Source organism: Bacillus sp. MYb78, from assembly GCF_002975115.1.
Taxonomy (GTDB): domain Bacteria; phylum Bacillota; class Bacilli; order Bacillales; family Bacillaceae_G; genus Bacillus_A; species Bacillus_A cereus.
Genome location: NZ_PCOB01000014.1, coordinates 56,419 through 114,089 on the forward strand (window position 1 = coordinate 56,419; position 57,671 = coordinate 114,089).

Consider the following 57,671-nt stretch of genomic DNA (forward strand, 5'->3'; position numbering starts at 1 on the left):
TGACTATAAGTTCGCCATCGTTAATGCTTAATAATGTACGATACATCGTTGGAGAAAAAGTCATTCAAGATCAATTAAAAGGTACTGAGGTAGAGAAGAAATCAAATAAGTCAACGGATGAGTTAATGGTTATTACAATACTATCAGGTTTGGCGGTAAGCGCTATGCGTCAAAGTCCAACTTCTAGCCATATTAATATTCGTTATGATTTATCTGTCGCTCTTCCTATGCAGCTTATTACACAAGAAATAGCTGCTGAAAATGCAAAACGTTATATGGGAAATCATAAGGTTATTTTCCATTATCCGAACGGACGCGATGTGACAATTAATGTTTCAATTGAGTATTGTAAATGCCTGCCTGAGGGTGCTTCTGGGACATGGGGCATTGTATACGATGAAGAAGGAAATGTTGTGAAACATAAAATAGAATGTGAGCAAAATCAAGTTTCTGAAATTGATTTTGTAGATAAAACTCTACTCTCTTTTGATATTGGTGCAGGGACGACAGAAGAAGTTGTTTCATTAGGGGTAAATTTCCGTCCGCAACTAAGTAAAGGTTTATCTTATGGTGTAAAAGAGACGTTACTACAAATCATTACGAGATGGAACCGGAAGTATCCAACTAAGACGATTGATAGTATTACAGAATTCAATCAAATTTATTTAAATGATACGCATCCGAGAAATACCTTATTAGTTGAGGAATCACAGCCGGCACTATTAGGTTTAGCAGCGCGTGTCGCAACAGATATTATAAATAAAATTGATGATATGAAAGACGATCCATACGTGTTTATTTATGGCGGGGGTGCAGTAATTATTAAAAATAGTTTAAAAATGATTTTAAAGCAAAAAGGACGACTCAAAAATGTAATCTTTGTAGATAATCCGTTATTTACAAATGCACGAGGATTATTAGTATATACTTGTTCGCCAAAATATAGAGAGCATAAGCAAAAAGAGTTAGGATTTACAAACTTAACGATAAGTTAGTTGGTGGAAGTATGCGATCTAGGCGATATAAACGTGGTGATCGAGTAAAAATCAATATTCATAAATCGGTATCACCTGAAATGCTTGCGTGGCTGAATAAACAATCAAATCCAACTAATTTCTTCTTTTTTGCTGCGCAGCAATTATTTAAACAAGTAGGAGATATTGACGTTTCAAAAGCTTTACCAAGCAGCCATGTTTTCTCATTATATGTGGAGCCTTCATCCTTATTAAAAGTCGAAGTAAACCCTTTTAAAAACATGACACTAGAAGCAAATACATCCACCGAAAATGCAAAAAAAAAATTATGGGAATCTGTTGATCAATTAGATTGTCCATTTTTTTAAACATAGAAAAATATAAGAAGTCCCATCACTATACATACGAATACAGTGATGGGTTTTTGTTTGTAAATGGAAGGGGGCACAATACAATTTGTGCCCCTTCTGTTAATTATTTGTTTGTCTAAATTTCAGATGTATGTTTAGAAACCGCAGTAATTATGCTTTCCCAATCATTTGGATGATTTTCATGACCTGCCCCTTTAAGAGTTAATAATACTGAGCTTGGAATTTCATCAATTAGTGCGAGGCCATGTTCAAATGGGAGTGCTGTATCGTCTGTTCCATGAATAACCAATGTTGGTGCTTGTATGGAGTGAAGTACACCTTCATATGCATCATCACCTTGAAGTAAAGCGTGATTAAACATACTTAATAAATTGTTTGCGCGTTCTATTTCTTGTTTTACTTGTGTATAAACTCTATTTTCATCAAATATTCGTTCTGATCCACATAATAGACGAGATCCTGAAACTAAATACTCTGCCACATCATTTTTATTTGTCCAATCAATACTTGCGCTCTTTACATGATGTGTTAAAATCCTTTCATCCATTGGGGGTAAATCGCGAGTATTATTATCAGATCCTATTACACTAGTCGCTAGTAAAGTTAGCGTCAAAATTCTTTCGGGATGTTTTACAGCGGCAATTTGAGCAATCATACCACCTAATGACATACCAAAAAGATGGGCTTTATCAATATGATAAGCGTCTAATACCCCGATTGCATCTTCAGCCATATCTGTTACTGAATAATTTGAAGTGCCAGGTTCATATGTAACAGAGCGTCCAACATCGCGATTATCAAAGCGAATAACAAATTTTCCTGTGTTCGCCAACTGTTCACAAAATTCTTCATCCCAATATATCATTGAACAAGTAGCTCCCATAATTAATAAAATAGCGGGATCATTAGAGTTACCGAAGCTTTCTGTACATATATCAATACCGTTTATTTTAAATATCTTTTCACTCATAAAGTTAGCCCCATTTCTTTTGAATTTAATTAATAATACAGTTTTGAATAATTCTAAGATGTGTGTAAGATTCTTTTTGAAATTCATCCCGCTATTTGCCGGGCAGTAAGAGCCCGATTGGTGAGGAATGATTAAAGTTTTACTTTATAATGCTTTTTGCATAATTACCCCCAAAAATAAGTATATGGTAATTCAAGGCAAAAAATTTTGAGAAATAATTGTATGTTATTAAAATAAACAGTAAGGAGGAGAGGAAATGAAAGCAATTGTTATTGATCGATATGGCAGTGTTGAAGAATTAAAAGAAAGACAAGTTTTAAAACCGGTTGTTAAGAATAATGAGGTATTAATACGTATTCATGCAACATCTGTTAATCCAGTTGATTGGAAAATAAGAAAAGGTGAGTTACAAGAACAGTTACGCTTTTCATTTCCAATCACTTTAGGATTAGATGTAGCTGGAGTTATTGAAGAAGTTGGAGAAGATGTAGAGTGTTTCAATATAGGAGATAAAGTGTTTACGAAACCTGAAAATATAGGAAGCGGCTCTTATGCTGAATTCATTGCAGTACAATTAGATTTAGTATCACATATGCCTAATAATATTAGTTACGAAGAAGCAGCTTCTATTCCTCTTGCAGGACTTACAGCGTGGCAAAGTCTTGTAGATTACGCAAAAATAAAAGAAAATGACCGTGTATTCATTCATGCTGGAGCTGGTGGCGTTGGAAGTTTGGCAATCCAAATCGCAAAATTATTTGGAGCTTTTGTTGCCACGACTGCTAGTAGAAAAAATAAAGAATTTTTACAGTCTTTAGGAGCGGATCTCGTTATTGATTATAAAAAAGATAAATTTGAAGAACTAGTATCAGATTTTGATATTGTGTTAGATACAATAGGTGGCGAAGTGCAAGAAAAAAGTTTTCGAATTATTAAACCTGGTGGTGTTCTAGTTTCCATTGTTCATGAACCACTACAAAAAGTAGAAGGAATAAAATCAGGATTTTTATGGCTAAAACCAAATGGAAAACAATTAGAAGAATTATCAGCTTTAATTGTAAACGGGAAAATCAAACCAATCATAAGTAAAGTGGTGCCATTTAATGAAGCAGGAGTTCGAGAAGCTCATATTTTGAGTGAAGGACAACATGTTAGAGGAAAGATTGTAGTTAAAGTGGAATGATAATCAAGATTACAGCTTATAGAGTAACTAGATTTGAATAACGAAAAAGCTCAACAATAGATAATATCCCATACTATACATTTTCATTTGCAGGTATTATTTATTGTTGGCTATTGTGATATTACTTCTAATAAATACTGTTTCGTATTGTATCGTATAATTTCTCTAATCCAATTTCCATATCTTTCTCGTTTAACATTGAATAGCTAATTCTTAATTGGTTATCATTTGTTTCGTAATTTAATAGACAAGCTGTTCCTGGTAAAAAAGAGACATCTACTTCATTTGCTTTTTGTAATAAGGTAAAGGGATCTATCGAATCAGGCAGTGTCACCCATAAATTAAAACCGCCATTTGGTATTTCAAAGTTTAGTTCTTTTAATGGCGATAATATATCAATTGTTAAATCACGTCTCATTTGTAAAGCTGTTCGTAATTTTTCTAAATGATTTTTCATACGTTCCGCACGTAAAAACGGTAGAAGTGCCTTTTGTGTTAATAAAGGACTACCGATATCCATTGAACCTTTCACTGCATATAGCCATTCAAAAATAGGGCCATCGGCAATAAGTGCTGCAATACGCAATCCTGGTGCTAACGTTTTACTAAATCCTTTTATATATATTACGTGGCCATCCTTATCAAAACTTTTGATTGGAGGTGGTACTACAGCATCTTCAAAATATATTTCTCCGAAAGAATCATCTTCAATGATAAAAAATTGATATAGCTCCGCTAGTTCTATAAGTTCCATTCTTCGTTCTTTACTCATTACTGTACCTGTCGGGTTTTGGAAGGTCGGATTCGTATACAATAAAACGGGATTTTTACTTTGACAAATATCATCAATTAAGTCGGAGCAAACTCCATGATTATCAAGAGAAACAGGAATGATTTGAACACCTTTATTGATGAAAACATCAAGCGCGGCACTGTAACACGGACTTTCTACTAATACAGTATCTCCAGGTTTTAATAATGTTTGAGCAATTAAATCAATTCCTTGTTGTGCTCCGCTTGTAATTAATAATTGAGATGGGTCCGTCACTAATTTTTGGTGTTCATTTAAGTAATTTGCTATTTCAACTCGCAATTCATAATCGCTTTGAACTGGCCCATAAGTTGCTAACAACATCGGATTTTTATCTAGCAATTTATGCATTTCGTCTGCCAAAAATGGATTTGGTAACAGACGGGGATACAGAATTGCTTGTGAAAAATCATAATATTTACGGTGTTTATTCATTGCATATTGAGAACGCATAACATTAATCGTTTTCGTTTGTTGCCATTTATACGGAATTGGTTTGAAATCTTTCTTTACCCGTTTATATATGTAAGCACCTTTTCCTTGTTCGATGCGTATATACCCTTTCGTTTCTAACTGTTTATACGCTTTACGAACTGTTAATACATTGATTTGTAAATCTGTGGCCATACAACGTAAAGAAGGAAGAGATTCACCATGTGAAAGCATACCACTTTGTATTCTGTCAACAATTTGCATATATATTTGCTTGTAATACGGTATGTTTGTTTCTTTACGCAATACAATCTTCATAGGTTCACCTATTTTTCTTTTTAATTTAATTAAAGCGAAAAATATATAGGGAATCAACTACAACTTGAAGTAACTGTTATATGTACCGATACACTGTTATACACCATAGCCTCTATACTCATTTTAAGAGTAAAAAGGAGGAAGTAAAATGGTCATTTTTAATTACATTTTAGTATGTATTATTTTCGGGACAACATTTTTAACGATTAAAATTGGAATTGAAGCAGGGGCGCCACCGTTGTTTTCAGCAGGAATTCGCTTCTTTTTAGCGGGTATAATCCTTATGATTATTTTTAAATTAAAGCGAAAAGAAATTATGCCACATATATTTTCAAAACGTATTATGTATGCTGGATTTTGTTTAACATTTATGACATTCGCAAGTTTATATTGGTCAGAACAATATATTTCTTCGGGATTAGCTGCTGTTCTTTCTGCTACGGGACCAATGATGATTTTATTAATACAAGCAAAGAGGAATAGGGAGAAATTACAAAAGGAACAACTCGTTGCTTTAGTTATTGCACTGATAGGTGTTATATTTGTTTCTTTACCAGGAATGCATCAACAAGTAAGTTTCATATGGAGTATTGCTTGTATTGTTTTAGTTATAGGAGAGTTATTTTACGGAATAGGCTCTATTCGTTCGAAAGAAATACTTTCAGATTTATCAAATGTATCACCATTTCTTATTAACGGAATTCAAATGTTTTATGGAGGGATTTTACTACTAATCGCATCTATTATTGTAGAACAACCAAATGTAACTGTATTAACTTCATGGAGTGTACAATGGCCTATTTTATATCTCATATTTATCGGATCGATCGGTGGACACGGATTATATTACTGGCTCTTATCAAAAACAAACCCAGTATTTCCATCGACGTGGTTATATGTATCACCGTTAATAGCAATTATCGTAGGGTATATCGTATTAGGAGAACCCTTAAATCCTACAATGGGAATGGGGGCTTGTTTCATTTTGATAGGTGTATTTTTAGCAAACCGTACAACAATTGGAGCTTATTTTAAGCAAGGGAAGCTATTAAAGAAGGAGCTTTAAATAGAAACGACTAAAGTGTTTTGAGAACTTAAATAAATAGATGACACAAAAAACATGCTATTACTAATTTGTAGCATGTTTTTCTTATTGGAGCCGTTACCATAATTTTCTTAGAGAATAACGAACACTGTACTTTACGAACAGTGTTCGTTATGTTATAAATAGAACAAGTAATTCAAAAACATGTAAGGTGTGATTAATGATGGAAAGAACGAAAAATATGAAAAAAAGAATTGCCATTATAGGCGCTGGACCAGGAGGATTAACATTAGCTCGTATATTACAACAACATGGTTTAAAAAGTGTGGTGTATGAAAGAGAAACATCCCCAATGATTCGTCAACAAGGAGGTTCATTAGATATCCATCATGATACTGGTCAAGAAGCGCTAAAAGAAGCAGGATTGTTAGAGAAATTTTATGAATTTGCTAGATATGAGGGAGAAGATTTTCGATTATTTGATAAAAGTGGAAAAATATATTTAGATGAAGAAGCAGATTCAGCTGGCGGGAATCGTCCTGAAATTGATCGTGGTACTTTGCGTGAGTTGCTTTTAAACTCTGTTGATTCAGAATGTATACATTGGGGATATAATTTAATAAAAGCCGTTTCTCTAGAAAATGGTATGCATAAACTTCATTTTGAAAATGGACATGTAGATATTGTGGATTTAGTTGTAGCGGCAGATGGTGCTTTTTCACAAATTCGCCCACTTGTCACAGATTCGGCACCGCAATATACTGGAATTAGTATGATTGAATTGAATTTGCAAAATGTCACGGAAAATCATCCGGGAATAGCGGAGTTTAATCGACGTGGTAAAGTCTTTGCACTTTCGGATCAAAAAGGTATTTTGACACAGTTAAATGGAGATGACAGTATTCGAGTATACTTAAGTTTTAGAACTAATAAAGAATGGCTTGATAATTGTGGGATTCCATTTGAAAATGTAGAAGAAGCAAAGAGTCAACTTCTACAATATTTTGAGGACTGGGATGAAACTCTTAAAAATTATATTAGATGTGCAGATGGTGCAATTTTTCCTAGACGAATTTATATGTTACCTGTGGGGCTAACTTGGAATAGTACACCTGGTGTTACTTTAATTGGTGATGCTGCTCATTTAATGTCTCCATTTGCTGGAGAAGGTGTGAACCTAGCTATGCGTGATGCAGCAGAACTTGCACTAGCTATTGTAAAGTATGACGATTTGAACGAAGCAGTCAAAACTTATGAAGGAAAAATGTACGATTATTCTTCACAATCTGCTGCTATCTCAAATGATAACCTTGAAATTTGTTTTTCAGAAGATGCTGCTATTAAAATGTACAATCTTATGAATCAACTTCATGGACAACAATAAAACTGGATGTAATTAAGGAGAACTATGGAAGAGAAAACAAATACAACGAATAGCCGTCGTTCGCGACCAGCAAAAGAACCATTGAGTAAAGAAATCATTGTGAAAACCGCATATAACCTCCTGGAGTCTGAAGGAATATCAGGCCTTAGTATGAGAAAAATTGCAAAAGTGCTAGATACAGGACCATCTTCTTTATATGTTTATGTTAAAAATGCTGATGAATTAAGAGCGTTTGTATTAGATTATGGTCTAGGAAACATTGAAGAAATAGATGTCAAAAATGAAACATGGAAAAAAGAATTATTTGAACTTGTATATTCATATTTCAGAATTTTGTTCAATTCCCCTGGAATGGCAGAATTGGCTTTAATGACAATTCCAATTGGACCAAATTCGTTAGCTCTTACCGAACGGATTTTGCACCAATTACACCTAGGAGGAGTAAATGGGAAATCATCAGCATGGGGAGTAGATATTCTACTGTTATATGCTGCTTCAGTCGCCTTTGAACAAACAGCACGTAAAGAAAAGGGAACTACACTTGACGCAATTCGTGCTTCGTACGAAACATTAGATGTAGTAAAGTATCCGATGATTGTAAGCTTAAAAGATGATATGTTGTCTGGTGGAGAAGAAAGGTTCCGCTGGGGATTAGAAGTTGTACTTCAAGGTATTTTACATGCACAATAATAAGGATTTTAAAATCGAGAATTAATGGCGATATTTATATAAAATAAAAAACACACTATGTCTTTAAAATATAGTGTGTTTTTTATAATTAATTCACTTTTTTAATAAAGCCTTTATAATGACGTTTTACAAGCTGGCTTTCTAACGTCTTCATAGTTTCTAGTGCTACACCGACAATGATAAGTAAGCTTGTACCACCAATTTGAGCAGAAGGTGGTAACGTAGCAATTTTCGTGAATACGAGCGGTAATATAGAAATTGCACCTAAGAAAATTGCACCAATAAATGTTAAACGGTATAAAATTTTAGTTACATATTGTTCAGTTGCTTTACCAGGACGAATACCAGGAACATATCCATTTTGCTTTTTCAAATTCTCAGCCATTTGTTCAGGATTTACTTGAATAAATGCGTAGAAGTATGTGAAAGCAACGATAAGACCGACATAAAGTGTCATTCCAATTGGATGTGCGAAATCAAGATTTGCAACTAACCATTTTGATACGCTTGAATCAGGGAAGAGCTGCGCAATTGTACGCGGCGTCATTAAAAATGCAGAAGCAAAGATAACTGGTATAACACCAGCACTATTTACTTTAAGCGGTAAATGAGTGTTTTTTGCTCCTTGATATTGATTGTTTCCTGAAACAGCTTTTGCATATTGGATCGGTATTTTACGTACAGCTTGTTGAATGTAAATAACACCAACAACTATCGCTAAAATTACGAGTCCAATTAAAACAATTTTTATTATGTGCATAAATAGCTGATCGCCAGCATTTTGGAATTGTTGTAAATAAATTTGATTTGCAACATTTGGAATCGCGGCAACGAGACCTGCGAAGATAATCATCGAAATACCATTACCAACTCCGTTAGCGGTAATTTGTTCGCCTAACCAAAGTAAAAATGCAGTACCTGCAGTTAAAACTGTCGCAATAAATAAGTATGTAGTCCAGCTTTGATCTGTTATTAATTGTCCACCTGCTATATTATTAAAGCCATAAGACATTCCGATGGCCTGTATGAATGCGAGAATGATTGTAAAGTATCGAGTGAATTGAGCTGATTTCTTACGGCCCATTTCTCCTTGCTTTGCCCATTCCGAAAACTTAGGTATAACATCCATTTGTAGTAATTGTACTATGATGGAAGCTGTAATATATGGTGTAATACCTACAGCAAAGATTGAGAAATGTTGCAATGCTCCTCCACCAAATACGTTTAACATACCTAGAACGTTAGCTTGATCTTGTACTTTTAATACCTCTGCGTTAGTATGAGGAACTGGAATAAACGTGCCAATTCGAAAAACGATTAACATCGCTAGTGTAAAAAGGATTTTCCTTCTTATCTCAGCTACTCTCATGAAATTTGAAATCGTACGAAACATTATGTCGCCTCCTATATTTTTATCAGTAAAAAACTGATTATTATACCCTATGAAGTAACCACAAACCTCCTTCCGCACTAAATTCATTTGACAAATGGATTTTCATACATTTTGTAGTTTTCACGGATATAAAAATATAAGGTGTTATATAAGCGACCTTTACACTTTACGTAATCATTCAATACCCATAATATATCGAATAAATTAACAAATGTACATACATACGCATTAAAAATGAATAAATAGGGTCATTTTTTACATTTATTTAATGATAAATTGATAGGACATTATTATTCAAGATTGTTATACATGTTATCAATTAAAGTTTATCCCGCATTAACTGGTAGCCCGATTGGTTCAACTAATAATCAGTGGGGATGAACAAAACCATCGCTGATTAAAGTTTCACTTTATGTGATTAGAAAATTCTTTTTGTTTAAGAAGGAATAAATATTAAAGAGAGCTAAATAAACAGTGTACGTATTTATAGGGGAGAAGATGTAAATGAAAGTTGTTATAAAAAAATTACCACCATTAGAAGTAGCGTATATAAGACGAACTGGTAGCTACTTTGAACCGCAAGATCACTGGGGGAAGTTACTGAACTGGTCAATTGAAAATAAACTGTATCCACCAGAGCAATCATTTATCGGAATATCATTAGATAATCCTGAACTTGTTGCAAGTCATAAGTGCCGGCATGATGCATGTGTTACGATTCCTGAAAACTTCGATAAAGAAAAGTATCATGATGTGCAATTTAAAAGATTAGATGGAGGTACATATGGTCTATACCAGTTCTATGATGAACCTAATAAATTAAGTGAAGCGTATCAATACATGTATGCAGAGTGGCTACCAAATAGTGAGTATGATGCAGATTATGATAGAGATAATTTAGAGTTTTGCTTAAATAATGTTGCTGAAGATCTAGAAGGAAAGTTAAAGGTTGATTTATTTATGCCAATTAAAAATATACAAAAAAACAAATAACTTCATTTGTGGCTTTAAAATGAAATTGGATTCGAAGATAATATTTCTAGCGTAGGAATTTAAGTATGTAGGTTACAATGAAAGGAGAATCCACATGGATACATTTGTAAATGACAAGTTTTATGAAACGAGAAATCAATTAGTTGAGGAAATTTCTTTCTTGAGTGATGCTCAATTTAATAGGAAACCAGATAAGGATAAATGGAATATTGCACAAGTTTGTCATCATTTAGTTTTATTAGATGAGAGAGTGATAACAGTTATTTCCTCAGGGTTAAAAAAGTTAGATAGTACCCAAAATGAGCGTAAAGAAATTCACACTATTTTATTAGATAGAACGAAAAAGTTTATAGCTCCAGAAATGATTGAACCAAGTATAGAACCATTTGAAGTGCAGCAAATGCTCAATATGCTAAACGAATCAAGAAAAGAATTGATGCGTTTCCTGAGTACAATAGAAGATGAATCTATATTAGCGAAAAAATCAGTGATGCATCCAGCTCTTGGAGAATTGCCCCTAGATCAGTGGATAGAACTGATCTATTTGCATGAACAGCGTCATATGTTACAAATCAAAGAGATAAAATTGCTTTGTGAAATTGAAAAGTAAAAATTATTCCCTATTTATTGATACGTATTATAAACAAGGAAAACGGTTGATTCATATTGATTCAGAAGAAAACAAAAATAGAATGAAATTTGTTGAAAGTGACCAATAAGCTTAAGAAAATATGAAACTATCCGATTTTCTGTATAAGTGTAACCCCGTCTTAAATGAAGAGCGGGGTTATTTTTTTGAAAGTGTTTTTATTTAGAAGGAAATAAATCAGCAACGAAATTCAAAAAATTAATCATCATAACATATTGTATATGCACGTTTTAATAAATTGAAATAATGATAAATGATATGTTCTTATTTTGAAAGTACACTTCACACGCTTAAGGAAGGAGTATTCTGTCAGAAAACGATAAAATACAATTCTGTTAGGGGATGTATGCAATTTATTCTCTTTATTTTTGCAACAGAACCACCTTCAAAATTATCTTTTGTAGTTGAAGTTTCCTGAATAATAAGTTACATTTTTAAAGTTCAAGCAACTTTATGAAAGTACAAAAAGGGGAGAAATATTATTATTATGCAAAAAATGAAATGGAAGAACTATGTATGTTACTTTGTAATTCTATTACTGCTTGGAATGGCAGTAATAGTCAAACCATCTATCTCTAAGGCTGAGGAATCTGAAGTTAATATTACATTGTTAGGTACTGCAGATATTCATGGTAGATTTATGCCTTGGGATTATGCGCTTGATGGAGCAAACATGAGTGGAAGTTTGACGCAGCTTTATACGGTTATAAAGAAGGTCCGTCAAGAAAATCCAAATACCATATTAGTAGATGCCGGGGATACAATTCAAGGAAACTCAGTAGAATTATTCAACGATAAGCCACAATCGCCAATGATGGTAGCGATGAATACAATGGGATATGACGCCTGGGCATTTGGAAATCATGAATTCAACTTTGGATTAGATACATTGAAAAAAGTTAGTGAGCAATATAAGGGAAAAACGTTAGCAGGTAATATTTATAAGGAAAATGGAGAGCGCTTTCTTCCTGCATATACAATTGTAGAAAAAGGTGGAATTAAAGTCGGGATTATTGGTATGAATACCCCAATGATTAGTGACTTTGAAAAAGGAACCGATCATTTAGAGGGTTTAGTGGTGAAAAATCCAGTAGAAGAGACAAAAAAGGCAATTAAAGAATTAGAAGGTAAAGTAGATGTAATGGTAGGAGTTATGCATATGGGACTAGAAAATGAGAATGGTATCCCTGGTACTGGTGTTCAAGATATTGCAAATGCTTGTCCGGAACTAAGCGCTATTTTTGCGGCTCACATGCATAAACTTGTAAAAAAAGAAGTTGTAAATGGCGTAATTATTACAGAGCCAGATAAATATGGAACACATATTTCACGTATTGACCTTACTTTTACAAAGCAAGATGGGAAGTTGGTTTTAAAAGATAAAACTGCTACCGCTATACCTGTAAAAAATGCTGATGGAACAACGATATTATCTGATCCTACACTTGAAGAAACACTAACACCTTTTCACGAATATGCGAGAGGAGATGCAAATGTTGTAGTCGCTCAATTAAAGGGTAGAAATCTTGTTCCTGAAAATGAAATAAAGGGTATTCCAAGTGTTCAGATTCAAGAAACACCTTTATCAGATTTCTTTCATGAAGTCATGCTCTACTACAGTAAAGCAGATGTAGTAGCCCATCAAATTGATAATGATTATGCCCGTTTGGATACAGGTCCTATTAAGAAAAAAGATATTGCGTACAATTACCAATATGCCTTGGGAGAAATTACAGTATATAAGATTTCTGGAAAAGATTTAAAAGACTATATGGAATGGGCAGCGGGATATTTTAACTCATCTCGTGCTGGAGATGTAACCGTTAGCTTTGATAAAACCCGCCGTGCATCTAAATACAGTACGAACGATTTCTTTGGAGGCGTAAAATACGAAATTGACTTAACAAAACCATACGGAAGCAGAATTACAAATTTACGCTCTATTCGTACAAACAAACCAATCAAAATGAGCGATGTTATGACGCTGGGAATGAATGCATATAGAATGGAGGCTCTTCAGGCAAAAGGGGGAGCTTTAGAGGGGCGTAAGTTTGAACAAATTTGGTCATCTAAACAAGAGAATGCATTCGGAGAAACAGGTGGAACCATTCGTAACCTTGCTATTACATATTTAAAAGAGGTAAAGAACGGTGTATACACACCAAAAGTTATGCATAATTGGAAAATTACTGGTGTAGATTTACATTCTTCAGAGCATAAGGCTGTAGTTGATCTTGTGAATAAAGGGATTTTAGAAATTCCAAAAACAGAAGACGGAAAATACACAAATATAGCATCTATAAATACGAAAGATTCAATTACAAAAGAAGAGATTGTAGCACTCTCACAAAAAGCAAATATTAATCCAAATCAGTTTAAGCACATAAAAACAAAAGGTGAATTTTACAAAAAACTTAGTAGGATTACTAAAAAAATATAAATTATAAGGTTTCTTATAGTAATTGTTATTTTAATAGCATTAAACCCACTCTTACAATAGTAAAGAGTGGGTTTTTATGTTGTTATTTAGATGTAAGTGTACTTTTATTAGAATGAATATAGATAATTAATAATTAACCAATTGGATGAGCTCCTAAAAGGACTCTTTTTTATTCAAATTAATGTTCATATGTGTTCCGTTCATTATTTATAATATTGACCAAAATTTATGTAATTTTGCATAATGTTACATAAATTTTGTATTTTCTCTTTTTTCCGACAGAAATAGACAGTATACTTTGTGCAAGCTTTCTATTTCAAAAATTATACGAGGTGAAATAATGAAAAACACAAAGACATTAACTAAGGTAGCATTAACAACAGGATTAGCTTTAACAGCTGTGGCACCATATGGGGTAGGTCATGCAGAGGAAACAGATCAGTTACAAGTTCAAATTCAGGAGGAATCGTTCCGTTCGGGTGAACTTACACAACCGTCACAAAAGGCACCAGAAAATGTAGTAAAGGATGCACTTAAGGAGAAAACAGAGCAAGCTCTGTCCCAAAAACAAGTCAATGGAGAAGCAGGAGTAGATTATAAAGTCCTTCAAAAACGTGGTTCGTATGATGGAACTACACTTGTACGTATGCAGCAAACATACGAAGGAAAAGAAGTATATGGCCATCAATTAACTGCACATGTAGATAATAATGGTGTTATTAAAAGTGTTTCAGGTAATAGCGCTCAAAATTTAAAACAAGAAGAATTGAAAAAACCTATTAATCTATCAAAAGATGAAGCAAAACAATTTATTTATACGAAGTACGGGAACGATATCAAGTTTATTACTGAGCCAGAAGTTAAAGAGGTTATTTTTGTTGATGAAAATAATGGACAAGCTAAAAATGCATACCAAGTTACCTTTGAAGCTGCAACACCAAACTATGTTTCTGGTACTTATTTAGTAAATGCACAAAATGGTGATATGTTAAAAAATATGGTACAAGAATCTAACTTAAAGGCCAGTGACAAACTAGTTGGAGCTTTAAAGAAAAGTAAACAAAGCAGTCTTACATCATTAACCGGAACAGGAAAAGATGATTTAGGTATTTCTCGTTCATTTGGTATCTCTAAACAAAGTAATGGCAAATATGCTCTTGCTGATTATACAAGAGGGCAAGGAATTGAAACATATGATGTAAATTACAAAGATATTACTAAAGAAGAAAGCTATTATCCTGGTACATTAGCGACTAGTACTTCGGCAACATTTAACGATCCAAAAGCGGTAAGTGCTCATTACTTAGCAACAAAAGTATTTGATTTTTATAAAGATAAATACAAGCGTAATAGCTTTGATAATAAGGGACAAAAGGTAGTTTCAGTTGTACACGCTTGGGATTCTGAAGAGACGAATGATCCGAAGAATTGGCAGAATGCATTAAGTGCTAATAATGGAAGTATGCTTGTATATGGTGATCCTATTGTTAAAGCATATGACGTAGCTGGACATGAATTTACACATGCTGTTACTTCTAGCGAATCTAATCTTGAATATTACGGGGAATCTGGTGCGATTAATGAGGCACTATCTGATATTATGGGAACATCTATTGAGAAATACGTAAATAATGGAAACTTTAACTGGACAATGGGAGAACAAACAGGATCTGTTTTCCGTGATATGGAAAACCCAGCTTCTGTTCCATCTTCACTAGGAGTACCTTATCCAGATGATTACAGTGAATTTAACGATTTTAATGGATGGGATCAAGGCGGTGTTCATTTTAATTCAAGTATTATTAATAAAGTTGCGTATCTCATTGCAAAAGGCGGTACTCATAACGGAGTAACTGTTAAAGGAATTGGTGAAGATAAAATGTTTGATATTTTCTATTATGCAAATACTGATGAGTTAAACATGACTTCTAATTTCAAAGAATTGAGATCAGCATGTATTCGAGTGGCAACTAATAAATATGGTGCGAATACAGCTGAAGTTCAAGCAGTTCAAAAGGCATTTGATGCAGCAAAAATTAAGTAATTTAGAAATATAGTCATCATTCATATATTAATACATTATGAAAAACAGCTAGTATCATTTTAAGGATATTAGCTGTTTTTTTACGTAGCTATGTATTGTTGAAAATAAACTGACTAAGCAATAATTAGGTGCGTTATCTGTAAGAAGTTGCGACAAATAAATAAGGTTTAAAATGTGTAAAAACAGAAAATTAATAATATATTGACCTCTTGATAGAAAGTCTATAAAATGAAAGCGATAACAAACGATTGCTTTAAAATGATTTCCCTGACCTTTTAGCATTTACAAATATATGAGGGCATACACAAATCTATTTTTTTAACTATTAATGCAAACGTTTTCGTATTAAAAGGTCATTGAAATACATACGTGAAAATAGCCAATATGGAGGTGAATTAAAAGAGATTTCTAGATTAATTTAAGAAGTGTTATTCAGTGTAAACATAATAAATCGCTAGTAATATTTGAAGAAAGGGTGTATGTGGTGCAAATTACAAAAAGATTAATTAACAAAACAGTTTTATTACTTACTTTAATCGTTATGTTATCATCTGTTTTCTCCTTTCAGGGTGTGAGAGCAGTTTCAAATTTGAAAACAACTGAAGTTATCATTCATTACAAAGAGAAGCTTGGAAATACAAAAGACTGGAATCTTTGGTTATGGGGTGAAAATGCAAATGGTACATCTTACGAATTTACTGGTGAAGATGAATTTGGAAAATACGCTAAGATAAAAATAGACGGTGACTATAATCGTGTAGGATTTATAGTTCGAACAAATGAATGGGAAAAAGATGGTGGAGATCGTTGGATTGAAAATATAAAGGACGGTCGTGCTGAAGTATGGATTCTTTCGGGTGATGAAAAAGTATATAACTCTAAGCCTTCATCGGATCTCTCAATTCAAAAAGCAACTATTGATAGTTTCCATGAAATTACTGTAACGACTAATGTCCCATTTAATATTAGGGAAAAGAAAATTGAAATTGAAGGCATTAAAATTAAGGATATTAGTCCGTATGATATAAACAGTGGAGATATTACTAATAAGGTTAAAATAATTACGGAACAGAAAATTGATTTAAAACAAACATACAAACTTAAAATAGAAAACTTAGCTGATACGAATACTGAAATTGGTAAAGTCATTCGTAGCGAGGAATTTGATAATTTATTTTATTATAGTGGTAACGATTTAGGGAATACATATACCGCGCAACATACAAAGTTCCGTGTATGGGCTCCTACTGCAAGTGAAGCGAAGTTAGTTACATATAAAAAATGGAACGATAAAATAGGTACTGAAATAAACATGCAGCAAAGTGTAAAAGGAACTTGGACTGCAGAACTAAAGGGGAACCAAAAAGGGCTCTTTTATACGTATAAGGTCAAAATTGGTGATAAGTGGACTGAAGCAGTTGATCCATATGTGCGTGCTGCTTCTGTAAATGGGGATAAAGGTGCAGTCGTTAATTTAGAAGAAACAAATCCGAAAAAATGGAAAGCAAACAAAAAGCCAAAATTTAAAAATCCGGAAGATGCTATTATTTATGAGTTACATATACGCGATCTTTCCATCCAACCTGAAAGTGGTATTAAACAGAAAGGGAAGTATTTAGGTGTAACAGAAAAAGGAACAAAAGGGCCAGAAGGTGTAAAAACAGGACTTGATCATATAAAGGATCTCGGTGTTACTCACGTTCAGTTTTTACCGATATTTGATTATGCTTCAGTAAATGAAGAGACTTTAAATGAACCGCAATATAACTGGGGATATGACCCTAAAAATTTCAACGTTCCTGAAGGCTCCTATTCTACAAATCCTTATGAGCCGACTGTGCGAATAACTGAATTGAAGCAAATGGTTCAAACACTACATGATAATAATCTTCGAGTAGTGATGGATGTAGTATATAACCATATGTATAACGCTGCTGAATCTAATTTCCATAAGTTAGTTCCAGGTTATTATTATCGTTACAATGAAGATGGAACATTTGCAAATGGAACTGGAGTAGGAAATGATACTGCTTCAGAAAGAAAAATGATGAGGAAATTTATGATAGATTCCGTCACATATTGGGCAAAAGAATACAATTTAGATGGATTCCGTTTTGATTTAATGGGTATTCATGATTATGAAACGATGAATGAAATACGTAAAGCTGTTAATCAAATTGACCCTTCTATTATACTACACGGAGAAGGATGGGATTTAAATACACCTCTTGCAGCTGAGCTGAAAGCAAATCAAAAAAATGCAGAGAAAATGAAAGGGATTGCTCATTTTAATGATAATATACGTGATGGATTGAAAGGTAGTGTATTTGAAGAGAAGGAAAATGGTTTTATAAATGGAAAGGAAAACATGGAAGATCGTATTAAAAAAGGGATTACGGCAGGTATTGACTACGATACAAATTCGTCTACCTATCAAGATCCAGAACAGGTGCTAACTTATGTGGAAGCACATGACAATCATACATTATGGGATAAACTTGAGTTAACTAATCCAGGTGACAACGATGAAGTGCGAAAACAAATGCACAAATTGTCTTCTTCGATTTTATTAACATCACAAGGAATTCCATTTTTACATGCAGGGCAAGAGTTTATGCGGACGAAATATGGTGATCATAATAGTTACAAATCTCCAGATTCAATTAACCAGATGGATTGGCTGCGCCGTGCAACGTTTAATAATGAAGTAGATTATATGAAGGGCTTAATAGAATTACGCAAAAAGTACTCAGCTTTTCGAATGACATCTGCAGAGCAAATAAAAACACAAGTTTCATTTTTAGGTGCCCCGAAAAATACGGTAGCTTATACAATAGAGGGGAATAAAAATGAATACTTTACGGTGGCTCACAATGCAAATAGAGAAGCGGTTGAAATAACACTTCCATCGAATGGGCCTTGGAAAGTACTAGTAGACGGGAAGCAGGCGGGAAGTAAACCACTTTATGTTGTCCATGACAATAAAATTAAAGTTCCTGCATTAAGTTCCATTGTTTTAAAATCAGAAAAACCTACTAAATAAAAGCGAAGAGTGTGGAAATAAATACTGAATTGAGCAAAGTTAATAAGGATTGCAAATAAAAAAAGCGAAGTGAAGATTATTCTCACTTCGTTTTTAAAGTTAATGTAATATAATTTCACATACTGTAATTATATTACAATTTAACAAAAGAAATAAGCAATAGATTATTTCTTTTGTGACAGTAGGGGGAGAAGATATCTTTGAGTTTATTTATAAAATTATATGAAATACGTTCGTAATTCAGATAATTTTTATTATATATTTGAACATATAATAAACTAGATGTTCGAGTTGTATTAATTCCTACAAATCGTTTAAAAATAACAAAGGCGTAAAAAAGTATATGGAATTAAAATAGAGAAAAGACACCATTCAAGGTGTCTTTTCTCTATTTTGAATATGAAATGTAAGTAACTCAATTGTATGTGATATTTTCACACTAACTAATTAAGAAAAATTTAAAACTCTTTTCTTAATCTATTTGTAATAAATTACATCATAAAATTTTATCAATATAATAAATAAAACTTTCTCAACATTATTTGATTTAATAACTATATTCAACCGCTCTTCAATCTATTACAATAATTTCACATTGGAAATACATGAATATTCTCAATGTTATAAATGGTTTATACCTTATAGGATTACTGTGGGAAAGGATGTGAAATATCCAAAAAAAAATCATTTTTTATGATTAAATAAAAAATTTTAATGAAGAAAAAGTTATTTCATTATTTTCAAGTTTCGTTAAAGTACATGTATTTATAATCACTATGAGACAAGGAGCAGAATCTAAAAAAATTTTGTAAATTAGAAAATTGCATTTCAAAAATAAGTTAAACGTTTATGGAGGGTTATATGAGCGAGAAAATTTATTACTGGTCTCCGATTAAGCATTGGGAGAAGTTGCATAATGAAGTTTTGATAGGGGAAATGAGGTTTACAGGTATTCTGTCTGAGTGGTTTCCTGATTTTTATTTTATGGCTCAAAAAGGTGTGAAAATTAGTGAACTAGTAGAGCGCTTTTCGTTAGGAAATGTAGAAGAGACACAAAAAAACATAGAGCTCATGATAAAAAATCGTGTGTTAGTAAGTAACATATTACACCCAAGAGAAGTATTTTCTTCACAAGAAAAGATTTTTCCAAATCCATATAGCAACCAGATTCGCTTTTCTAAAGAAGAGTTAGATAAGTATATGAGTGAACAATTAAATCGCACGTACGTTGCTGCACGGTCAACCGAAATTCAACTTGAAACAACAGATGAGCTACCCACTATAATCAAGGAACGTAGGTCTTGTCGTCAATTTGAAATGGAAAAACACATTAGTTTTTCGGAATTTTCCCAATTCTTATCAACTCTAAAACAGGTTAGGGAAGAAAAAATATACTATCATTACGCAAGTGCAGGCGGGCTCTATCCCATTGATATCTTTGTTTATATAAAACCAAAACGTATAGAGGGTATGAAAGCTGGATTTTATTATTATAACCCATCAAAAAATAGTCTTGTGATTGTAAACAACATTGATCAAGTGATCAAAAGTGATCATGAGTTAATTAATCAGGATTTATTTACTCAATCTGCATTCTCAGTGTATTTGATTTATAATGCGAACGCTTCTATCCCGAAATACGGTTCAGATGGATATTTATTTGCTTGTATCGAGTCAGGCATTATCACTGCTACCTTAAATATGGTTGCTGAGACATTAAATTTAGGGGTTTGTTCAGTTGGCCATATGAAATTTGAAGAGATTCAGAAATTTTTATGTTTGGATAACCATCAAGTGTTTCTCCATGGGCTTGAAGTTGGCTTGAAAATTAACGAGTAGAAAAAATGAATATTAGGGGGATAAAGATAAAAATGCACATTAAAGATCGAAGTTCGATTCATGAAAATAAAGAAGTAGAAGCGTTTTGGAAGGAGCAATTATCTTCCGAGGTTCTCGATTTTTCTGTATTTGATAGCGATTACCAACTAAATAAAGAAACACCTTGTGAGTACGTTCAAGTCATAGTGAATGTAGAGTTTAGTAAAAGTATACAAAAAATAAGTAAGTCTCAAGATTTATTATTATTTAGCTGGTTTCAAGCCGCTTTAAGGGTTTGTTTGGCACATTATACAGATCAAGAAAGAATTACTATTGGTATTCCTATAATTGAAAAGAATCTTGAACAAAGTGAGAATCTTAATAAGTTGATTCCTTTAGGAAGTGAAATCCATCCGCATCACCCCTTTAAACAATTAGTAAATGAGATTGAACAAACGACTTTATTCGGGTATGAAAATCAGGAGTATCCGCTCTCTGAATTATTAGTTAAACACAATTTAACTCCTTTTCAAATTGTAATCGGGATGGAAGGATTACATAATGAAAATTCACTAGAAGAATACGCAGAGAATAATTTAGTCCTATGGATACGAAGAAAATGGAATGAAATACATAATGAATTTGAATTTCAAATTTCTTGCAAGTCCCGTTCATTCTCTTCTTTGCAACAGTTTGCCAATTCGTATTGTTATGTTTTAAAGCAAGTTTCACAAAACCCGAATTTGGCATTGAAAGATATTTGTATTATTGCAGAAGAAGAAAAAGAGTTGTTAGAAGGATTGAATACTTTTCAAACAGGCATAGACTTGTTTCAATCATTTCAAGATTTGTTTGAAGCGCAAGTATTAAAAACTCCAGATCAAATTGCTGTTGTTTGTAATGATCAATCTTTGACATATAGAGAATTGAATAAGAAAGCGAATCAATTGGCTTCTATCCTTCAAAGTAAAGGTGTTTCAAAAGAAAGTATTATTGGCGTTATGGTAGATCGGTCATTAGAAATGATTATTGGTATGATGGGGATTTTAAAAGCAGGAGCAGCCTATTTACCAATAGACCCTAACTACCCAACTGAACGAATTGAATATATGTTACAAGATAGTCAAGCAAAATATTTACTTAGTAAGCGAACAGAGGAAGTATTGCCACAATTTGCGGGTGAAGTACTGTATCTTGATAAAGAATATCTTTTTCAAGGTGAAGAAAGTAATTTAGTACGAGAACATAATCCTAATGATTTGGCTTATGTTATTTACACATCAGGATCGACAGGAAATCCAAAAGGGGTAATGATAGAACAAAAATCGCTAGTTCATTTTTTAAATGTAATGAGAGAAAAAGTAAAGGCTAATCAATCATTCTTGTTTCTTGCTAGTGTATCTTTTGATATTTCCTTGTTAGAAATATGTCTTCCTTTAACGCAAGGTTCAAAAGTAGTAATTGCTACAGAGGACCAGTTTGCAACAAAAGAATTGGCTCATTTGGTCAAAAAACATAAGGTGGATTTATGGGAATCAACGCCATCGCGAATGGAAGTGATTTTGAGTGATCCAGAAGGGGCAAATTTTCTAAAAGATTTAAAATCTATTTTATTAGCAGGAGAAGCATTTTCCATTGATTTGGTTGAAAAAATTCGTTGTATCAGTGAAGCAACAATTTTAAATATTTATGGTCCCACAGAAACAACCATTTGCGCAACAGTAAAAGACTTGAGCACTTCCAAAGAAGTTACGATCGGCAAACCAAATCCGAATTATCATTCCTATATATTGAATAAGTATGGCCAATTAAAAGCATTTGGAATTCCCGGTGAACTATGCATTGCTGGAGTAGCGGTAGCACGAGGGTATCTTGGTAAAAGTAAACTGACAGATGAAAAATTTGTACCGAGTCCTTTTATTGCAGGGGAAATGATGTATCATACAGGTGATCTCGTTCGTTGGTTGCCTAATGGAGAACTTGAGTATTTAGGTCGAATGGATCATCAAGTGAAAATTCGGGGGTATCGGATTGAATTAAGAGAAATCGAAACTCAATTAAGGGAATATCCAGAAATAAACCAGGCTATCGTTGTTGATCAAGTGTATGGAAATAGGAAATTATTAGCTGCCTACTATGTATCGGATAACAAGGTGACTTTTGGTGAAATCAGAAAATATTTAAGTGATAAATTACCTGAGTTTATGATTCCTGAAAAAATGATTCAGGTAGAAGAGATTCCATTGAATCCAAATGGAAAAGTGGATAGAAAAAGGTTATTGGATATAACACAAACGGATTATATATCAATTCCATACGTTGCCCCGCGCAATGAAATTGAACAAAAATTAGTGCGTGCGTGGGAAAAAGTTATGGAGATTGAGGGAATCGGTATTCATGATAATTTTTTTGCATTAAAAGGAGAATCCATTAAAGCACTTCAGGTAATTAATTTATTAAGAAAAGACTGCTTAAAAATAAGTACAACAGATTTTTTTAAGCACCCTACAATCGCTCAACTGAGTTCTTGTGTAAAGTTAGAGCATAAAGAGGAAAACTTTGAAAGTAGACCAACTCATGTTAAAGATTTGTCTAATCCATTTTCCTTAACAGAAGTTCAAACAGCGTATATGTTAGGAAGGAATTCACAGTTTGAATTAAGTGGTATTTCACCTCAAACATATTTTGAATATGAAACAGCATTGGATATCAATCGTCTTTCAAAAAGTTTTCAAAAGGTAATCCATCGTCATCCAATGTTGCGAGCTGTAATTTTACCAGAGGGAAAACAGCAAATATTACAAAGCGTTCCTGATTACGAGATTGAAATAGTGAGTCTCATAGATTTAGATGATAGGAATCAAAATGCTTGCATACAAGAAGAGCGTTCTCGAATGACTAACCATGTATTCCCTTTGGGGCAATGGCCTTTGTTTGAATTGAAAGCTTTTCTTTTAAAAGAAGACACATATTTATTATGTTTTCGATACGATGCTTTATTAATGGACGGAGCAAGCATGAACATTGTTGGACAGGATTTGTTGCATTATTATTATAAACCAAATCAAAAATTAGAATCTTTATCTTTTGATTTTCAAGATTATATGTTTATCTATGATGAAATGGAACAAAGCGAAGAATATAAAACAGCAAAAGATTATTGGACAAGTAAGCTTCCTGACTTTCCATTTGCACCTTCTTTGTTGTTAAAAAAGGATCCAGCAGAGATTGCTACTCCTAAATTCCAATCACTTACTAAGATCCTGGACAATGAAAAATGGACAAAGCTACGAAAGATAGCACAAGAGAAAGAGGTAACTCCTTCCGCTCTACTTTGTACAATATATGGTGATGTGTTGGCATATTGGAGTAATCAATGTCGATTAGCAATTAATTTGACTGTATTTAACCGTTATCCTGTTCATGATGAAGTAGAACAGATTGTAGGAGATTTCACATCGCTTATTTTGTTGGATGTTGATGTAAAACCAGAGCAAACTTTCTTTACTAGAGTAAAAGAAACGCAATCTACTTTATTAGATGGCCTTGAACATCGTCATTACGATGGAGTTAACTTTATTCGAGATTTTACTCGATATCATCAAATGACGCCAAAAGCAGTTATGCCAATCGTTTTCACCTCGATGTTAGCAGGTGCAGGTGCTTTCTCTTGGGAACAACTTGGTTCTCTTCGCTATATTCATGCTCGGACTCCACAAGTGTATTTGGATAATGTAGTAATTGAAAAAAATGGAGAGTTACTAATTAGCTGGAACTATGTTGAAGAGTTGTTTGATGTTGATGTAATAGAAGCAATGTTTTCCCAATTTGTTGACTTATTGGAACAATTGGTGAAACAAAGCGATATAACATCTTTGCAGATGAAAGAATCGGATCAAACTTTAATTAAGCAATACAATGAAACAACAGAAAAAATACCTTCAACTACTCTGTATCAATTATTTACAGACCAAGTAAAACGTACACCGGATGAAGTAGCAGTAGTATTTGAACAAGAATGGTTAACATACACGGAACTTCATAAACGCTCCAATCAAATTGCCCACTTCTTAAAAGAGCAAGGCATTGGTCTAGGTGACAAAGTGGGTCTTTTAGCAAAAAGGCGAGTTGACACAATTGTTAATATGTTAGGTATTTTAAAAGCAGGTGCTGCTTATGTTCCGATTGATCCCGATCATCCTTTAGATCGCCAAACATATATTTTAAAAAATAGTTCATGCAAGCTTTTATTAGAACCTAGTCTTTATGAAGAAAATCATTTGTCATTTTATACAACAAAAGATATGCCCGCTATTGCTGGTCCAGAAGATATTGCCTATATTATATACACTTCAGGAAGTACAGGAAAACCAAAAGGAGTAATTATTACTCACCAAGCGGTTACAAATACTATTCAAGACATAAATCAAAAATATGAGGTAAATGAAGATGATCGTATTATTGGTATCTCTTCCATGTGTTTTGACCTATCTGTATACGATATTTTCGGAGCTTTAAGCACAGGTGCAATGTTAGTAATGATTCGTGATCCGAGAGACATGCAAGAATTAATCCGCACTGTCGAACGTAGAGGGATTACAATTTGGAATACAGTGCCTGCAATCATGGATTTGGCATTGGATCAAGTAGGTTCTCATTTTGAACATTCTTCTTTACGTTTAGTTTTACATAGTGGAGATTGGATTCCGCTTTCTTTACCAGAAAAAATAAAACGACATTTTCCGATTGCAGAAGTAATTTCACTAGGAGGGGCAACAGAAGCATCGATTTGGTCAATTTATTATCCGGTCAAACAGGTGGAATCACATTGGAATAGTATTCCATACGGGATGCCCTTGGCAAACCAAACGTATTATGTGTTGAACTATGAAAAGAAAATGTGCCCTGTTGGTGTAATTGGAGATTTATATATCGGGGGAGTGGGCCTTGCTAAAGGATATTTAAATGATGAAAAGAAAACAAATGAAGCGTTTGTGTCACATCCTGATTTTGGTCTTATATACAAAACAGGAGATTGTGGAAAAATGCATTCTGAGGGATATATTGAATTTTTAGGCCGCCAAGATTACCAAGTGAAAATTCAAGGATATCGAGTAGAGTTAGAAGAAATCTCTCATTGTCTTCTAACTTATAAACAAGTCGAACATGCTCTCGTAATTGATCAAACAGATGAGAACGGAATAAAATTTTTAGTTGCATATGTAGTAACTGAGCAAAATATTAGTACAACAGAACTACGAAAGCATTTGCGAGATCACTTGCCAGATTATATGATTCCTTCTTATTTTGTTTATTTGGACCAATTACCCCTGACTCCAAACGGGAAATTAGATAGAAAAGCGCTCCCTACTCCGCAGAAACAAAAAAATGAAGTATTTATTGCTCCAAAAACTGAAATGGAAAAAATATTAACTAGTATTTGGCAAGAAGTACTCAAAATAGATCAAGTTGGAGTAAATGATCATTTCTTCGCCTTAGGTGGAGATTCGATAAAAGCGATTCAAGTGTCCGTTAGACTGTATCGACAAGGATTCGAGCTTGAACCAAAAAATCTATTTTCATTTCCTATATTAAGAGACATGGTTCAATTTGTTAAAAAGCTAGACCAGTTTTCAAGTTCACAAACAAATGATGTAAATATAATGAACGATAATAAAGCTACATTACTAAATGTTAAAGATAAACAACTTAATCAACATACACTTACCAAAATACAAGAAAAAATGCCGGATATAAAAATAGAACGTATTTACCCGTTAGCACCTTTCCAGAAAGTTATTTATGAGCATGCTACGAATGAACCTGATACAAATGCATATTTTGAACAAACAATTTGGGCACTTGAGGGGAAGCTGGATATTAAACTCTTTATTCAGTGTTTCCAACAATTAGTTGATCGTCATGATTCTTTAAGAACAATAATTGTGCAAGATGAACAAGCAAAACCTTGGCAAGCTGTTCTATATAATGTTCAAATAAATTCAGAAATAAAAAACTTGATTGAGATGACGAAACAAGAACAGCAAGAATTCCTAGATCAGTGGATGAATGAAAATTTAAGTCAAGGATTTAAAAATAGTGAACTTATGACCCGTCTCTGTATATTCCAACTAGGTAATAACGAGTATAAGGTAATTTGGAGTTCCCATCATCTATCATGTGATGGTTGGAGCGTCAGCATTTTGATAGACGAATTATTCCAGCTCTACGAAACTACAAATGCGGGAACTACGGCGGAGTTACTTATGGTAAAACCTTTTGAAACATTTATAGATTGGACTTTGGCACAAGATCATGAGAAAGCACGTCATTTTTGGCGAGATTATTTATCAGGATACAATCAGAAAATTAGTATTCCTAAAAAGAAAGTCCCATCTAAAAGTGAAGTGTTAAACTTCACTTTTACGGATTTAACATTAGACAAGGATTTGACTGATCAGTTACAGACATTTGTAACTAAAAATAATATAACTATGAATACGGCATTACTAGCTGTATGGGGAATATTGCTTGGCAAATTTAACGGAACGAGAGAAGTAGTATTGCCTAATCTAGTATCAGTCAGACCTCCCGAAGTAGAAGGAATTGAAAATATGTTCGGTCTGTTCACAAATATTTTGCCTATCCGATTAACATGGACAGAAACGCAATCTTTTGTGGACTTCCTGCAAAAGGTACAACTAGAGACATTGAAATGTAATGAGTATGCATACTATTCATTTGTTGATATACAAAAGCAAAGTGAATTAAAAACTGAGTTGACTGACCATCTTTGGGTTTTTGAAAACTATCCAACTAATCCAGCAATCTTTTCTTCAAATGAAAACAGACATTTTGCTATCACGGATTACGAAGTCGTTGATGAGCCACATGTAAAGTATGGAATTATGTGCTTCCCTGAAGAAAAACTTACAATAAAGTTTGGATTTGATCAAACCGTATATGAAGCAGAGAAAATACAGGAAATATTAAATCACATTTATAGATTAATCAACATGATTCTTCAAAATCCAGTACAAGCAATTGGTGATTACAAATTATAAAAAATGAAAAGGCGAGCAAGAACTCGCCTTTTTAAATAGAATAGGAGCAAACCAAATGACAAAAAATTTGCAGTTATCAGCCGAAGAGATGCGTCAGTTAGGATATCAAGCGGTTGACTTGATTGTTGATCATATGAATCATTTAAAAAGTAAACCAGTTTCAGAAACGATTGATAGTAATATTTTTAGAGACAAGCTAATTGAAAAGATTCCGGAAAACGGATCTAATCCAAAAGAATTACTTCATTTTCTTAATAACAATGTGTTTAATCAAATTACTCATGTGGATCATCCTCATTTTATGGCTTTTGTGCCAGGTCCTAATAATTATGTTGGTGTATTAGCAGATTTTTTAGCAAGTGGGTTTAATGTATTTCCTACAGCTTGGATAGTAGGTGCAGGTGCCGAACAAATTGAATTAACGACAATTAACTGGTTAAAATCAATGCTAGGATTCCCTGAATCAGCTGAAGGACTATTTGTCAGTGGCGGTTCCATGGCTAATTTGACTGCACTTACTGTAGCAAGACAGGTTAAGTTGAATAATGAAATCGAAAATGCGATTGTTTATTTTTCTAACCAAACTCATTTTTCTGTAGATCGAGCACTTAAAGTATTAGGTTTTAAACAGCATCAAATTTGCCGAATTGAGACAGATGAAGATTTAAAAATTTCAGTTAGTACTTTAAGAAAGCAAATAAAAGAAGATCGATTAAAAGGGAAAAAACCATTTTGTGTTATTGCGAATGCAGGGACAACGAATTGCGGAGCGGTGGACTCCCTCGATGAATTGGCTGATGTATGTGGTGATGAAGATATATGGCTACACGCGGATGGGGCTTATGGAGCTGCAGCAATTCTCAGCGAAAAAGGAAGAGAGTTGTTAAGAGGAATTCATCGTGTTGATTCTTTGACGTTAGATCCGCATAAATGGCTTTTTCAGCCTTATGATGTTGGTTGTGTACTCATTCGAAATAGTCAATATTTAAGTGAAACGTTTCGTATGATCCCAGAGTATATTAGGGATACGGAAACTAATATAGAAGAAAAAGTGAACTTTGGGGAGCGTGGAATTGAACTTTCTCGTAGATTTAGAGCATTAAAGGTATGGCTTTCTTTTAAAACATTCGGAGTTACAGCTTTTCGTGAGGCAATTGATCATGGCATTATGCTAGCTGAACAAGTTGAAGAATTTTTAAGGAAAGAAAAAGATTGGGAAGTAGTAACACCTGCCCAATTAGGAATTGTTACTTTTCGTTATATTCCATGTGAGCTAACATCTACAGATACAATTCATGAAATAAACAAAAAATTGGTGGAAGAAATTAATCAAAGAGGATTTGCTATGCTAAGTACGACTAAATTAAAAGAAAAAGTAGTAATTCGACTTTGCTCTATCAACCCAAGGACAACAAAAGAAGAAATACTTCAAATCATGATGAACATAAAAGCATTGGCAGAGGAAATAAATACATCGTCTAAACATCTTATATCTGTTTCTCAACCTTGATATATTAGGCGGATTTTACATATTAATAGCCGATTTCAAATGAGAATCGGCTATTATATTTAAATGATAATAACACTCACAAATGTATACTATTTATGAGTGTTTCTCTTGTAATGGGATTAAGCCTCAACCTTAGATACTCGTTTGAACCCAGTTTTTATTGCTTGTACTATTTCGTTCACAGCATAAATAGATACATCGGCATTTGGGTTTAACCCTTCAAACCAGTGATAGGCATTTGGATATAAATGAAACTCGACATCAACACCAGCTTGCGCTAGTTTGCTTATATAGGTTAATGTTTCGCTTCGGAATGGATCTAATTGACCTACAAATGTGTAAGTATACGGTAAGTCACTATAATCCTCAGCTCGAGAAGGCGCTGCATATGCAGGGATTTGATCCATTCCATACATTTCTCCTAAATACATTTTCCAGCCAGCTTCATTTGCCTTTTGGTTCCAAACAAATCCTTCTTTAATTTCATTCGCTGAAGGTGTATTATTTCGGTCATCAATCATTGGATATAGTGGCATTTGTAAACAAATTGAAGGATATTTTCGATCTCGTGCTAATAATGATAATGCTGCTGTTAGTCCACCGCCAGCGCTTACTCCTGCAACTCCAATTCGATTCGAATCAATGTTTAATGACTTTGCATTATCAGCAATCCATTTTAAAGCTGAATAACAATCCTCAATTGGTGCTGGGTAAGGGTGTTCAGGTGCTAAGCGGTAGTCTACAGACACGACCACACAGCTAGCTTCTTTTGCAAACCTCATACAAGTATCATCGTTATCATCTATAGACCCTAAGATATAACCTCCACCATGTATCCATAATAAGACAGGTAAAGATTCATGATTTGATTTTGGACGATAAATTCGTAATGGTAACGGATTATCATCAGGCCCAACAATGACTTTATCTATTAAAGAAAGGGAGTCATCAACAACGGTAGGTGGTCTCATTTGAGCTATTCCTTCTCTGATTGATTGCAAATTTTCTGGGCGTAAATCGAGATCCGGAAACATCTCTAACCCTTGTAATAATTCTGGATTTACTCTAGTTTTCATTTTAGCACCTCTATTTGTAATTGTTTTCAAATAAATGAAGTGTATTCGAAGTAGTTTAATTGTGAAAGAACACCACAATTAAATTGTAAATTGGATATGTTATAACGGTCAACAGAATATTCGGAAATTAAAACCTTTCTCAAGAAGGAGTTTCATGCAATTAATAATACAAGTAGCGGATTTAAGAGCAAAGTGTTTTAATGTCGTTGTAATTATGTACATTAGAAAAATTTCTTTTCTAGACTCATGAAGAATTATAAAAAGCAAAATTTTATAGATAGTTATTTTAAAAATAAACAAAAAGAGAAGAACTAACCAATGTTCTTCTCTCTTTTTCATATGTAATTAGGGTATCCATAAATGTAAATACGGATGGTATAGATTAATGGATGAATAATTTATTTTTAAATTAATAACGTAATAAATAAAGATTTTTGTATGTAATATTGCATATACAGGGACCACTGGTGAAAATGCTGACCAATGTTTTTCCACATGGTAAATTAGTTCCTTAGTTATTTATTTTATTTCATTTTCAATCGTGTAAGGCTTAGGGCTAAGATTTACAAAGGTGACTAGTAAAAAATATAACAATATAAGTATAAGATTTTGTACTTAGTAATCTCACAATTTAAGACCTGTCATTGGACAAGTGCAGGGAGTTCAATCGATTTTGAATAAAATTGATTGTATCAGTTGCAATTTTTTTACGTTTAAGAACTATCCCGGCATGCCCACATGTATAAATATATCGTGTAGGCCTTTCCCAAGATTCCCACAAGTAGTCTGTATCCTCAGAATGCACATATAGATCGTGCTTACCTGAAATCAATAAAATATTTTCTTTTTTTACTTTTGGTAATGCTTGACTCGGTTCAGTGATTTTCCAATAATCTATTAAATCATCATACGTTACACCATGATGTTCCAAGTCTTCTCTAATAAATTTACCTGGAGTTGTATTCCAAATTGAATAAGAAAGTCGATTTGCATAGAAAATGGATGCTAACACATCAATTTCTTCTTCAACAAGAGAGGTTAAGTTAGTAATAAATCCACCTAAACTAATTCCTATTAGAATCAGGGGACCATTTTTATTTGCTTTAATCCATTTAATCAAAGCTCGTAAATCAGCTACAGCTTGTCTAGTTGCTTGTACTGTTCGTTCAATATTTGCACTTACCATATACTCTCCACTGAAAAAGGATTGATCGGGTTTTCTTTCAAAATGATAGGGTAGAGTGAAATAATACATATTCCACTTCAGGCTGGTCATATGATCGTGGAATATTTTTTTCACACGTTCGTTAGAATCCATTCTCCAACCGTGAACAAAGATAACATGAGGTGCATTTTCATTTTTATGTAAGAATAATTCCCCAGTTACAGAGTCGTTGCGTGAATCACCGGATTGAACCGAACTTTTATATTTGAATTGCCCAACCATGTATTCCTTTTCCTGTTTTGAATGCTTAATGTCAAAATGAATATAGGATGGTTTTACGTTATAAAAAGATTCTATGTCCTTTATATTTAATGAAGTGTTAGATAGGGAAGTATACTGAAACGCTACACTTCTTTTTTTGTGTAAATCATATAAGGCGTACCGATCAATGAGTTTTGAAAAAATCAAATTAACCTCCTCCAAAATACATATTGTTTAAAACATGGACAAAATTTATGTTGTAAATTAATTATAAAATATTCTCTTTTCCTAATAGTAGGTGCTTGAATTATAAAAACAGGTGATAAATTTGCATATTATATTATAAAGCTTACAATAAATAATTTATACTAAAATTTAAGAAGCAAGTTAATATTCTTATCCATATAAAAGAATGTTAACTTGCTTCTTTTCTTATTAAAAGATGTAATTTCTATGAGGTACTTACAATTCTCAAATAAATATTCACAAATAGGTTCTCTATATTTATTGTATAGAAATTATACAATAAATATATTTTTTATATTATATACATTAAATTAAGCTTAACCTCTCTTTTCTATAAGTCTCTTAAATTGACTAACTCCTTACCGAAATTCAAAAACGACTGAGTTTTTGAATTTGTGTTCTAGCTTTTTTGGAACAGGTAAATAACTACACATAAACTCCTTGTATCTCTAGTTAAACTACCGATTAGCTCCATATAAACTCTAGATAACCTATATAGAATACAAGTTATCAAGGAGGTAAGAAAAAATGAATTTTATGAAACGAGCAATTCTCAGTATGAAAAAAAGGATAGGAACATCATTAATTTTGATGGCAGTTTTTCTGATTGTTACAAATTTGGTTCTTTCAGGTTTCACAATCCAAAATGCGTCAAAAAAAGCAGCGGATGCTGCGAGAAAAAAACTTGGTGCAGATGTTACTTTAGGTCTTGATTTCGACAAATTAGGTCAAAAAGCTAAGGGAACTGGAGAAATGCCAAATCCACCGCAGCTCGATACAAAAGAAACAGATCAATTAGCGAAATCCAAGTATGTAAAAGACTATAATTACATAGCTAACACTTTTGGTATTTCTGATGGACTTAAACTAGTAGGAGCTTCAGAAGAAGAAGGAAAAGGTAAAGCCGGAATGGCGGCTGTGCGAGGCGGTTCAAGCTCTGGTACAGAAATAGATATGAATGCTTCTTTTATGATTGAGGGAGTTCGCAAGACTGCATTACAAGAAAGCTTTAAAAACAGAAAAAGTAAAATCATTGATGGAAAGCCAATAACAGAGCAAATGAAGGACCAGAATGTAGCTTTAATGGAAAAACGATTAGCGGAATTAAACAATTTGAAAGTAGGAGACAAAGTTAACGTGCAATCAGGGGATAAGAAGGAAACCCTTGAGGTTGAAATTATTGGTATTTACGAAACAAATGAGCAAGCAATGGGTCAACAGGCTCCTCCTATTATGGATCCAGCTAATAAACTATATATGCCGTATTCAACTATGAAAAAATTAGAAGTAGACCAAGGTATAAGTAGTGTTCAAGTCGTGTATTTCTTGAATGACCCACAATATATTGATTCATTTAAAAAAGAAGCAAAAAAATCTAATATTGATTTTAATTATTATAAATTAGATGCGCATGATTCATTGTACAAGCAAATGATTGGTCCTATCGAAAATATCTCTTCGACTTCTCAAATGATTATTTATATTGTATCGATTGCAGGTGCGATCATTTTAGGATTAATCATTATGCTATCAATTAAAGGGCGTCGTAAAGAAATGGGAATTCTATTGTCTATTGGAGAGAAAAAGTGGAAACTGATGGCGCAATTCGTAGTAGAAGTAGTGTGTGTCGCTATTTTAGCATTTGGATTATCCATAACAACAGGAGCTAAAGTTTCTCAATATATCGGGGATAATTTACTTTCGAATGAAATTGCTACTGCAAGCGAAGAAACAGATACCTCGCAACATGGTACTGTAATGATGGCTGGACCCGGCGGTACTCTACAAAATCAAAAAGAAGATCCAATTGATAAAATTGATGTAAGTGTAACAGGAGAAGATGTAGGAAAAATGGGTGGAATTGGACTAGCTATTGCTATAATAGCAACGCTTCTTCCGGCATTATCTATTCTACGTTTAAACCCAAAACAAATTCTTTTAAAAGATGAATGAGGAGGCTCGATATGGAGACGATTTTACAGTTTAAAAATTTGGATTATTATTATGAAAGTAATGGGAAAAATGTAGCGATACTAGATAATGTTAACTTTTCTTTTCAAAAAGGACATTTCTACACGATTTTAGGACCATCTGGATCTGGTAAAACCACAACTCTGAGCTTAGGTTGTGGACTGGATGTCCCTAAAAATGGTTATGTACTGTATAATGGCAAAGATATTAGAAAAATTGGTTTGGATCGATACCGTAATCAAAATGTATCTGTAATTTTCCAATCTTATAACTTAATTACCTATATGACCGCTCTTCAAAACGTCTTAACAGCAATGGAAATTACAGGTGTTAAAGTGCAAAATAAAACAGCAAGAGCATTAGAATTATTAGAGAGGGTAGGACTCTCAGAAGCTGAAGCGAAACGAAACGTCCTGCAACTAAGTGGCGGGCAACAACAGCGTGTAGCAATTGCTCGAGCACTATCTTGTAATGTTGATTTACTGATTGCAGATGAGCCGACAGGAAACCTCGACGAGGAAACCGCAATGGATATAATAGAACTGTTTCAAGAACTTGCACATAAAGAGAATAAATGCATTATTGTTGTGACGCACTCACAGGAGGTTGCTAAAAAATCAGATCGTGCAGTGTATTTAAGTAAGAAGAAGTTAGTCATAAATGAAATCTAATATAAACATCGTAGCTGTTTAATTCACATATTTTTCAAAAACTAGACCTTTCAAAAGCTTATATTTGATTTATAATAAAATCAAGCCATAATCAAAATGGTCTCCCTGTACTGAATGTTAAAATAGTTTGTCGTTCCCGTTTTAATAATATTTGAAAAAGAACTTGTAGAATATCCTACAAGTTCTTTTTATTATAATTGGTTACCTATATCATGGGATAATTACACATAAAAAACGGGACATTACCTAGATGTATGATCTAAATGATGTCCCGTTTCCCTATGTATCGTATAGTTATTGCAGAACTAAACCTACAATCATAATTAAACTAAATACTATCATCCAACCAAACGCGCAATAGCCAAAAATTCTAATCCATTTAGGTAATTGATTCATGTTAATTTTATTTGTGGGAACTCCTTGCATAGAAAACATCATTTTTTGATCTCTATCTCTATCATTTTGTTGTTCATACATAATATCATCACCTTTCCAGAACTATTGTGTTTATAGTATATCAGCCTAAAGAAAATTATGTACAGAATAAGAGGGGATAACATATATATTATGTGGTGAATTTTATAAATAAAGACATTTAATTGCCATGGTTCTAAGCGCTAATCCGTTATAAATTCTGAAAAAGAGCCCTACATAAATAGGAATCTTTTTCTTCAAATATTAAGTTGCTGGATATACATCAGAACCAAGGTAACGTTCTTTTATAATTTGAAGATGATGAAGCTCATGACCAGCAATGATGTATGCTAATGCACGAACTGTAACTTCAGAATTATTCGCATTTCCTCTTTGTGACCAAGCTTCTTTATCTAAGCTTCTAAGTAAATACAGGGTAGATTGGCGAACAACTATTAAATTCTCAAGAAGATCTCGCATAGATTGCTTATCAAAAGCAGCTCTAAGAACATACATATCATCATTATAGCCTGGAAGTTCTGCTGTCTCGCCTCGAGCGATTGATAACAATCGATACGCCATAATCCGTTCTGTATCTGCTATATGACCGATTACTTCTTTTATACTCCATTTAGTAGGAGCATACCGGAAAAGTCCCTCACTATTAGAAATTCCCTGTAACAAAAGATTCGTTTCCTTCATTTGTTGTTCTAGAATATGTATGATATTTCCGTCTGATACCAAGTTGGTATACGTTGCATAATAGGAGTTATATTCACTTACCTTTGGTCTTATTTGCATACGAATCATCCTTTATGTTTTATGTTTAATCTTTACATATAGCTTATCATAAAAGAATTCCAAATTAATCTGAAAGTTTGAAATTGAAATCAAAAATTATGCTTACTTCCGTAGGTGAGCTATAAATATTGTTTCACATATATAGGAAGGTTCAAGTCGAATGTTCTGCATCCGCTAAATGAAGGGACTACTTCATCATCAAAATAATAAAACTTGTTTATGACAAAAAGATAAGTTTTTTAAATATTATTATGTTTTATTAGATCTATTCCAGTTCATTCTAGTAACTATATATTCAATACGAAACACAAATGAAACAAGTAGAATGAACTTAATAAAGACAAGAAACTATCCCGTTAGGGCTTTCTGAGGCTGCATCAATTTTTTAGCGTGGAAAACACACCTAGATTTCATCGTAGCAAACTAGAAGAAGGGGATTAAAGTTCATCCGTTTTTCTCTCTTGAAAACTAGGATTCAACCCTTTGGAGAGTGAAACACAACCATATTTTATAGCATAAAAAAGCAAGAGGGATGAAGCATTACCATATTAAAACATCAAAATCGGATAGTGTCATAAATGTATTTACTACATTCAAAATGTGAACACTTATTATTCTTTAGCGTGGTCTCAATTTATTGAAAAAGCTATTCTTTCCTATTATTGTATAGAAAGAATAGCCTGTTTTGTCCGTTATATTTTTTTATGTTAGTTCAATTGCTATATGCAGCATGACGTAAAAATCCTTGAAATCCCAAATTAAGAAATACTTCTATATTGAACTGGTGATGATAAGTTAATTAAAGTTGATGGATAGCCGAACTCCATAGAATCATCGATAAATTCTTCTAACTGATGCACGGATTCAGTGATTATTTTCACCAAATAACTATATTGTCCAGCTAATCTGTGGCACTCAAAAACCATGGGATTTTCTTTGCAAAAATCCCTGAATTGCTTACATTTTTTTGATTCAAACAATACAAAAGCCGTTACATTCTTATTCAACTTTTCTGGGTTTATAACTGCCCTATAGGCGGTAATTATACTTTTATCTTCTAACTTTTTAACTCTTTCTTTTACAGCAGGTGTCGATAAGTTAACCATTTTTCCGAGCTCAGTCATAGATACCCGTCCATCTTCTTGCAGTATATATATAATTTTTTGGTCAATGTGATCCATTCTCAATAACTCCTTTTTATTTAATGTAAAATACGTATAATAAATTAAATTTTTAAGTTTACCAGATGAAATAACTCATAATTTGTATTTAAACAAAATTATTTAAAATTTATAATTTTAAGTATATCATGAAAATAATGTTATTGGAGGAATTGAAATGGGACTTGAGATGAGAAAACATTGCGAGAAATGCAATAAGAAGATTGAGGCGCAATCATTAGCCTTTATTTGTACACATGAATGTACATTTTGTGAGGAGTGTACAAAATTAATGAACAATGTATGTCCTAATTGCCAAGGAGAACTTGTTAAAAGACCTAGAGCCCTGTCGAATAGTGTCTGTCCTATTAGTTTATAACAATATTACTTATTAAGTTTATAGTGAAATAGTTTCTAAAAATACTAGATGGCGACATTATGATTATAAAAATGAGAAAAGCTATGGATAACATAAATATGTTACATAAAGGAGTTTTTATATTGAAACATGCCTTGCGTATTATTGATGTACAACAAGAATTAAATGTAGATAATTTTTCTGTTGTTCGAACTAGCCACGAGGATTTGTTTCAACCCATTCATAATAATTACAGATAAATCTATACCAAGGGTACAACTCTTACTGAATAATTATCGGAAAGGATTGTACTTTTTATTTAATATACAATAAATCGATGACTTTAATATCATTGGGTTTGAAACTGAAAAATTACTTTCTCAGATACACAAAATCAATGGATTGTGAAATAGATTTTCACGAAATGTTTGATAATCAAATTGCAATTGTAGAGGATGCTTTAATACACCGAAATACAAAAGAAGAGCAAATTCAGGCTGCGAAGAGTGCCTATGATGATTGTATATTAAAGAATCGTAAACAAGAATATCGTTTCATTTAAAACGAAAAGCCAGCCTATTAGTTCCTGATAAGTCTATAGTTACTACAAAAACAAACAAACTCGTCCTACTAAGAGGGGAGGTTGTTTGTTTTTGGTCTAGATAATGGAATCCTTATGCAAAATTGCACACTATGTTCCATATTTTTTATTGAATACTTTATATCTAGCGTTTCAAGAATTTGTTTAACAATATATAGCCCCAAACCACTTCCTCCAGTATTTCGATTCCTTGATTTTTCAATACGATAAAATGGTTTGAAAATTTGTTGTATATCTTCATCTTTAATATTGATACCTGTATTTGTAATTTGTATTTCGATTTGATCTTGTTTAGAATTCTCGCTTAACTTTATATAGACTTTTTCATTATGTGGTGAATACATAACCGCATTGTGAATAATATTTTTACATGCTTTTTCTAAAAGAGCACAATCTGTATAAATAGAAAGATCAGAATCAATTTCTTTTATTATTTCGATGCTTTTTTGAGAAGCAAAAAATTCGAGATCTTTTGTGATTGTACCTATTAACTTTGAAGGATTAACTTCCTCTACTTTTAGTTTGAAGGTGTGTTGTTCTAATTTCGATACGCTTAAAATTTCACGAACTAATTGTTCCATACTTTCAATAATTTGATGATTTTTCTTTAAATATTGATCGCGATTTTGATAAGGGCCAATATTGTAAATCATCCCTTCTAAGTAGCCTTTCATTACAGTAAGAGGGGACTTTAATTCATGTGCTACAATCGCAAAAAACTCTCTGCGTTTTGTTTCTATTTCTCTTTCTTTTTCAATATCATTTTTTAATTGTTCATTTGCTTTTTTTAAATCAAACATAGCTTGTTGTAAGTTAATAGACATGTCATTCAAACTATTAGACAATTCTCCTAACTCATCTGTAGAGCGAACCTCAATTTTTTCGGAGAAATCTAAATTTGCCATCTTTTGTGCACCTTCATTAATATAAATAAGTGGCTTTGTAATAAACCTGGAATAAAAATAAGCACTCCCTATACCAATTACGAGTACAATGATACTAATATAGGGGAGAAAGCGTACTAAAACCTGTGAAGCTTCATCAATCGGTTGAAATGTAGCAAAGACTATAAGCGTTAAACTACCATCTTGGAATTGAATTGGTTTCGTAACGTTATATGAATTGCTAAGGGTACTTGCATTCTCGAATCGTGTTGCTTTAGTAACTACTGTTTTTTGCGTACCACTTTGAATAAAAGAAAACGAAGGAGAGTAAATAATTACCCCTTCTTTATTTTGAAGGTAAAGCATCGCATTATTTTTTTTTGCGTATTCATCAAAAAGTGGTATCGCATCTTGAAACGTAAGATTTTTAGACTTATCAATGATTTCGTTTATCCCTATTTGAAGTTGATCTGTTTTATATTGCTCATAAAATGTAGGGAGAAAGAAGTATAAAGTTAAATAAATCAATACTGCAAAGGATAACAAAATGAGAGATGTAGTCATAAAGAGTTTATAAGTGATTTGCTTCATCTTCATAAGTTTCACAATACTATTCATCAATTTTATAACCAATACCCTTTATTGTTTTAATATAAGGGATAGCTAATTTTTTACGTAGATTTTTAATATGTGTATCAATTATTCGTGTTTCTCCAAAATAATCGTAGCCCCAAACCTTCTCTACGATATTTTCTCTTGTAAGTACTTTTCTCTCATTTTGAAATAGTAGTTGTAGAATTTCAAACTCTTTTGTCGTTAATATAATTTCAACGTCATTTACATACACTCTATATGCATCCACATCGATACGAACTTCTTTAAATATCAAATGATTATTTACATTTTTATCATAACTTCTTCTAAGTACAGCTTCGACTCGTCTAATCAAAACATGAAATGAAAAGGGTTTTGTTATATAATCATCGATCCCAAGATCGAATCCTTTCATTTGATCTTCCTCTTCTTCCAACGCAGTTAGCATAATAATTGGTACGTTTGACTGACTTCGAATCATTTTAGAAACTTCAAACCCATTAAGATTGGGCATCATAACATCTAGAAGAATTAAATCAAATGATTGCTTATTAAATTGTGTCATACCCTCTAGTCCATCTGAAGCGACTACCACTGTATAATGCTGTGTCATTAAAAATTGTTTAATTAATTCCTGAATTTCTTGATCGTCCTCAACCACGAGGATATGATAGTTTTTCATAATATCACCTCTGGTAGTCATTATAGCCGTACAATCTGGAGTTTATGTGGAGATACAGTAGTAAACTTCATAGGATGTTTACTATCAAAAAGTATTATTAGCTATATTACTTTTATATGGAGAAATAATTGCTTAAAAAAACTTATCGTATGAATTGATGTACGATTAATATTTACGAAAATATACTTTTGCTTCTTTACCAAAAGAGGAAAAGGAATTTCAATATAGAAGAAGCTACCGTAATACTAGAGTGTGTGCCAAGAACTTTGGATTTCTTTCATCTAGTTTCTATTTAATCGTTAATCACTACATAACAATGTTCTTGCTAAACCAAAAGTTTAAAGGTACAAACTTGGAGAGATTTTTATAATGCTAGAAAGGTTGTGAAATGATTTGATGGGTTATAAAGCGATGCTGTTTGATTTAGATGATACATTACTTGATAGGGATAAAGCAGTAGAGGCATTATTTTTAATTGTTTTAGAAAAGTGTTATGAAAATGTAGATGGTGCGGCTAAAAGCAACATGTTACAGAAATTCAAAGAATACGATAAAAGAGAATATGGCATAAGTAATAAAACGACAGTTTTAGAATCATTGCTTGATGAATTCACGCCGAAGTATAGATTGCCACGCAATTACATCCAAGATTTTTGGAATAATAATTTCCCTAGATGTTTTTCAATAGACCAAAATACTATTCATTTCTTAAATCAAATAAAGAAGCACTTTAAAGTTGGAATTATAACAAATGGCTCAACTCAGAGGCAAAAAGCTAAAATATTTAACACGAATTTAAATAGGTATTTTGAAACAATCATTATTTCTGAAGAAGTAGGATTTAGTAAACCTGATAAACGTATATTCGAACTAGCATTAAATAAGCTAAATTTACAGCCGGAAAATACTTTATTTGTTGGTGATGACTTAGAAAAGGATATTGCTGGTCCTCAAAATGTAAATATAAAAGGTGTGTGGTTTAACCCTCAGAAGATCAAGAATACTACCAAAATACAACCGTATGCCGAGATTAACACTTTGGATAGTTTGTTAAGTTATGTTACTCCACAATATTTTTATAACAAGTAAAAGTAATCTCATATATATTCGAAAATATAAAAAAGAGAAACTATCATTAATTTCATTGACCGTATTAGTAATAAAAAATAGAGGCGATTTTAATAGCTGTGGCTAATTTAATCTATGATTAATACAAAGTTTTGTAAAACAATTTTACTTATACTGTGTAAATTATAAAGGGGTGGGACTATGGAAATAAAGAAAATAGTAATCGATGGAATCAATATTGCGGTCATTAGAAATGATAAGGTATTAATATCGGATGTTCAGTCTGCATTAGATACTATGGCAACAGTTCAATATGAGGTAGATGCGAAACATATTATTATTCATAAATCTTTAATAAGTGAAGATTTCTTTGACCTAAAAACACGGCTTGCGGGTGATATCCTTCAAAAGTTTATAAACTACAAGGTAAAGATTGCTATTGTTGGAGATTTCTCTATGTATACTAGTAAAAGCTTAAAGGATTTTATTTATGAATGTAATAAAGGGAATGACATTTTTTACTTAGCAACTGAACAACAAGCAATTGAAAAACTAAGTACATTAAAGTAATAATTATATCCTGCTAAATTCCCCCATTTCACTTAGTTCATAATTATATACGATATAGAAGAACTGATGTTTGTGGTAAACTAAGAGATGAATAAAGGGGGAGTTTTTTTGAACAATTTTAATAATATAATCCAAAATTCAAATAATATAGTTTACAAACCTAACAACTTAATGATTACGAATCTAAAAGAAGAAAAGCAAAACGCAGAATATGCCGGATGTTTATTCCACTTAAATAACAAAACCATTCGTTTTAGAAAATCAAAAGTTACTCCTAATAAAATTGGGCAATTTGTTTCTTTTTGGGAGAAAGATGAAAATATGCGAAATAGAGCTTTCTCTTATGAAGCTGCTCCTGATTTATTAGTAATCACGTGTATTGCTGATAATAAACTAGGGCAATTTATTTTCCCTAAAGAGATTCTTCTTAAAGAAAAAATATTGAGAACACCAAGTCAAACAGGGAAAATGGCAATGAGAATTTATCCTGTTTGGGATACCACTGTTAGCAATCAAGCTAAAAAGAGCCAAACGTGGCAACTTCAATATTTTGTTGATTTAAGTGATATTAATAATTTGCCTATAGATAAACTATTAAATTTATATTCGTAGCTTTTGATTTGCCCCAAAAAGAAGTAATTACAGAAAAGACATTTGTAATGACGCCTTCTATTAATTTACCTCGTGAATCGTAATTTTTGTACCGGTACAGTTAAATGAAATGTACATTGTTACAGTGCCCCTTAAAATTTACAATCAGCATATATTATTTTAACTTATAAATTTTTAAGGGGTGCTAAATATGACAAGTTTACAAGATCAGCTTTTCACAAGATTAAATCTTAAAAAACGTAATGATGTAACGATTGAAGAATTACCTACCATACTCTTTTCGTTTGCGCATACTATACCATTTGAGAATTTAGATGTTATAGCACGAAATACGAATCAAATCTCTCCGGAAAACTTGCGAGAGAAAATTTTAACTAGTTCCCGTGGTGGACTTTGCTACGAATTAAACACTCTTTTTTACTATTTTTTAAGAGACTGTGGCTATGATGTACAACTGGCATTAGGTACGGTTTATAAAAACGATATAAATGCATGGGCACTTGAGGATGGCCATATAACAATTATTTTAACTTATGATAATGTACAGTATTTAATTGATGTAGGTATAGCTTCGTTAGTACCTCTTGTTCCTGTACCTTTTACTGGTAAGTCTGTTTCTTCAAAAAATGGTTCGTACCGGGTGAGACAAAAAGCTACGAGTAAAGGAAATTATGTTTTAGAAAGAATAGATACTGATGGAGAATGGAAAGTTTGTCATGCTTTTTATAAACATAATATTGATGAGATAGTAGTAAATGATGTTCAAAGAAGAGTGATAGAAGATGAGAAGTCTATTTTTAATAAAGGACCAATTGCAGTAAAGTTGACGAACTCTGGCCATATTTCATTAACGAATACAAGTTTAACCGAAATTATTCATGGGGAAAAAACTAAGCGTGAAATTACAGAAGATCAATATAAAGAGTTTTTATATACTTTATTTGCTATTAAGTTATGAATAATAAAGATAGCCGGTTCTTATTCAGAAGCGGCTATCTTTATTATTTTTGGTGTAAATGGTTTTCTTCTAATATGTTTCGGAAACTACGGTATAGTTAATGTTTTTAATGTTTCCTCAGCTTCTTCATATGTATGAAAAATTGGTTCTTTTCCATCATCCCCTTGTAAAACTAGCCCTTCATCTCGGATTACATATGGCATAAAACCACCCCATCTAGTAAAGAATTATGTTCTTTTGCAGCAGAATAATACGATTTAAAGTTTGATTTTCTTAATACATATAATACACTAGAACAGTACGAAAAAGTATGTACAATGAACTTTGAATGTAAAGGAAGATTATTATGTCAGTTATTGATAAATTGAAACTTAATAAGTATACAAATATGGTCGTTATTAACGAACCAAGCGATTATGACATTTTTACAGGTAAAGAAACTGCATTCTCAAAAGAACACGATGCTATCTTTATATTTGTAGAAACGCTTGATGAAATGGTGAAACAAACGAATTTTATTATTAGTAATGAAGAATTACTAATTGAAAAAGGTTACGTATTCTTCGCATATCCGAAAAAAGGTAATGCTCGTTATAGTACGTTTATTCACCGTGATGAGATGTTTCCGGCATTAAACGTTGGAGAAGATGGTTATGTGGGAGAAAGCGATATTAAATTTGCACGAATGGTAAGTATGGATGAAGTCTTTACTGTTGTAGGTTTAAAACGTGAAAAGAAAAAAACAACGAAAACATCTGCTATGAGTCAATGTGTTGCCGATTATGCAGATCGAATTAAAGATGTTGAAGCATTATTAACAAATCACCCGAATGAACTTAAGTTTTATCAAAGTTTAACGCCTGGATATCAGAAAGATTGGGCACGTAATCTTTTTTCTGTAAAACAAGAAAAAACACGTGAAAAACGTCTAGAGAAAATGATAGAGATCCTTTCACAAGGCTATAAAACAATTGAATTATTCCGTAAGAAGAAAAAATAATGATTAAGAAAGTCACAATGCTGCAACAATTAATTGTGATGAGTGCATTGAAAAAAGCATTCCTTCCATTATACTAAGGAATGTTCTTATATTTATATAATTAGCAAAAGAGAAAAGGTGTTTGAAATGAAATCGTATATTGTAGTTGGATCTGGAATTTTAGGAGCGTCTACTGCTTATCATCTTGCTAAGGCAGGTGCGAATGTTACTATCGTGGATCGCCAACAATTAGGGCAAGCAACTGATGCAGGAGCAGGTATTGTATGTCCATGGCTATCACAGCGTCGTAATAAAGCATGGTATAAAATCGTTAAAGGCGGTGCACGTTACTATTCTTCGTTAATTCAGCAATTAGAAGAAGACGGTGAAACTGACACAGGATATAATCGTGTAGGTGCAATTAGTTTACATACTGACGAGAAAAAGTTAGATCAAATGGAAGAGCGAGCTTATAAACGACGTGAAGATGCCCCAGAGATTGGTGAAATAACTCGCTTATCAGCTGAAGAAACAAAAAAATTATTCCCAGCATTATCAGACGAATATAGTTCTGTTCATATTAGTGGTGCTGCACGAGTGAATGGAAGATTATTACGCAATGCATTAATAAGTGCTGCGAAAAAACATGGTGCAACTTTTATAAAAGGCGATGCCATATTAGTCCGTGAAGGAAATCATATTACTGGAGTTACAGTAAACGATGAAACAATTTTAGCAGAAAAGGTTATTGTAACTGCAGGCGCATGGGCGAATGAAATCTTGAACCCATTAGGAATTAATTTCTTAGTTACATTCCAAAAAGGACAAATTGTTCATCTGCAAATTGAAAATACAGCAACAGAAAATATGCCAGTTGTTATGCCACCGAACGATCAATATATTTTAACGTTTGACAATGGTCATGTCGTAATTGGTGCAACACATGAGAATGATACTGGTTTCGATCATCGTGTAACAGCAGGTGGTTTACATGAAGTATTCCATAAGGCATTAGCAGTTGCACCTGGCTTAGAAAATGCTACAATGCTTGAAACGAGAGTTGGATTCAGACCATTCACACCAGGATTCTTACCTGTTATCGGGCCACTACCTAACTTTGAAGGAATTCTCGTTGCGAATGGATTAGGGGCTTCGGGTTTAACAGCTGGTCCATACTTAGGAGCGGAACTTGCTAAACTAGCGCTCGGACAACCGATTGAATTAGATTTAAATGATTATGACGTTGCTGGCGCAATTGAATAATATGGAGTACTGCTAACATTTATGAAAAACCATGCTAAACAAATTCGACAGAGAATAAGTAGTTTTTCCTCTGTTAAGAGTAAGCATGTTTATGAAAAATAAAATTATTTAAAAATAGAGGGCCGACATTATAAACCTGCATTAATAATGTAGAATTGTGATGTCGGCTCTTTATTCATATTGCTTTAAAACTTATTTTCGAGAGGAGGTTAAGTAATGAGAGCGCCATATCAAGTATTGATATTTCCTTATATAAAAACTGCCGATTCTATTCAATATGCCATTTTTAACCGAAGTGATTATGGTTATTGGCAAGGAATAGCTGGTGGCGGAGAAGACGGTGAGATTCCTATTGAATCAGCAAAACGGGAAGCATTTGAAGAGGCTGGTATTACAAGAGAATGTCCATATATACAATTAGATTCGGTGTCTTCACTATCAGTAGAAGATGTAGTTGGAGGATTCCTTTGGGGAGAAGAGGTTTATGTAATAAAAGAATTTTCTTTTGGAGTTAAAGTCCCTACAAAAAACATATCATTATCTAAAGAACACTTCAATTATAAATGGTTATGCTTTGAGGAAGCAGTAACGTTTTTGAAATGGGATAGCAACAAAACAGCATTGTGGGAATTAAACAAAAGACTATTAAAACAATAAAAGTTTTAGCTAACAAAGATAGTATTGGAACAAGAATGGAACCATTAACAAACCTTTGCTACACTTCTAAACAATGTTTTAGATTATAAAATAGAGTAATATAGATTTTGTATAGGTAATTTACTAAGAGAACTTGTACTAAGAAAAGCCCTATACAATTGACTCTGAAAAAATGAAAATAGTTAGAAATATTTTTATATCGTACGGTTTTTGGCTATGAATAACGGAATAGATATTAAGTATTCAACAGTTTAAATAAAACGAGTTAGCTTTTTATTTTAAGAAGAAAGATGACTCGTTTTATGCTAAAATTCGCTTAGTGTATATTTTCGTTAAAATGTGGGTGGGCCCCCTTTTAGCAAAACCGGAGTGGGAATGATGAGTATAAATAGTTTTGTGGGATTGATAAAGGACGAATTATTAAAAGAGGTAAGTATAAGAAGTGAGGATGAATTCGAGCCTGTAGTAGTTAAAGATATTCCTAGACTTTGGAAGTGTTTAGGAACAGGTAATTATGCCGCAGTATTCATGCACAAAGAATACAAAGATTGGGTAGTGAAAGTTTACGTGCGAGAAGGAGAAGGAATTGAAAAAGAGTCAGAAGTATACCGAAGAATTGGAGATCATCCTTCTTATTCAAAGCTTATATATAAAGGAGAAAATTTCATAGTATTGAAACGTTTAAAAGAAATTACCTTATACGATGCTATTCATAAGGGAATTAAAATTCCTAAGCAAGTAATACTTGATATTAATGAGGCTTTAGAGTATGCGAGGGAACAAGGGTTAACTCCTTGTGATGTTCACGGGAAAAATGTGATGATGGAAAAAGGAAGGGGATATGTAGTCGATGTATCTGATTTCTTAAAAACAAAAGAAGATAGTAAGTGGAGAGACCTAGAAAAGGCATATTTCACCTTTTATTTTCCTTTCATTTATAAATTGCCTTTCCCCGTTAAAATACCGTATTTTATGTTAAACATTGTTAGACGTTCGTACAGAAAATATAAGAAGCTTAAAAAGAACTTCAAATTATAAAAGGATCACATATGTTCCTGAAAACGATTTGAATTCACATAAATAACTTTAGAAAAATTTAAAATTTTGTTTAGGGTCTACTTCAAGACCTTAGCTTGCTGGGCATATGGTGCTACCTCAAAATATAAAAAGATTAGGAGTGAATCCTAATCTTTTTATTTATACATATTTTTGTTATGAATATCACTATTAATTCCAAAACGGGATATTTTGAATAAATGAAACCGTCAAAATAAGTGTTGATACGGAACCAGCAGTTACTAAAGTTACTATTTTTCGTCCATTCTGTTCTTTTGAAGGTTTTATAAGTTCTGTAATTAACACAATCCATATTATGATAGAGATTATTGAAATAATATTTATAGACATATGTAACACATCCCTTCTTGTTTTCACATAAATATTTCTTCTTTTATAAAATAAAAGCAATTTAACAAGAAAATATGTAACGCATTACAAATCAATATTTTCCTGTTAAACCACCTTTTTTAAATAGAAATACGACTGATAAAACGATAACAACAGCCTTCAAACTTCCCCAATATGGATAAATAGCATGATCTGTTAGACTAGCATATTGAAAAATATTCTCTAAACCGAAAATTCCTATCATGACTGCTAAAATGAATGAAGCTGATCCATACGTCCCGTTATGATAGGGGGTAAATAAATAGACTGCGAAAATTAGTGGTAAGATGATTTGTAGTACGATTATCATAGTTCGTCCCCCATATTATTTATAATTATATTATATACAAAATTGTAATAAAAAGGAATACGACTTATTTGATACTAACAGAACTACTCTAATCATATTCTTCTATAAAAAGAAGAAAAAGGGGTGTACAGTTAATTGACAAAAGTTAAAGTTAGTTTACGACCCATTGTTCATAATATAAATTTACCAACCGTATTGAAAACAACAATACTTCCAGGCGAATCGACCGAAAGACTATTTATCGCAACCCAATTAGGAGAGATTTTTTACATAGGGAATGGAGTTATAAAGATATTTTTAGATATTCGTCACCTAATTATTAAATTAGGTACATTTGAAGAAGGTGTTTCTAGTAGCGGTTATGATGAACGCGGATTGCTAGGACTTGCGTTCCATCCACAATTTTATCAAAATAGGTTATTTTATCTACATTATTCAGTAGCCGGAACTCAAGGGCCAGGTGCACTTTCTGAACAATTTAAACCTAATCCTTGTGACCCTAAAACATTAAATTTAAAGTGGGTTAATAGAAATACGCAATATGATCACATTGATACTGTGGAAGAATGGACTTTACAACCTAATGGTCAAGCTCAAAAGCGACGAACATTACTGAATGTAAGAAGACCATTTTTTAATCATAACGGAGTCAATAGTTTAAACTTTTCACCTGAGACTGGAAAACTTGTTTTTACAAATGGAGATGGCGGATCAGGTTATGATCCATTTAACTTAAGCCAAGATGATTTAGAAATAGCAGGTAAAATAATTGAAATCGATGTAAGTAAAAATACATTTATAAATAACCCTCCTGTAGTTACACGCTTCGATGAACTTCCTTTATCTATACAAGAAACACTTACAGTAATTGCAAAAGGAGTACGTAATATAACCGGCATTTCATTTCAAAGGTTTTATAATCAATATATCAAATACGCCGGAAATGTCGGACAAGATATTGTAGAGTCTATTTTTTCATTTGTTCAATATAAACCTATACCGGTTACAGAACTTGTTCAAATGCATTTTATGAGGCTCACTCCCAATCAAGATGGGTTTATCAATTTTGGTTGGAGAGGATGGGAAGGGGATTTACCTACTTCTTTTATACGGCATTGTTCCGAAAATCAGACTTTGGATGAAAGAACAATGACTTATTATGATGAAACAATACAAACTTCAGCGAGGCGTATTCTGCCTCTACTTAGTTATTTTCATCAAGATTCCAGACCCGATAAGTTTGGAGGAACTTCCCTTACAGGAGTTCAGCCATATATGGGAAATGCAATTCCAAATTTAACAGGTAGCGTAGTGTTTACTGACCTTGCTAAGAAAGAAGATTCTCGACCGCCAGTTAAAGGTGTTTTAGCATATACTAGAGCAGGTACAGACGGTAAACATGCTGATTTTCATGCTATTGAAACCAATTATGATTTTGGTACGCAAGCAGCTTATTATATGAGTTTAGGAACAAATTTGAATCAAACTAAATTATATTTAGGAGTTTACGGTTCTATGAAAGTAACTGATTTTAATAAAGGTACCATTTTTGAAATTATCCCTTAATACGATACAAATTATCAGTCTAAAAATATAATATAAGGAATTCATTCTGTTCCCAAAACGCACGACTTAACTTATCCCCCTAAAAATCTTCAATGTATGAGCATCTATTAACTTGCAGAAAGTAACTCATAAACCGTATGTGTACGAATAATATAGAAAGTAATGAATGAGGTATCTTTAGGGGGTATTTTAATGAATCGGTTTGTACGTTATTGGTATCAACTGATGATAGAGCATGATACAAGCTTTGTTCATAAAAGGAAATTGTCCCTTGCGAATAAATTAGTACTTACAGCTTTGATGAGTGCATTGGCTACCATGTTTCAAGCAGCGGGGAACTTAATTCCTGGTATAGGTTTGCTCATTAGTCCATTTTCGACATTACCGATTTTTTTTGCTATTTTCTATTCTATTCGTGAGGGAATACTTTCTTATATTCTTACTATTCTTCTATTATTTATTATTGAGCCCAGTGAACTAATTGTTTTTCCTTTTACTACAGGCTTATTAGGTCTAGCCTTAGGGGTATCCTTTTTAAAATTAAAGAAAAGAATTTGGATTGTTTCTTTTTCAGCAACTTGTCTACTTATAGGTATTATGATCGTTCTCGATGTTTTCCGCTTTCCGGTACTTGGTCCTGCTGTTCATACAACTATGGATATAAAAATTATTTTATTGATATTTATACTGAGCTTTCTATACTGCTGGATTTATGCAGGTTTTTGCAGAATAATGATGAATAGATTATGTAAAGTGTTGTATTGACAATGGCATAATGAAGATTGGAGAATGCATTCATGACTAACGTTGCAGTTAGAAGACCGAATTTGAATGATGTAGATGAACTATATTTATTTTTCCGTATCGTTATTACGAATACATACAAAAATGAAGGATTGTCACAATTATTGGATGACATAGAAAATGAAATTAACTCAAAAAAGCGGTATTTGAAAAGTGATTTTGAAAGTAACGGAGAAAGTCGTTACTTTTTATTAGCGATTGATACAAATAACGATAAAATCATTGGAACAATTGAAGTTGGTCCAGCAAGTACATTGATTAATAGTTGTACAGGTGGTGTACTTAAGGATTTGTATGAAATAGGAACTGTATTTATACTTCCAGAGTATCAAAGAAAGGGTATCGGGAGTTTACTGCTACATACAATGTTTCTTACGTTACTTAGCAGAGGAATAACAGAATTCTGTTTAGATAGTGGATACAGAAAAGCGCAAAGTATATGGACAAAGAAGTTTGGAGAGCCTAGTTATGTACTGAAAGATTATTGGGGAGAATCAAGTGATCATATGATTTGGAAGAAGAGTTTACATGATACACCTATAATATTTGAATTATAAAATGAAATATACCTATGAACGTAGCTTTTCTTACATATGTATGCTATTATTTATCTTTATAATAAAAGAGGACGTGAATGAACTTGATTAAAATTAGTATCCCTGAAGTTGATGTTACAATTACTGAACGTAAACAAGTTATTAAAGGAGACGAGCCAATCATTACTCCAATTAATGGATTTATCGATTTCCACTTGTTCCCTAGAGATAAAGGCGGCATTTTTATGTTTTACAATATTAATGACGAACTACTTTTCGTAGGTAAAGCTCGTAAAATTAGACAACGTATTAAGAAGCATTTTGAAGATAATGTTTCACCAATTAAAAATCACCGTGATGAAGTATACCGCATTGATGCATGTATCGTAGAAGATCCAACAGAAAGAGAAATTTACGAAACGTATATCATTAATGAATACAAAGCGAAATATAACGTTGATAAAGTATTCTACAAATAATCAACATTAATAAAAAACAATCCTAGCTAATATGCCAGGATTGTTTTTTATTTAGATTTATTCTTCATATCTTTCTCCTTTTTTCAAATGATTAGCCACAATAAAACAGAATATCCCTATAAATATAAGTACAATACCAAGCGTTTTATGTTTTCCCTCAAAGAAAGGAATATCTGAAATAACATTTGTCATACATAGTCCTAAAAATACAAGGATAGGGCCCATCCAAAGTAATACATTACCGAATTTTGTGTGCTTCCACATAATAACCCTCCTTAATTCTCTTTACATATATATCCATAAACGAAAAGTAAATTCATAGAGAAATATAGTTTTTTTCATATCGAAAATTTAACCCTCATATATTGGTACAAGCAAAAGAGAAAGGAGACCATCATGAATTGGTTAGAAGCTTTCATATTAGGTATAATTCAAGGTTTAACAGAATTTTTACCAATCAGTAGTACCGGACATCTTTATTTAGGAAGGCATTTATTTCAATTAGATGAAGCAGGCTTATTTTTAGATACGATGTTGCATATTGGGACTTTACTTGCAGTGTTTATTTATTACAAAAAAGAATTTATATATTTAATTAAAAACCCATTTTCAAAGCTCATGTTATTACTTATTGTTGGGACGATACCTGCAGTTGTTATTGGTTTATTGTTTAAAGACTTCTTTGAAGATATTTCAAAAACAGGAATCACGATCGGTTGGGAGTTTTTAGTGACCGGATTCTTTCTCTACATGGCAGATAAACAAAAGAATGGTCGTAAAAAAATGGGTGACATAACATATAAAGACGCATTAATTATCGGTTCATTTCAAGCTGCTGCTATTTTTCCAGCCATTTCCCGTTCTGGAATGACAATTGTCGCTGCATTATGGAGAAAATTAGACCGTGAAACTGCTGCTTACTTTTCTTTTTTACTGTCGACACCAGCTATTGTTGGAGCTATCATTTTGCAATTTGCAGACGTTTTTCAAGGGAAAGCAGAATCTATTTCTAGTACATCTTTAATTGTCGGAACGTTATCAGCAGCGTTTTTTGGATACATAGCCGTTTCATGGATGATTCAATATTTAAAACGTCACTCCTTAAAAGTATTCGCGTATTACGTATGGGGATTAGGTATTTTAATTTTAACGTTGCAATTTACTGATGTATTTTAAGTATAATGATAAAGAAGTTAATTAGTTTAAGATCCTGTTTCATTCATACAAGGCAGGATCTCTTTTTATTAAGGGGGAAAATATGTTTAATAAGGCTATCGTTATTGGTGGAAGTATGGCAGGAAAGTTTGCAGCAAAAGCATTATCAACTTTTTTTAAAGAAGTAATCATTTTAGAAGTCGGTGAAAAATGGGATGGAAAAGCTTCAAGAAAAAGAGTTCCACAAAGTAATCATCCTCACGTGTTATTAAAAGGTGGAGAAAAAGCAATTGAAGAATTGTTTCCTACTATTACGAATGAATTAATAGAAGCGGGTAGTATTATAAACAACTTTACACGTGATTTGAAATGGCATCAATTCGGTCTATGGAAACAACCGTTCATAGGGGAAGTACATATGATTCAACAAAGTCGTCCTTTACTAGAATGGCATATTCAAAAACGAATACATCAGATTTCAAATATTACTATTAAATATGAAACATTGGTTAAAGGGTTATTGGTAGATGAAAAGCTTAACAAAGTGTGTGGAGTAAAAGTTAAATATTTAGAGACAGACATACAAGAAGAAGTTCATGCAGACCTTGTAGTTGATGCGAGTGGATTTGGCTCAAAAAGTATAGAGTGGTTACGAGAATACGAAATTGAAGTACAAGAAGAGAAAGTTCGTATTGATTTATTTTACGCAACGAAAATGTTCAAACTTAAAGAAAATGAGAAATTAGACTGTTGCAATGTGCTAATGTCTCCGAGTTTCCCTGATAACCCTTATGGCGTTCTTATTCAAACGATAGAAGATAATCGTTATTTTGTTACTTTCAGTGGATACGCAAACGAGAAAGCACCACAAACAGATGATGAGTTTTATGATTTTGCTGAAAACCTATCAATTTCTAATGTTACAGACTTCCTAAACAAGGCTGAGGGAATTACTGATATAAAGACATACAAAATTCCCTATCAAGTACGCCGGCGATTTGATTTAGTGAATAATGTACCAGAAGGCTTATTAGTTGTTGGAGATGCGCAATGTCGTTTTGATCCCGTTTTCGGCCAAGGCGTATCAGTTGCTGCTATGGAGGCTCACCAGTTGCAATTACTTCTGCAAGGTAGAAAACAACTTGATAAAACATTTACACAACAATTTTATAAAAAGGCAGCTAATATAATAGAAACCCCATGGGATATGACAACAACGGAAATATCACGTCATCCGCAACTAAAGAGAGAATTAACTACAAAACAAAAATTTCAGCTATGGTATACGAAACAAATATATCGACTATCCGCAAGTAATTCTGATGTTTATATTCGGTTAGTACGAGTGATGAATTTAATTCGTAGTCCATTTCATCTTTTTCATCCGAAAGTGCTACTATCTGTATTACTTAATCGAAAGTAATAGCAGGAATATAATTGATTAAAAAAGAATGTATAACAGTTAGTAAATCTAGAAGGAGAATACGGGATGGAAATATACATAGAGCAACTAAAGAAACAAGATGCTAAGGATTTATTTACGTTTGAACTTACGAATAAATATTTTTTTGAAACAATGGTACCAAATCGTGGCTCAAAATATTTTGAATTTGAATATTTCCAAAAACTACTAGACGATTTATTAATAGAACAAGCAGATGGAGATTCTTATTTTTATTTAATTCGTAATGAAGAAAAAGAAATTGTAGGGCGAATTAATTTAGTAGATATAGATACGGAAACTCGAATTAGTTCTCTAGGGTATCGGGTCGGAGAAAAATTTACTAAAAAAGGAGTTGCTACAGCAGCCGTAAAATTAATTTTAGATGTAGCGAAAAAGAATGAAATTACTGAAGTTCATGCTAAAACAACTACTAATAATCTCGCATCACAAATTGTACTAGAAAAAAGCGGATTTTCTTCTTATCAAAACGAATCAGATATAACATCTGTAGAATTAAATGGAGAACATGTGAAGTTTGTACACTATATTTGGAGAAATACTTCGCGCTTATAATAAGGAGGACTTATTCATGAATGATTTACGTTATCCAATTGGCCAATTTACATACAAACGTCCTATAACTGAAGAAATGATTGATACATGGATTCAAGAAATTGAAGATTTACCTCATGAACTAACAAAGGCAATTAAAGATTTAGATCAGAAGCAGTTAGATACACCATATCGCGTTGGAGGGTGGACTGTCCGTCAAGTTGTTCATCACGTTGTTGATAGCCATATGAATAGCTACATACGCTTTAAATTAGCACTGACAGAAAAGAATCCAACTATTAAGCCGTATAAAGAAGAGAAGTGGGCAGAGTTACCCGATTCAAAATTACCGGTAGATGTTTCACTAGTAATGCTAGATTCATTACATAAAAGATGGGTTAACCTTTTATATTCTCTAGAAATTGAAGATTTAGAAAAGACATTTAACCATCCTGAAACTGGTGAAACAAAACTTGCTGTTGCAATAGGACTATATGCATGGCATGGTCGTCATCATACCGCTCATATTACCTCGTTAAGAAAGCGACTTAATTGGTAACATGGAGATTACATTAGAGAAGGCGACAGAAAGTGATGCAGAAGTTATATTTCAAATGCAAATAGACTCATTTAGCCCTTTATCACATAAATATAAAGACTATGAAACAAATCCAGCAAATGAAACTATCGAAAAAACTATTTGTAGAATAAATCATGTAGACGGTGGCTTCTATAAAATAATAGTGGCAATGAATCTTGTTGGAGCGATATGCATTTCACAAAAAGAAACACCCTCTAAATTTTGGATCAGTCCAATGTTTATTCACCCGAGTTATCAAGGAAAAGGAATTGCCCAAAAGGTACTTACATTAATTGAGGAAATGTTTCCTGAAGCAACGAGCTGGGAACTTGCTACTATTTTAGAAGAAGAGAAAAATTGTTTTTTGTATGAAAAGATGGAGTATAAAAGAACAGAAGTTATAAAGAAATTAAATGATGAAACTACACTTATTTATTACAAAAAAGAAAGGTAAAGCATATAAAATACGCTTTACCTTTTTATGTTATTTTAGATTAAAAATACAAAAATAATGTATGTTCTTCCAAAATACTCGGGTTAGTAATTTTAAAAATGAATAAAAATACAAAAACCACTACTTTGTCGTAAAGGTTACTAACGCTTTTTGAATGCTTAAAATACTATCGTCACCTTTAAATTCTTTCGTAATTGGATCCTCCATACTAGACACCCAAATTTTAAGTTCTGCATCTAAATCAAAATGCCCAGCCGTTTCGATGCTATATTGTGTAATACTTTTATAAGGAATAGAATGGTATTCTGTTTTTTTGCCAGTTACTCCTTGTTTATCTACTAAAATAAGACGACGATTTGTAAATACGATTAAATCACGAATTAATTTATAAGCATGCTCTACTTTTTCATCGTCTAGCATAATCTTCTCTAAATCACGTTCTACACTTTCAGAACTCGTATTTGATGCATTTCCTAAAATACCGCTAAATAAACCCATATTAAATTCCTCCTTTAATATATGTGGAATGAATTACTTATATTGTAACATGTTACTCACAAAGATATTATGACATTACTTTAGTAGTTTCTGGTTATTGTTGTAATTAGTTTATATAACCTCATCTTAAAATCTTATGCTAATATGAAATTAAGAAAAAAGAAGCAGAGGGATATAGCATGAAGAATATAGGTTTAGTATTAGAAGGCGGAGGAATGAAAGGTTTATATACTGCAGGTGTACTCGAATATTTCATGGAAAAGAACTTATTCTTTCCGTATGTAGTCGGCGTATCAGCTGGAGCCTGTATGGGAGCAACTTATTTATCACGTCAAAAAGGGAGAAATAAGAAAGTAAATACAGAGCTAGTAGCAGATCACCGTTATATATCTTATCGAAATTTGATTCGAAAACGCGAATTATTCGGAATGGATTTTTTATTTGATGAAGTACCTAATAAAATTGTACCATTTGATTTTCAAACTTTCTTAAAATGTAATGAACAGTTTGTCATAGGGACGACTGATTGCGAATCAGGACAAGCCATTTATTATAATAAAGCAGAACACGGAAATGATATTTTAAAAATCATTCGCGCCTCAAGCTCTGTACCGTTTATAGCACCTGCTGTAGAATATAATAATCGAAAATTATTAGATGGAGGGATTATAGACCCTATACCAGTTTTGAAAGCCCAAAAGGATGGTTATGAAAAGAACGTTGTCATTATGACAAAGCCAGAAGGATATGAGAAGCAGCGAAATAAATTTTCAGGCCTGGCTAAAATTTTATATAGAAAATATCCGAAAATCGCAGAGAATTTAGTAGACCATTATCGTTTTTATAATGAGACGATATCTTATATGAATCGAGAAGAACAAAAAGATAATTTTTATGTAATTCAACCAAGTGTACAGCTTCCTATAAGCGGAATAGAAAGAAATAAGGAAAAGCTCGTTAATCTATATAATCTTGGGTATATCGATGCTCAATATCATTATGAAAACTTATTAAATTGGATAGAGAAATAAAGGAGGAGAAAGTTGAAGTTAGGAAAACAAATTATTTTTAAGGAATTGCAGAAAATGCATAGTCCACTTCATAAATCGTTTCCTTATCGTGCTACAGCAAAATTGCAGCGAGACTTAAAAAGTAAATTTACCGAAGATGACTGTATAAACGCTGATTTTAATCATTATTGGATGCATACAGCAGCTACTTTAAATTCTGTACTAAATGGAAACGAACAGAACATTACGTTTCAACAAATAAAGTGGTTAAGAAAATCGTTTTTCGAGTGGTTTCCGCAATATCGTTTTCTAGAAACAGAAATTGTGAATTATCCCATTTTGTATAGAGATTTCATAAGTTATGAGAAGACAAGGAAGCTATTACTTTATTACCTTACTGAATAAAAGCGAAAACGTACAGGTTACATTACTTGTACGTTTTTTTGTTCATAAAACATTCAATATTAACAACTAGTTTATATAGGAATTCTAATGAGAAGAAAGAAGTACATATAATAGAATGATACAGGGGAGGAGAGAGGAATAGCTGTTTTACTTTAAGTTATTGTCCAACTCGAATACAGTTAGTTATTTATGTTAAAATATTTCGAGTGAAATCAAGCTTTTAAGGATTTCATTAAACATTAAACAAAACAAGTTAGCAACGTAGAAGGGATAACATTAACATGAAAAACGTATCAAATATAGATAAAG

Annotated in this window: 52 protein-coding genes and 1 pseudogene (2 of these 53 only partly in view); 38 read left to right on the forward strand and 15 right to left on the reverse strand. The window is 32.6% G+C overall.

What is annotated here, in order from left to right; translation table 11 throughout:
* Both CQ064_RS22655 and CQ064_RS22660 read left to right on the forward strand, forming a co-directional pair.
* Positions 1-995, forward strand: partial view of a ParM/StbA family protein gene (locus CQ064_RS22655; protein WP_000025623.1) — the 3' portion only. 175 nt of this gene lie to the left of the window's left edge; 995 of the gene's 1,170 nt are visible here — the last part of the coding sequence; the start codon falls outside the window, past its left edge; its stop codon occupies positions 993-995.
* 11 nt (positions 996-1,006) lie between these two features.
* The gene (locus CQ064_RS22660) at positions 1,007-1,342 is read left to right on the forward strand and encodes a hypothetical protein (RefSeq protein ID WP_001257761.1); all 336 of its coding nucleotides are present in this window, start codon (positions 1,007-1,009) and stop codon (positions 1,340-1,342) included.
* Between the two features lie 118 nt (positions 1,343-1,460).
* Here CQ064_RS22660 and mleBCA read toward each other — a convergent pair whose 3' ends face one another.
* Positions 1,461-2,315, reverse strand: coding sequence for a BCA family alpha/beta fold macrolide esterase (gene mleBCA, locus CQ064_RS22665; protein WP_001290786.1), 855 nt, complete (start codon positions 2,313-2,315; stop codon positions 1,461-1,463).
* A gap of 256 nt (positions 2,316-2,571) precedes the next feature.
* Between mleBCA and CQ064_RS22670 the strand changes: the two genes are divergently transcribed.
* Positions 2,572-3,498: an NADP-dependent oxidoreductase gene (locus CQ064_RS22670; protein WP_000644578.1), complete on the forward strand. Its 927-nt coding sequence runs from the start codon at positions 2,572-2,574 to the stop codon at positions 3,496-3,498.
* Positions 3,499-3,625: 127 nt separating this feature from the next.
* Here the strand turns inward: CQ064_RS22670 and pdxR are convergent, their stop codons facing one another.
* Positions 3,626-5,059 (reverse strand): MocR-like pyridoxine biosynthesis transcription factor PdxR, encoded by a 1,434-nt coding sequence (pdxR, locus tag CQ064_RS22675; RefSeq protein WP_000706796.1) that lies wholly within the window; start codon positions 5,057-5,059, stop codon positions 3,626-3,628.
* A gap of 148 nt (positions 5,060-5,207) precedes the next feature.
* Here pdxR and CQ064_RS22680 point away from each other — a divergent pair, with 148 nt between their 5' ends.
* The 3 genes from CQ064_RS22680 (at position 5,208) to CQ064_RS22690 (ending at position 8,178) form a co-directional block, all read left to right on the forward strand.
* Positions 5,208-6,125, forward strand: a complete 918-nt coding sequence (locus CQ064_RS22680; RefSeq protein ID WP_000234338.1) for a DMT family transporter — start codon at positions 5,208-5,210, stop codon at positions 6,123-6,125.
* Between the two features lie 199 nt (positions 6,126-6,324).
* On the forward strand, positions 6,325-7,488 hold the full coding sequence (locus CQ064_RS22685) for an FAD-dependent oxidoreductase (RefSeq protein ID WP_003270701.1): 1,164 nt from the start codon (positions 6,325-6,327) through the stop codon (positions 7,486-7,488).
* Between the two features lie 24 nt (positions 7,489-7,512).
* A complete protein-coding gene (locus CQ064_RS22690; RefSeq protein ID WP_000391640.1) occupies positions 7,513-8,178 on the forward strand; it encodes a TetR/AcrR family transcriptional regulator in 666 nt (221 codons plus the stop codon).
* 88 nt (positions 8,179-8,266) lie between these two features.
* On the opposite strand, the gene secY is transcribed toward CQ064_RS22690, so the two are convergent.
* On the reverse strand, positions 8,267-9,571 hold the full coding sequence (gene secY, locus CQ064_RS22695; protein ID WP_000490135.1) for a preprotein translocase subunit SecY: 1,305 nt from the start codon (positions 9,569-9,571) through the stop codon (positions 8,267-8,269).
* Positions 9,572-10,075: 504 nt separating this feature from the next.
* On the opposite strand from secY, the gene CQ064_RS22700 reads away from it, so the two are divergent.
* From CQ064_RS22700 to CQ064_RS22735, 8 genes are all read left to right on the forward strand, one after another.
* Complete coding sequence (locus tag CQ064_RS22700; protein ID WP_000869615.1) at positions 10,076-10,564, forward strand: AraC family transcriptional regulator; 489 nt, start codon at positions 10,076-10,078, stop codon at positions 10,562-10,564.
* Positions 10,565-10,658: 94 nt separating this feature from the next.
* Positions 10,659-11,174 carry a DinB family protein gene (locus CQ064_RS22705; RefSeq protein ID WP_000379373.1) on the forward strand — a complete coding sequence of 172 codons (516 nt, stop codon included), beginning with the start codon at positions 10,659-10,661 and terminating at the stop codon, positions 11,172-11,174.
* A 526-nt stretch (positions 11,175-11,700) separates the two neighbouring features.
* Entirely contained in the window at positions 11,701-13,653 is a 1,953-nt protein-coding gene (locus CQ064_RS22710) for a bifunctional metallophosphatase/5'-nucleotidase (protein ID WP_001171073.1), read from the forward strand.
* Positions 13,654-13,993: 340 nt separating this feature from the next.
* Positions 13,994-15,697 carry a M4 family metallopeptidase gene (locus tag CQ064_RS22715; protein ID WP_003270706.1) on the forward strand — a complete coding sequence of 568 codons (1,704 nt, stop codon included), beginning with the start codon at positions 13,994-13,996 and terminating at the stop codon, positions 15,695-15,697.
* Between the two features lie 484 nt (positions 15,698-16,181).
* On the forward strand, positions 16,182-18,740 hold the full coding sequence (gene pulA, locus CQ064_RS22720; protein ID WP_001167509.1) for a type I pullulanase: 2,559 nt from the start codon (positions 16,182-16,184) through the stop codon (positions 18,738-18,740).
* Positions 18,741-19,601: 861 nt separating this feature from the next.
* Entirely contained in the window at positions 19,602-20,579 is a 978-nt protein-coding gene (locus CQ064_RS22725) for a SagB/ThcOx family dehydrogenase (protein ID WP_001290961.1), read from the forward strand.
* A gap of 32 nt (positions 20,580-20,611) precedes the next feature.
* Positions 20,612-27,622 carry a non-ribosomal peptide synthetase gene (locus CQ064_RS22730; protein ID WP_000547607.1) on the forward strand — a complete coding sequence of 2,337 codons (7,011 nt, stop codon included), beginning with the start codon at positions 20,612-20,614 and terminating at the stop codon, positions 27,620-27,622.
* A 55-nt stretch (positions 27,623-27,677) separates the two neighbouring features.
* Positions 27,678-29,132 carry a pyridoxal phosphate-dependent decarboxylase family protein gene (locus tag CQ064_RS22735; RefSeq protein ID WP_000164806.1) on the forward strand — a complete coding sequence of 485 codons (1,455 nt, stop codon included), beginning with the start codon at positions 27,678-27,680 and terminating at the stop codon, positions 29,130-29,132.
* A 119-nt stretch (positions 29,133-29,251) separates the two neighbouring features.
* On the opposite strand, the gene CQ064_RS22740 is transcribed toward CQ064_RS22735, so the two are convergent.
* Together CQ064_RS22740 and CQ064_RS22745 are read right to left on the reverse strand one after the other, a co-directional pair.
* Positions 29,252-30,208: an alpha/beta hydrolase gene (locus CQ064_RS22740; RefSeq protein WP_000857931.1), complete on the reverse strand. Its 957-nt coding sequence runs from the start codon at positions 30,206-30,208 to the stop codon at positions 29,252-29,254.
* 631 nt (positions 30,209-30,839) lie between these two features.
* Positions 30,840-31,841 carry an alpha/beta hydrolase gene (locus CQ064_RS22745; RefSeq protein ID WP_000577721.1) on the reverse strand — a complete coding sequence of 334 codons (1,002 nt, stop codon included), beginning with the start codon at positions 31,839-31,841 and terminating at the stop codon, positions 30,840-30,842.
* 567 nt (positions 31,842-32,408) lie between these two features.
* Between CQ064_RS22745 and CQ064_RS22750 the strand changes: the two genes are divergently transcribed.
* Both CQ064_RS22750 and CQ064_RS22755 read left to right on the forward strand, forming a co-directional pair.
* Positions 32,409-33,833, forward strand: a complete 1,425-nt coding sequence (locus tag CQ064_RS22750) for an ABC transporter permease (RefSeq protein ID WP_001010225.1) — start codon at positions 32,409-32,411, stop codon at positions 33,831-33,833.
* 11 nt (positions 33,834-33,844) lie between these two features.
* Positions 33,845-34,522: an ABC transporter ATP-binding protein gene (locus tag CQ064_RS22755; protein WP_000447851.1), complete on the forward strand. Its 678-nt coding sequence runs from the start codon at positions 33,845-33,847 to the stop codon at positions 34,520-34,522.
* A 294-nt stretch (positions 34,523-34,816) separates the two neighbouring features.
* Here CQ064_RS22755 and CQ064_RS22760 read toward each other — a convergent pair whose 3' ends face one another.
* From CQ064_RS22760 to CQ064_RS22770, 3 genes are all read right to left on the reverse strand, one after another.
* A complete protein-coding gene (locus tag CQ064_RS22760; protein ID WP_000273220.1) occupies positions 34,817-34,999 on the reverse strand; it encodes a hypothetical protein in 183 nt (60 codons plus the stop codon).
* Positions 35,000-35,200: 201 nt separating this feature from the next.
* Positions 35,201-35,737, reverse strand: a complete 537-nt coding sequence (locus CQ064_RS22765; RefSeq protein WP_001167128.1) for a DinB family protein — start codon at positions 35,735-35,737, stop codon at positions 35,201-35,203.
* A 758-nt stretch (positions 35,738-36,495) separates the two neighbouring features.
* Positions 36,496-36,918, reverse strand: a complete 423-nt coding sequence (locus CQ064_RS22770; protein WP_000349584.1) for an Lrp/AsnC family transcriptional regulator — start codon at positions 36,916-36,918, stop codon at positions 36,496-36,498.
* A 157-nt stretch (positions 36,919-37,075) separates the two neighbouring features.
* Here CQ064_RS22770 and CQ064_RS22775 point away from each other — a divergent pair, with 157 nt between their 5' ends.
* Together CQ064_RS22775 and CQ064_RS33720 are read left to right on the forward strand one after the other, a co-directional pair.
* The gene (locus tag CQ064_RS22775; protein WP_000522150.1) at positions 37,076-37,276 is read left to right on the forward strand and encodes a DUF1272 domain-containing protein; all 201 of its coding nucleotides are present in this window, start codon (positions 37,076-37,078) and stop codon (positions 37,274-37,276) included.
* Between the two features lie 403 nt (positions 37,277-37,679).
* The gene (locus CQ064_RS33720; protein WP_003274441.1) at positions 37,680-37,817 is read left to right on the forward strand and encodes a hypothetical protein; all 138 of its coding nucleotides are present in this window, start codon (positions 37,680-37,682) and stop codon (positions 37,815-37,817) included.
* A 68-nt stretch (positions 37,818-37,885) separates the two neighbouring features.
* Here the strand turns inward: CQ064_RS33720 and CQ064_RS22785 are convergent, their stop codons facing one another.
* Positions 37,886-39,358, reverse strand: coding sequence for a sensor histidine kinase (locus CQ064_RS22785; RefSeq protein WP_001084882.1), 1,473 nt, complete (start codon positions 39,356-39,358; stop codon positions 37,886-37,888).
* Positions 39,351-40,016 (reverse strand): response regulator transcription factor, encoded by a 666-nt coding sequence (locus CQ064_RS22790; protein ID WP_000800727.1) that lies wholly within the window; start codon positions 40,014-40,016, stop codon positions 39,351-39,353. The genes CQ064_RS22785 and CQ064_RS22790 overlap by 8 nt, the downstream gene beginning before the upstream one ends.
* 396 nt (positions 40,017-40,412) lie before the next feature.
* Between CQ064_RS22790 and CQ064_RS22795 the strand changes: the two genes are divergently transcribed.
* The 4 genes from CQ064_RS22795 (at position 40,413) to CQ064_RS22815 (ending at position 43,224) form a co-directional block, all read left to right on the forward strand.
* Positions 40,413-41,105, forward strand: coding sequence for an HAD family hydrolase (locus CQ064_RS22795; protein ID WP_000540718.1), 693 nt, complete (start codon positions 40,413-40,415; stop codon positions 41,103-41,105).
* Between the two features lie 180 nt (positions 41,106-41,285).
* Positions 41,286-41,654, forward strand: a complete 369-nt coding sequence (locus tag CQ064_RS22805; RefSeq protein ID WP_000403388.1) for a DUF4180 domain-containing protein — start codon at positions 41,286-41,288, stop codon at positions 41,652-41,654.
* A gap of 87 nt (positions 41,655-41,741) precedes the next feature.
* On the forward strand, positions 41,742-42,266 hold the full coding sequence (locus CQ064_RS22810) for a MepB family protein (RefSeq protein WP_080546060.1): 525 nt from the start codon (positions 41,742-41,744) through the stop codon (positions 42,264-42,266).
* 190 nt (positions 42,267-42,456) lie between these two features.
* The gene (locus CQ064_RS22815) at positions 42,457-43,224 is read left to right on the forward strand and encodes an arylamine N-acetyltransferase family protein (protein ID WP_000202752.1); all 768 of its coding nucleotides are present in this window, start codon (positions 42,457-42,459) and stop codon (positions 43,222-43,224) included.
* 20 nt (positions 43,225-43,244) lie between these two features.
* Here CQ064_RS22815 and CQ064_RS34125 read toward each other — a convergent pair.
* Positions 43,245-43,427: pseudogene (locus tag CQ064_RS34125) on the reverse strand (hypothetical protein).
* Positions 43,428-43,570: 143 nt separating this feature from the next.
* Here CQ064_RS34125 and CQ064_RS22820 point away from each other — a divergent pair.
* The 4 genes from CQ064_RS22820 to CQ064_RS22835 all read left to right on the forward strand — a co-directional run bounded on the left by CQ064_RS22820 (position 43,571) and on the right by CQ064_RS22835 (position 47,161).
* Entirely contained in the window at positions 43,571-44,224 is a 654-nt protein-coding gene (locus CQ064_RS22820; RefSeq protein ID WP_000110846.1) for a YdeI/OmpD-associated family protein, read from the forward strand.
* 126 nt (positions 44,225-44,350) lie between these two features.
* Positions 44,351-45,466, forward strand: a complete 1,116-nt coding sequence (locus CQ064_RS22825) for an NAD(P)/FAD-dependent oxidoreductase (protein ID WP_000844382.1) — start codon at positions 44,351-44,353, stop codon at positions 45,464-45,466.
* 216 nt (positions 45,467-45,682) lie between these two features.
* Positions 45,683-46,123, forward strand: coding sequence for an NUDIX hydrolase (locus CQ064_RS22830; RefSeq protein WP_001202588.1), 441 nt, complete (start codon positions 45,683-45,685; stop codon positions 46,121-46,123).
* Positions 46,124-46,501: 378 nt separating this feature from the next.
* Entirely contained in the window at positions 46,502-47,161 is a 660-nt protein-coding gene (locus CQ064_RS22835; RefSeq protein ID WP_000026522.1) for a protein kinase family protein, read from the forward strand.
* A gap of 189 nt (positions 47,162-47,350) precedes the next feature.
* Here CQ064_RS22835 and CQ064_RS22840 read toward each other — a convergent pair whose 3' ends face one another.
* Both CQ064_RS22840 and CQ064_RS22845 read right to left on the reverse strand, forming a co-directional pair.
* On the reverse strand, positions 47,351-47,530 hold the full coding sequence (locus CQ064_RS22840) for a hypothetical protein (RefSeq protein WP_000026312.1): 180 nt from the start codon (positions 47,528-47,530) through the stop codon (positions 47,351-47,353).
* Positions 47,531-47,621: 91 nt separating this feature from the next.
* A complete protein-coding gene (locus CQ064_RS22845; RefSeq protein WP_000587707.1) occupies positions 47,622-47,879 on the reverse strand; it encodes a hypothetical protein in 258 nt (85 codons plus the stop codon).
* Positions 47,880-48,014: 135 nt separating this feature from the next.
* On the opposite strand from CQ064_RS22845, the gene CQ064_RS22850 reads away from it, so the two are divergent.
* The 4 genes from CQ064_RS22850 to CQ064_RS22865 all read left to right on the forward strand — a co-directional run bounded on the left by CQ064_RS22850 (position 48,015) and on the right by CQ064_RS22865 (position 51,264).
* Positions 48,015-49,445: a PQQ-dependent sugar dehydrogenase gene (locus CQ064_RS22850; RefSeq protein WP_000169996.1), complete on the forward strand. Its 1,431-nt coding sequence runs from the start codon at positions 48,015-48,017 to the stop codon at positions 49,443-49,445.
* A 192-nt stretch (positions 49,446-49,637) separates the two neighbouring features.
* The gene (locus CQ064_RS22855) at positions 49,638-50,210 is read left to right on the forward strand and encodes a hypothetical protein (RefSeq protein WP_001079231.1); all 573 of its coding nucleotides are present in this window, start codon (positions 49,638-49,640) and stop codon (positions 50,208-50,210) included.
* A 32-nt stretch (positions 50,211-50,242) separates the two neighbouring features.
* On the forward strand, positions 50,243-50,806 hold the full coding sequence (locus CQ064_RS22860) for a GNAT family N-acetyltransferase (protein ID WP_000185964.1): 564 nt from the start codon (positions 50,243-50,245) through the stop codon (positions 50,804-50,806).
* Between the two features lie 77 nt (positions 50,807-50,883).
* The gene (locus CQ064_RS22865; protein WP_001048947.1) at positions 50,884-51,264 is read left to right on the forward strand and encodes a nucleotide excision repair endonuclease; all 381 of its coding nucleotides are present in this window, start codon (positions 50,884-50,886) and stop codon (positions 51,262-51,264) included.
* A gap of 57 nt (positions 51,265-51,321) precedes the next feature.
* Here the strand turns inward: CQ064_RS22865 and CQ064_RS22870 are convergent, their stop codons facing one another.
* Positions 51,322-51,528: a hypothetical protein gene (locus tag CQ064_RS22870; RefSeq protein WP_000265470.1), complete on the reverse strand. Its 207-nt coding sequence runs from the start codon at positions 51,526-51,528 to the stop codon at positions 51,322-51,324.
* A gap of 132 nt (positions 51,529-51,660) precedes the next feature.
* On the opposite strand from CQ064_RS22870, the gene CQ064_RS22875 reads away from it, so the two are divergent.
* The 5 genes from CQ064_RS22875 (at position 51,661) to CQ064_RS22895 (ending at position 55,449) form a co-directional block, all read left to right on the forward strand.
* Positions 51,661-52,440, forward strand: coding sequence for an undecaprenyl-diphosphate phosphatase (locus CQ064_RS22875; RefSeq protein ID WP_001104276.1), 780 nt, complete (start codon positions 51,661-51,663; stop codon positions 52,438-52,440).
* Between the two features lie 82 nt (positions 52,441-52,522).
* Positions 52,523-53,842, forward strand: coding sequence for an FAD-dependent monooxygenase (locus tag CQ064_RS22880; RefSeq protein WP_000482039.1), 1,320 nt, complete (start codon positions 52,523-52,525; stop codon positions 53,840-53,842).
* A 66-nt stretch (positions 53,843-53,908) separates the two neighbouring features.
* Complete coding sequence (locus CQ064_RS22885; RefSeq protein ID WP_000409246.1) at positions 53,909-54,436, forward strand: GNAT family N-acetyltransferase; 528 nt, start codon at positions 53,909-53,911, stop codon at positions 54,434-54,436.
* Between the two features lie 16 nt (positions 54,437-54,452).
* Positions 54,453-54,974: a YfiT family bacillithiol transferase gene (locus CQ064_RS22890; RefSeq protein WP_000999062.1), complete on the forward strand. Its 522-nt coding sequence runs from the start codon at positions 54,453-54,455 to the stop codon at positions 54,972-54,974.
* Between the two features lies 1 nt (position 54,975).
* On the forward strand, positions 54,976-55,449 hold the full coding sequence (locus tag CQ064_RS22895; protein WP_000406645.1) for a GNAT family N-acetyltransferase: 474 nt from the start codon (positions 54,976-54,978) through the stop codon (positions 55,447-55,449).
* Between the two features lie 120 nt (positions 55,450-55,569).
* Here the strand turns inward: CQ064_RS22895 and CQ064_RS22900 are convergent, their stop codons facing one another.
* Positions 55,570-55,947: a PH domain-containing protein gene (locus CQ064_RS22900; protein WP_000522472.1), complete on the reverse strand. Its 378-nt coding sequence runs from the start codon at positions 55,945-55,947 to the stop codon at positions 55,570-55,572.
* A 179-nt stretch (positions 55,948-56,126) separates the two neighbouring features.
* On the opposite strand from CQ064_RS22900, the gene CQ064_RS22905 reads away from it, so the two are divergent.
* The 3 genes from CQ064_RS22905 to CQ064_RS22920 form a co-directional block, all read left to right on the forward strand.
* The gene (locus CQ064_RS22905; protein WP_000789260.1) at positions 56,127-56,978 is read left to right on the forward strand and encodes a patatin-like phospholipase family protein; all 852 of its coding nucleotides are present in this window, start codon (positions 56,127-56,129) and stop codon (positions 56,976-56,978) included.
* A gap of 12 nt (positions 56,979-56,990) precedes the next feature.
* A complete protein-coding gene (locus tag CQ064_RS22910) occupies positions 56,991-57,362 on the forward strand; it encodes a YxiJ-like family protein (protein ID WP_000765917.1) in 372 nt (123 codons plus the stop codon).
* 281 nt (positions 57,363-57,643) lie between these two features.
* Positions 57,644-57,671, forward strand: the beginning of a protein-coding gene (locus CQ064_RS22920; RefSeq protein WP_000800305.1) for a hypothetical protein. 338 nt of this gene lie beyond the right edge of the window; only the first 28 of its 366 coding nucleotides appear in the window; it begins with the start codon at positions 57,644-57,646; the stop codon falls past the right edge of the window.

Bases quoted from the DNA above. Each gene is read 5' to 3' on its own strand.
- CQ064_RS22660 (WP_001257761.1), top strand. From the start codon at position 1,007: ATGCGATCTAGGCGATATAAACGTGGTGATCGAGTAAAAATCAATATT.
- mleBCA (WP_001290786.1), bottom strand. From the start codon at position 2,315: ATGAGTGAAAAGATATTTAAAATAAACGGTATTGATATATGTACAGAA.
- CQ064_RS22670 (WP_000644578.1), top strand. From the start codon at position 2,572: ATGAAAGCAATTGTTATTGATCGATATGGCAGTGTTGAAGAATTAAAA.
- pdxR (WP_000706796.1), bottom strand. From the start codon at position 5,059: ATGAAGATTGTATTGCGTAAAGAAACAAACATACCGTATTACAAGCAA.
- CQ064_RS22680 (WP_000234338.1), top strand. From the start codon at position 5,208: ATGGTCATTTTTAATTACATTTTAGTATGTATTATTTTCGGGACAACA.
- CQ064_RS22685 (WP_003270701.1), top strand. From the start codon at position 6,325: ATGATGGAAAGAACGAAAAATATGAAAAAAAGAATTGCCATTATAGGC.
- CQ064_RS22690 (WP_000391640.1), top strand. From the start codon at position 7,513: ATGGAAGAGAAAACAAATACAACGAATAGCCGTCGTTCGCGACCAGCA.
- secY (WP_000490135.1), bottom strand. From the start codon at position 9,571: ATGTTTCGTACGATTTCAAATTTCATGAGAGTAGCTGAGATAAGAAGG.
- CQ064_RS22700 (WP_000869615.1), top strand. From the start codon at position 10,076: ATGAAAGTTGTTATAAAAAAATTACCACCATTAGAAGTAGCGTATATA.
- CQ064_RS22705 (WP_000379373.1), top strand. From the start codon at position 10,659: ATGGATACATTTGTAAATGACAAGTTTTATGAAACGAGAAATCAATTA.
- CQ064_RS22710 (WP_001171073.1), top strand. From the start codon at position 11,701: ATGCAAAAAATGAAATGGAAGAACTATGTATGTTACTTTGTAATTCTA.
- CQ064_RS22715 (WP_003270706.1), top strand. From the start codon at position 13,994: ATGAAAAACACAAAGACATTAACTAAGGTAGCATTAACAACAGGATTA.
- CQ064_RS22725 (WP_001290961.1), top strand. From the start codon at position 19,602: ATGAGCGAGAAAATTTATTACTGGTCTCCGATTAAGCATTGGGAGAAG.
- CQ064_RS22730 (WP_000547607.1), top strand. From the start codon at position 20,612: ATGCACATTAAAGATCGAAGTTCGATTCATGAAAATAAAGAAGTAGAA.
- CQ064_RS22735 (WP_000164806.1), top strand. From the start codon at position 27,678: ATGACAAAAAATTTGCAGTTATCAGCCGAAGAGATGCGTCAGTTAGGA.
- CQ064_RS22740 (WP_000857931.1), bottom strand. From the start codon at position 30,208: ATGAAAACTAGAGTAAATCCAGAATTATTACAAGGGTTAGAGATGTTT.
- CQ064_RS22750 (WP_001010225.1), top strand. From the start codon at position 32,409: ATGAATTTTATGAAACGAGCAATTCTCAGTATGAAAAAAAGGATAGGA.
- CQ064_RS22755 (WP_000447851.1), top strand. From the start codon at position 33,845: ATGGAGACGATTTTACAGTTTAAAAATTTGGATTATTATTATGAAAGT.
- CQ064_RS22760 (WP_000273220.1), bottom strand. From the start codon at position 34,999: ATGTATGAACAACAAAATGATAGAGATAGAGATCAAAAAATGATGTTT.
- CQ064_RS22765 (WP_001167128.1), bottom strand. From the start codon at position 35,737: ATGCAAATAAGACCAAAGGTAAGTGAATATAACTCCTATTATGCAACG.
- CQ064_RS22770 (WP_000349584.1), bottom strand. From the start codon at position 36,918: ATGGATCACATTGACCAAAAAATTATATATATACTGCAAGAAGATGGA.
- CQ064_RS22775 (WP_000522150.1), top strand. From the start codon at position 37,076: ATGGGACTTGAGATGAGAAAACATTGCGAGAAATGCAATAAGAAGATT.
- CQ064_RS33720 (WP_003274441.1), top strand. From the start codon at position 37,680: ATGTTTGATAATCAAATTGCAATTGTAGAGGATGCTTTAATACACCGA.
- CQ064_RS22785 (WP_001084882.1), bottom strand. From the start codon at position 39,358: ATGAATAGTATTGTGAAACTTATGAAGATGAAGCAAATCACTTATAAA.
- CQ064_RS22790 (WP_000800727.1), bottom strand. From the start codon at position 40,016: ATGAAAAACTATCATATCCTCGTGGTTGAGGACGATCAAGAAATTCAG.
- CQ064_RS22795 (WP_000540718.1), top strand. From the start codon at position 40,413: ATGGGTTATAAAGCGATGCTGTTTGATTTAGATGATACATTACTTGAT.
- CQ064_RS22805 (WP_000403388.1), top strand. From the start codon at position 41,286: ATGGAAATAAAGAAAATAGTAATCGATGGAATCAATATTGCGGTCATT.
- CQ064_RS22810 (WP_080546060.1), top strand. From the start codon at position 41,742: ATGAATAAAGGGGGAGTTTTTTTGAACAATTTTAATAATATAATCCAA.
- CQ064_RS22815 (WP_000202752.1), top strand. From the start codon at position 42,457: ATGACAAGTTTACAAGATCAGCTTTTCACAAGATTAAATCTTAAAAAA.
- CQ064_RS22820 (WP_000110846.1), top strand. From the start codon at position 43,571: ATGTCAGTTATTGATAAATTGAAACTTAATAAGTATACAAATATGGTC.
- CQ064_RS22825 (WP_000844382.1), top strand. From the start codon at position 44,351: ATGAAATCGTATATTGTAGTTGGATCTGGAATTTTAGGAGCGTCTACT.
- CQ064_RS22830 (WP_001202588.1), top strand. From the start codon at position 45,683: ATGAGAGCGCCATATCAAGTATTGATATTTCCTTATATAAAAACTGCC.
- CQ064_RS22835 (WP_000026522.1), top strand. From the start codon at position 46,502: ATGAGTATAAATAGTTTTGTGGGATTGATAAAGGACGAATTATTAAAA.
- CQ064_RS22840 (WP_000026312.1), bottom strand. From the start codon at position 47,530: ATGTCTATAAATATTATTTCAATAATCTCTATCATAATATGGATTGTG.
- CQ064_RS22845 (WP_000587707.1), bottom strand. From the start codon at position 47,879: ATGATAATCGTACTACAAATCATCTTACCACTAATTTTCGCAGTCTAT.
- CQ064_RS22855 (WP_001079231.1), top strand. From the start codon at position 49,638: ATGAATCGGTTTGTACGTTATTGGTATCAACTGATGATAGAGCATGAT.
- CQ064_RS22860 (WP_000185964.1), top strand. From the start codon at position 50,243: ATGACTAACGTTGCAGTTAGAAGACCGAATTTGAATGATGTAGATGAA.
- CQ064_RS22865 (WP_001048947.1), top strand. From the start codon at position 50,884: ATGAACTTGATTAAAATTAGTATCCCTGAAGTTGATGTTACAATTACT.
- CQ064_RS22870 (WP_000265470.1), bottom strand. From the start codon at position 51,528: ATGTGGAAGCACACAAAATTCGGTAATGTATTACTTTGGATGGGCCCT.
- CQ064_RS22875 (WP_001104276.1), top strand. From the start codon at position 51,661: ATGAATTGGTTAGAAGCTTTCATATTAGGTATAATTCAAGGTTTAACA.
- CQ064_RS22880 (WP_000482039.1), top strand. From the start codon at position 52,523: ATGTTTAATAAGGCTATCGTTATTGGTGGAAGTATGGCAGGAAAGTTT.
- CQ064_RS22885 (WP_000409246.1), top strand. From the start codon at position 53,909: ATGGAAATATACATAGAGCAACTAAAGAAACAAGATGCTAAGGATTTA.
- CQ064_RS22890 (WP_000999062.1), top strand. From the start codon at position 54,453: ATGAATGATTTACGTTATCCAATTGGCCAATTTACATACAAACGTCCT.
- CQ064_RS22895 (WP_000406645.1), top strand. From the start codon at position 54,976: ATGGAGATTACATTAGAGAAGGCGACAGAAAGTGATGCAGAAGTTATA.
- CQ064_RS22900 (WP_000522472.1), bottom strand. From the start codon at position 55,947: ATGGGTTTATTTAGCGGTATTTTAGGAAATGCATCAAATACGAGTTCT.
- CQ064_RS22905 (WP_000789260.1), top strand. From the start codon at position 56,127: ATGAAGAATATAGGTTTAGTATTAGAAGGCGGAGGAATGAAAGGTTTA.